The sequence below is a fragment of the Acinetobacter towneri genome (genome assembly GCF_017498585.1).
Taxonomy (GTDB): Bacteria; Pseudomonadota; Gammaproteobacteria; order Pseudomonadales; family Moraxellaceae; genus Acinetobacter; species Acinetobacter towneri.
The window spans coordinates 1959762-2017432 of sequence record NZ_CP071766.1 but is presented as its reverse complement, the minus strand read 5'-3'; the positions used below and the strand labels follow the sequence as shown (position 1 = coordinate 2017432).

48 protein-coding genes are annotated in these 57671 nt (G+C 40.7%); 22 read left to right on the top strand and 26 right to left on the bottom strand.

What is annotated here, in order from left to right; translation table 11 throughout:
* Positions 1 to 2: 2 nt before the first annotated feature.
* The 9 genes from rpsR to ppsA all read right to left on the bottom strand — a co-directional run bounded on the left by rpsR (position 3) and on the right by ppsA (position 9441).
* Positions 3 to 230, bottom strand: a complete 228-nt coding sequence (gene rpsR, locus J4G44_RS09780) for a 30S ribosomal protein S18 (RefSeq protein ID WP_004719336.1) — start codon at positions 228 to 230, stop codon at positions 3 to 5.
* Between the two features lie 11 nt (positions 231 to 241).
* A complete protein-coding gene (gene rpsF, locus J4G44_RS09775) occupies positions 242 to 631 on the bottom strand; it encodes a 30S ribosomal protein S6 (RefSeq protein ID WP_004973153.1) in 390 nt (129 codons plus the stop codon).
* Between the two features lie 354 nt (positions 632 to 985).
* Positions 986 to 1864: a heme o synthase gene (gene cyoE, locus J4G44_RS09770; RefSeq protein WP_004973155.1), complete on the bottom strand. Its 879-nt coding sequence runs from the start codon at positions 1862 to 1864 to the stop codon at positions 986 to 988.
* A gap of 10 nt (positions 1865 to 1874) precedes the next feature.
* Entirely contained in the window at positions 1875 to 2201 is a 327-nt protein-coding gene (locus J4G44_RS09765) for a cytochrome o ubiquinol oxidase subunit IV (protein ID WP_004973158.1), read from the bottom strand.
* Entirely contained in the window at positions 2201 to 2818 is a 618-nt protein-coding gene (cyoC, locus tag J4G44_RS09760; protein ID WP_004973159.1) for a cytochrome o ubiquinol oxidase subunit III, read from the bottom strand. The genes J4G44_RS09765 and cyoC overlap by 1 nt, the downstream gene beginning before the upstream one ends.
* A gap of 3 nt (positions 2819 to 2821) precedes the next feature.
* Positions 2822 to 4810, bottom strand: a complete 1989-nt coding sequence (gene cyoB / locus J4G44_RS09755; RefSeq protein ID WP_096900904.1) for a cytochrome o ubiquinol oxidase subunit I — start codon at positions 4808 to 4810, stop codon at positions 2822 to 2824.
* Between the two features lie 3 nt (positions 4811 to 4813).
* On the bottom strand, positions 4814 to 5887 hold the full coding sequence (cyoA, locus tag J4G44_RS09750) for a ubiquinol oxidase subunit II (protein ID WP_004973169.1): 1074 nt from the start codon (positions 5885 to 5887) through the stop codon (positions 4814 to 4816).
* A 303-nt stretch (positions 5888 to 6190) separates the two neighbouring features.
* Positions 6191 to 6988 (bottom strand): RDD family protein, encoded by a 798-nt coding sequence (locus J4G44_RS09745; RefSeq protein ID WP_180158714.1) that lies wholly within the window; start codon positions 6986 to 6988, stop codon positions 6191 to 6193.
* Positions 6989 to 7062: 74 nt separating this feature from the next.
* Entirely contained in the window at positions 7063 to 9441 is a 2379-nt protein-coding gene (gene ppsA / locus J4G44_RS09740; RefSeq protein ID WP_004973175.1) for a phosphoenolpyruvate synthase, read from the bottom strand.
* Positions 9442 to 9596: 155 nt separating this feature from the next.
* Between ppsA and ppsR the strand changes: the two genes are divergently transcribed.
* Positions 9597 to 10433, top strand: a complete 837-nt coding sequence (gene ppsR / locus J4G44_RS09735; RefSeq protein WP_004973178.1) for a posphoenolpyruvate synthetase regulatory kinase/phosphorylase PpsR — start codon at positions 9597 to 9599, stop codon at positions 10431 to 10433.
* Between the two features lie 114 nt (positions 10434 to 10547).
* Here the strand turns inward: ppsR and J4G44_RS09730 are convergent, their stop codons facing one another.
* The 4 genes from J4G44_RS09730 to J4G44_RS09715 all read right to left on the bottom strand — a co-directional run bounded on the left by J4G44_RS09730 (position 10548) and on the right by J4G44_RS09715 (position 13741).
* Positions 10548 to 11102 (bottom strand): NAD(P)/FAD-dependent oxidoreductase, encoded by a 555-nt coding sequence (locus J4G44_RS09730; protein ID WP_004973179.1) that lies wholly within the window; start codon positions 11100 to 11102, stop codon positions 10548 to 10550.
* A gap of 244 nt (positions 11103 to 11346) precedes the next feature.
* The gene (locus tag J4G44_RS09725) at positions 11347 to 12351 is read right to left on the bottom strand and encodes an LLM class flavin-dependent oxidoreductase (RefSeq protein WP_179991102.1); all 1005 of its coding nucleotides are present in this window, start codon (positions 12349 to 12351) and stop codon (positions 11347 to 11349) included.
* 221 nt (positions 12352 to 12572) lie between these two features.
* On the bottom strand, positions 12573 to 13070 hold the full coding sequence (locus tag J4G44_RS09720) for a hypothetical protein (RefSeq protein ID WP_004973185.1): 498 nt from the start codon (positions 13068 to 13070) through the stop codon (positions 12573 to 12575).
* A 245-nt stretch (positions 13071 to 13315) separates the two neighbouring features.
* On the bottom strand, positions 13316 to 13741 hold the full coding sequence (locus J4G44_RS09715; protein ID WP_004973189.1) for a glycine zipper domain-containing protein: 426 nt from the start codon (positions 13739 to 13741) through the stop codon (positions 13316 to 13318).
* A 386-nt stretch (positions 13742 to 14127) separates the two neighbouring features.
* Between J4G44_RS09715 and prfA the strand changes: the two genes are divergently transcribed.
* Both prfA and prmC read left to right on the top strand, forming a co-directional pair.
* Positions 14128 to 15216: a peptide chain release factor 1 gene (prfA, locus tag J4G44_RS09710; RefSeq protein WP_004973192.1), complete on the top strand. Its 1089-nt coding sequence runs from the start codon at positions 14128 to 14130 to the stop codon at positions 15214 to 15216.
* Positions 15216 to 16046: a peptide chain release factor N(5)-glutamine methyltransferase gene (prmC, locus tag J4G44_RS09705; protein WP_167846066.1), complete on the top strand. Its 831-nt coding sequence runs from the start codon at positions 15216 to 15218 to the stop codon at positions 16044 to 16046. Before prfA ends, prmC begins: the two co-directional genes overlap by 1 nt.
* Before the next feature lie 114 nt (positions 16047 to 16160).
* Here the strand turns inward: prmC and J4G44_RS09700 are convergent, their stop codons facing one another.
* The 3 genes from J4G44_RS09700 to J4G44_RS09690 all read right to left on the bottom strand — a co-directional run bounded on the left by J4G44_RS09700 (position 16161) and on the right by J4G44_RS09690 (position 18912).
* Entirely contained in the window at positions 16161 to 17072 is a 912-nt protein-coding gene (locus J4G44_RS09700) for a bestrophin family protein (RefSeq protein WP_004973196.1), read from the bottom strand.
* A gap of 203 nt (positions 17073 to 17275) precedes the next feature.
* Positions 17276 to 17626: a hypothetical protein gene (locus J4G44_RS09695; protein ID WP_180158712.1), complete on the bottom strand. Its 351-nt coding sequence runs from the start codon at positions 17624 to 17626 to the stop codon at positions 17276 to 17278.
* Between the two features lie 260 nt (positions 17627 to 17886).
* Positions 17887 to 18912, bottom strand: coding sequence for an AraC family transcriptional regulator (locus J4G44_RS09690; protein ID WP_178865887.1), 1026 nt, complete (start codon positions 18910 to 18912; stop codon positions 17887 to 17889).
* A 142-nt stretch (positions 18913 to 19054) separates the two neighbouring features.
* Between J4G44_RS09690 and J4G44_RS09685 the strand changes: the two genes are divergently transcribed.
* The 8 genes from J4G44_RS09685 (at position 19055) to J4G44_RS09650 (ending at position 27176) form a co-directional block, all read left to right on the top strand.
* Positions 19055 to 19825, top strand: a complete 771-nt coding sequence (locus tag J4G44_RS09685; protein WP_004973201.1) for a 3-hydroxyacyl-CoA dehydrogenase — start codon at positions 19055 to 19057, stop codon at positions 19823 to 19825.
* Between the two features lie 148 nt (positions 19826 to 19973).
* Positions 19974 to 21110 (top strand): acyl-CoA dehydrogenase family protein, encoded by a 1137-nt coding sequence (locus J4G44_RS09680; RefSeq protein WP_004973203.1) that lies wholly within the window; start codon positions 19974 to 19976, stop codon positions 21108 to 21110.
* A 276-nt stretch (positions 21111 to 21386) separates the two neighbouring features.
* Positions 21387 to 23033 carry an AMP-binding protein gene (locus tag J4G44_RS09675; RefSeq protein ID WP_004973204.1) on the top strand — a complete coding sequence of 549 codons (1647 nt, stop codon included), beginning with the start codon at positions 21387 to 21389 and terminating at the stop codon, positions 23031 to 23033.
* Positions 23034 to 23288: 255 nt separating this feature from the next.
* Entirely contained in the window at positions 23289 to 23999 is a 711-nt protein-coding gene (locus J4G44_RS09670) for a hypothetical protein (protein ID WP_180158711.1), read from the top strand.
* 164 nt (positions 24000 to 24163) lie between these two features.
* Entirely contained in the window at positions 24164 to 24892 is a 729-nt protein-coding gene (locus tag J4G44_RS09665; protein ID WP_180158740.1) for a HesA/MoeB/ThiF family protein, read from the top strand.
* A gap of 58 nt (positions 24893 to 24950) precedes the next feature.
* Positions 24951 to 26249, top strand: a complete 1299-nt coding sequence (locus J4G44_RS09660; RefSeq protein ID WP_178865885.1) for an ABC1 kinase family protein — start codon at positions 24951 to 24953, stop codon at positions 26247 to 26249.
* A gap of 152 nt (positions 26250 to 26401) precedes the next feature.
* Entirely contained in the window at positions 26402 to 26782 is a 381-nt protein-coding gene (folB, locus tag J4G44_RS09655) for a dihydroneopterin aldolase (RefSeq protein WP_004973210.1), read from the top strand.
* Positions 26739 to 27176 carry a 2-amino-4-hydroxy-6-hydroxymethyldihydropteridine diphosphokinase gene (locus tag J4G44_RS09650; protein WP_178318661.1) on the top strand — a complete coding sequence of 146 codons (438 nt, stop codon included), beginning with the start codon at positions 26739 to 26741 and terminating at the stop codon, positions 27174 to 27176. Before folB ends, J4G44_RS09650 begins: the two co-directional genes overlap by 44 nt.
* Positions 27177 to 27491: 315 nt before the next feature.
* Here the strand turns inward: J4G44_RS09650 and coq7 are convergent, their stop codons facing one another.
* Both coq7 and J4G44_RS09640 read right to left on the bottom strand, forming a co-directional pair.
* Positions 27492 to 28127 carry a 2-polyprenyl-3-methyl-6-methoxy-1,4-benzoquinone monooxygenase gene (gene coq7, locus J4G44_RS09645; protein ID WP_004973212.1) on the bottom strand — a complete coding sequence of 212 codons (636 nt, stop codon included), beginning with the start codon at positions 28125 to 28127 and terminating at the stop codon, positions 27492 to 27494.
* A gap of 4 nt (positions 28128 to 28131) precedes the next feature.
* Positions 28132 to 29451: an MFS transporter gene (locus J4G44_RS09640; protein ID WP_207973592.1), complete on the bottom strand. Its 1320-nt coding sequence runs from the start codon at positions 29449 to 29451 to the stop codon at positions 28132 to 28134.
* Between the two features lie 172 nt (positions 29452 to 29623).
* On the opposite strand from J4G44_RS09640, the gene J4G44_RS09635 reads away from it, so the two are divergent.
* From J4G44_RS09635 to J4G44_RS09610, 6 genes are all read left to right on the top strand, one after another.
* A complete protein-coding gene (locus J4G44_RS09635) occupies positions 29624 to 32425 on the top strand; it encodes an autotransporter assembly complex protein TamA (RefSeq protein WP_207973591.1) in 2802 nt (933 codons plus the stop codon).
* A gap of 21 nt (positions 32426 to 32446) precedes the next feature.
* Complete coding sequence (locus tag J4G44_RS09630; RefSeq protein ID WP_207973590.1) at positions 32447 to 36958, top strand: translocation/assembly module TamB domain-containing protein; 4512 nt, start codon at positions 32447 to 32449, stop codon at positions 36956 to 36958.
* 114 nt (positions 36959 to 37072) lie between these two features.
* Positions 37073 to 37432: a hypothetical protein gene (locus J4G44_RS09625; protein WP_104852111.1), complete on the top strand. Its 360-nt coding sequence runs from the start codon at positions 37073 to 37075 to the stop codon at positions 37430 to 37432.
* 200 nt (positions 37433 to 37632) lie between these two features.
* The gene (locus J4G44_RS09620; RefSeq protein ID WP_004973220.1) at positions 37633 to 37902 is read left to right on the top strand and encodes a hypothetical protein; all 270 of its coding nucleotides are present in this window, start codon (positions 37633 to 37635) and stop codon (positions 37900 to 37902) included.
* Positions 37903 to 38198: 296 nt separating this feature from the next.
* Complete coding sequence (locus tag J4G44_RS09615) at positions 38199 to 40838, top strand: bifunctional aconitate hydratase 2/2-methylisocitrate dehydratase (RefSeq protein WP_096900892.1); 2640 nt, start codon at positions 38199 to 38201, stop codon at positions 40836 to 40838.
* A gap of 507 nt (positions 40839 to 41345) precedes the next feature.
* Positions 41346 to 42077, top strand: a complete 732-nt coding sequence (locus J4G44_RS09610) for a hypothetical protein (protein ID WP_179988640.1) — start codon at positions 41346 to 41348, stop codon at positions 42075 to 42077.
* A gap of 114 nt (positions 42078 to 42191) precedes the next feature.
* Here J4G44_RS09610 and J4G44_RS09605 read toward each other — a convergent pair whose 3' ends face one another.
* The gene (locus J4G44_RS09605; protein ID WP_004973232.1) at positions 42192 to 43349 is read right to left on the bottom strand and encodes a hypothetical protein; all 1158 of its coding nucleotides are present in this window, start codon (positions 43347 to 43349) and stop codon (positions 42192 to 42194) included.
* A gap of 371 nt (positions 43350 to 43720) precedes the next feature.
* On the opposite strand from J4G44_RS09605, the gene pepN reads away from it, so the two are divergent.
* The 3 genes from pepN (at position 43721) to J4G44_RS09590 (ending at position 49052) form a co-directional block, all read left to right on the top strand.
* Positions 43721 to 46330 carry an aminopeptidase N gene (pepN, locus tag J4G44_RS09600; protein ID WP_180158707.1) on the top strand — a complete coding sequence of 870 codons (2610 nt, stop codon included), beginning with the start codon at positions 43721 to 43723 and terminating at the stop codon, positions 46328 to 46330.
* 661 nt (positions 46331 to 46991) lie between these two features.
* Positions 46992 to 48344, top strand: a complete 1353-nt coding sequence (gene gorA, locus J4G44_RS09595; RefSeq protein WP_004973241.1) for a glutathione-disulfide reductase — start codon at positions 46992 to 46994, stop codon at positions 48342 to 48344.
* A gap of 489 nt (positions 48345 to 48833) precedes the next feature.
* Positions 48834 to 49052 carry a hypothetical protein gene (locus J4G44_RS09590; protein WP_004973244.1) on the top strand — a complete coding sequence of 73 codons (219 nt, stop codon included), beginning with the start codon at positions 48834 to 48836 and terminating at the stop codon, positions 49050 to 49052.
* 159 nt (positions 49053 to 49211) lie between these two features.
* On the opposite strand, the gene J4G44_RS09585 is transcribed toward J4G44_RS09590, so the two are convergent.
* Both J4G44_RS09585 and J4G44_RS09580 read right to left on the bottom strand, forming a co-directional pair.
* A complete protein-coding gene (locus J4G44_RS09585; protein WP_004973247.1) occupies positions 49212 to 49658 on the bottom strand; it encodes a universal stress protein in 447 nt (148 codons plus the stop codon).
* Between the two features lie 50 nt (positions 49659 to 49708).
* Positions 49709 to 50158: a universal stress protein gene (locus tag J4G44_RS09580; protein WP_004973248.1), complete on the bottom strand. Its 450-nt coding sequence runs from the start codon at positions 50156 to 50158 to the stop codon at positions 49709 to 49711.
* Positions 50159 to 50451: 293 nt separating this feature from the next.
* Between J4G44_RS09580 and J4G44_RS09575 the strand changes: the two genes are divergently transcribed.
* Entirely contained in the window at positions 50452 to 51438 is a 987-nt protein-coding gene (locus J4G44_RS09575; protein WP_207973957.1) for an alpha/beta hydrolase, read from the top strand.
* A gap of 30 nt (positions 51439 to 51468) precedes the next feature.
* Here the strand turns inward: J4G44_RS09575 and J4G44_RS09570 are convergent, their stop codons facing one another.
* From J4G44_RS09570 to aceR, 4 genes are all read right to left on the bottom strand, one after another.
* Positions 51469 to 52659 carry a benzoate/H(+) symporter BenE family transporter gene (locus tag J4G44_RS09570; RefSeq protein ID WP_178865750.1) on the bottom strand — a complete coding sequence of 397 codons (1191 nt, stop codon included), beginning with the start codon at positions 52657 to 52659 and terminating at the stop codon, positions 51469 to 51471.
* A gap of 83 nt (positions 52660 to 52742) precedes the next feature.
* Complete coding sequence (leuE, locus tag J4G44_RS09565) at positions 52743 to 53405, bottom strand: leucine efflux protein LeuE (protein WP_004973255.1); 663 nt, start codon at positions 53403 to 53405, stop codon at positions 52743 to 52745.
* Positions 53406 to 53501: 96 nt separating this feature from the next.
* Positions 53502 to 54488, bottom strand: a complete 987-nt coding sequence (gene tal, locus J4G44_RS09560) for a transaldolase (protein ID WP_136144603.1) — start codon at positions 54486 to 54488, stop codon at positions 53502 to 53504.
* A gap of 89 nt (positions 54489 to 54577) precedes the next feature.
* A complete protein-coding gene (gene aceR / locus J4G44_RS09555) occupies positions 54578 to 55468 on the bottom strand; it encodes an HTH-type transcriptional regulator AceR (protein WP_004973259.1) in 891 nt (296 codons plus the stop codon).
* A gap of 107 nt (positions 55469 to 55575) precedes the next feature.
* Between aceR and aceI the strand changes: the two genes are divergently transcribed.
* Positions 55576 to 56004, top strand: a complete 429-nt coding sequence (aceI, locus tag J4G44_RS09550; protein WP_180158706.1) for a chlorhexidine efflux PACE transporter AceI — start codon at positions 55576 to 55578, stop codon at positions 56002 to 56004.
* 101 nt (positions 56005 to 56105) lie between these two features.
* Here the strand turns inward: aceI and J4G44_RS09545 are convergent, their stop codons facing one another.
* Entirely contained in the window at positions 56106 to 57617 is a 1512-nt protein-coding gene (locus tag J4G44_RS09545) for an acetyl-CoA C-acetyltransferase (protein ID WP_180158705.1), read from the bottom strand.
* Between the last annotated feature and the right edge of the window lie 54 nt (positions 57618 to 57671).

The following is a 57671-nucleotide window of genomic DNA, read 5'->3' as shown; positions in this document are numbered from 1 at the left end:
CCTCACTTATGATTGTCAGTGTAAGGGATCAACGCTAAGTAGCGAGCTTGTTTAATAGCAAGCGCTAATTGACGTTGGTAACGAGCTTTAGTACCTGTAATACGGCTAGGAACAATCTTGCCATTTTCAGTGATGTACTGTTTTAGTGTATCGATATCTTTGTAGTCGATGTACGTAACGTTCTCAGCTGTAAAGCGGCAGAACTTGCGACGACGGTAAAAACGTGCCATTGATGTTCTCCTTAAGCTTCAGCAGAGTCTTGGTTAGCGTGTTGTGCTTCTTCACGTTGAGCTTTACGCGCACGTTTTTCTTCAGCACTCTTAGCCAATAATGACTCTTCAGTGATAGCGTTTTCACGACGGATGATCAAGCTACGAAGGATCGCGTCGTTATAACGGAACAATTCTTCTAACTCGTCAAGCGTAGTTTGACCACATTCAACGTTCATAAGAATGTAGTGCGCTTTGTGAATTTTGTTAATTGGGTAAGCCAATTGACGACGGCCCCAATCTTCTAAACGGTGAATTTGACCTTCAGCTTCTTTGATGTGAGTTAGGTAACGTTCTACCATACCCACAACTTGATCGCTTTGGTCTGGGTGTACCAAAAGTACGATTTCGTAGTGACGCATTGTCAGCTCCTTACGGTTTATGCAGCCCCTGACTAAATTGAGCCAGAAGCAAGGAGTCACAACCGAAGTTGTGTCGCAAAATTGCGAAGCGTGAATTTTAGAGCTTTTACCAAGTAAATACAAGGCTTGGTCTAAGAAAAGATCGGCTTGGGTAAAAAGGGAATCTAATATTTTGCATCTATGATTGGAATTTAAATTTTATACTTTGTAGTTGTATGTCACTAACTTTTAGAGTGTTTAATTCGAAAATTATTAAGGACGAATAAATCAAAGACAGATAAATTGTTATTATTTAAATATTGAAGTGTGGAGAGGGTAGGCACTCCATTAAAAGATAGAGCTAAACTCTATCTTTTAAAAAAGTATGATTTGCGTGCTTGGTGCGGTTGCTGTAAAGCTAAAACATAAACTCACAACAGTAATTAAAATAACCGAAAATAGGAAAAAGCGTTTTGCCCATAATTGATCATTTTCTGCTTTGAAGCCAATGACGCCAATATAGAACCAATAAATACAAAGTGCATTCAAAATAACCAGATATAGCCAGTTTGCATAACCAAATACAAACAGTCCATTCATGGCAACGGTAAATAACACCACATAAATTAGTGATTCAATTTTCGTTCGTAAAATTGAACGAGCAACTGGCAAAATTGGAATCCCCGCATTTTTGTAATCATCAAAACGGTAAATTGCAATCGCCCAAGAGTGGGGCATTTGCCAAAGTGCATAACCTAAAAAGATAAGTAGTGCAGCTAAGTCAAATTGATTTGCAACAGCGGTATAACCAATGACAGGTGGGCTTGCGCCTGAAATACTGCCAATAATGGTTTGATGAATTGTTGTGCGTTTGGTCCATAGACTGTAAAAGCCGACATAAACCACGAAACCAATCAGTGCAAAAAGAAAAGCGTATGCGTTAACTCCAAACCATAAAATGCTAAAACCAATTATGCCCAATACCACTGAATAAATCAGCGCAATAGGAACAGAAACAGTTTTTTTCACTAAAGCACGGTTTTGTGTGCGTTGCATTTTTTGGTCGATGTCTTGGTCAATAATATTGTTGACCACACATCCTGAGGCGACAACAAGCGTTGTACCAAGCAGAGTAAGCAGTAGGAGAAGGAAATCTACAGAACCTTGGGCAGCTACAAAGTAGCCACCCAAAGTGGTAATAAAATTACCAAAGAGAATTCCTGGCTTTGTCAGGAATAAATACTTTTTCAGCATGACAACCAGTTTAGATCATCATGTTGTAGTGTAGGTAGTTCATGATCCATACAGAACCAACCAAAAGGATGGCAATGGTCAGAATGGTATACACGAATGCAATCACGTTCCAACGTTGCTCTGAAGAAGAATTCATATGCAAGAAATAAATTAATTGAATAAGAATCTGAGCAACTGCTGTAATCGAAATAACAGTAATCAAAATACCACGGCCAAAACCACCTGCCATAACCATACCAAAAGGAATAATGGTAAGGATAACAGAAAGGATAAAGCCAATCGTATATTGCTTAGTGTTACCGTGTGATGCACCAGCAGAGTTGTGATCGTGACTCATTAGAGAACTCCCATCAAGTAAACTACGCTGAATACACAGATCCAAACGATGTCAAGGAAGTGCCAGAACAAGCTTAGGCAAGCTAAACGACGCATGTTCGGAATAGTCAAACCATATTTCTTGATTTGAACCATTAACACGATCATCCAAACTAAACCTGAAGTTACGTGAATACCGTGCGTACCAACCAAAGTAAAGAACGCAGATAAGAACGCACTCGCACTTGGACCATGTCCAGCGTGAACTAAATGGTTGAACTCATAAAGTTCCATACCAATAAAGATCGCACCGAAAACCCAAGTCACGCCTAACCAAGTTAGAACTTTAGCAACATCTTTCTTGTAAGCAGCTAAAACGGCAAAACCGAAAGTTACAGAAGAAATCAACAGGGCAAAAGTTTCTGTTAAAACGAAGCCTAATGACTCGCCAAACAAATCTTTAGCTGTTGGAGTGCCTACTGGAACGTGGCTACTTAATACAGCGAACGCGATGAAAAGTGTACCAAAAATTACAAGGTCACTCATCAAGTAGGTCCAGAAACCAAAGACGGTGATGTCTGTATCATCGTGGTGATGATCATCATGTCCGTGGTTGTCGTGATGAAGTACTTCAGCCATGTCTTAGTCCTTCTTCAAGTGTTTTTCAAGGATCGCATAGCGTTCGTTTTCAATACGCTCAACTTCAGCAGCAGGAACATAGTAGTCCACTTTCTTCGTGAAAGAACTCACGATGAAGCTGATGATTGCCGCAATGAACGTAACGATTGCTAGCCACCAAATATGCCAGATTAATGCGAAGCCCATAGTTGTAATAAACATTGCAATTATGAAGCCAGCTGCACGGTTAGTTGGCATATGGACATCTTCATACTTAGTTGGACGAGCGTATGCAACACCATTTTCTTTGTCAGTCCAGAAAGTATCAATACCATTGATCTTTGGAAGGTGAGCAAAGTTATAGAACGGTGCTGGAGAAGAAGTAGCCCACTCAAGCGTACGGCCATCCCATGGATCTCCAGTAAGGTCTAAGCGTTGGTTGCGTTGTAGGAAGCCAACCACAATCTGCATAACGAAGCAGAATAGACCAATAGCAATTAACACAGAACCGAAGAACGCAATTGCCAAGTATGGATCCCATTCTGGGTTGTCATATGTATTCAAACGACGAGTCATACCCATGAAACCAAGGATATAAAGTGGCATGAATGCAAAGTAGAAACCGAAGAACCAGAACCAGAATGCTGCTTTACCCCAAGTTTCATTGAGTCTCCAACCAAACATTTTTGGCCAGTAGTAAATGATACCTGCGAACATCGCGAATACTACACCACCAATAATTACGTTATGGAAGTGAGCAATTAGGAATAAAGAGTTGTGTACAAGGAAGTCCGCTGGTGGAACTGCCATTAATACACCTGTTAAACCACCGATACCAAAAGTCACAAGGAAGCCAAGTGTCCAAAGCATTGGGGTAGTGTAGGTAATACGACCCTTGTACATGGTGAATAACCAAGAGAAGATTTTCACACCAGTAGGAATCGCAATAATCATGGTCATGATACCGAAGAACGCGTTAACGTTGGCACCTGCACCCATGGTAAAGAAGTGGTGAACCCATACAACAAGTGATAACACACCAATTGCAACAGTTGCGTACACCATTGATTTGTAACCGAACAATGTTTTGCGAGCAAAAGTCGCAGTTACTTCTGAGTAAATACCAAATGCTGGTAATACTAAGATATAAACTTCTGGGTGACCCCATGTCCAAATCAAGTTTACATACAACATTGGGCTACCACCCATGTCGTTCGTAAAGAAGTGGAAACCGAAGTAACGGTCAAGCGTTAACATTGCAATTGTCGCAGTTAAAACTGGGAATGTTGCAATGATAAGTACCGCAGTAACTAATGTTGTCCAAGTGAAAACAGGCATGTCCATAAGTTTCATGCCAGGCGCACGCATTTTGATGATGGTAACGAAGAAGTTAACACCAGTAAGAAGCGTACCTAGACCAGAAACCTGAAGTGCCCAAATATAGTAGTCAACACCAACACCTGGAGAGTATTCGATACCAGATAGAGGAGGATAAGCCATCCAACCTGTAGCAGCGAATTCACCTAATGCAAGTGAAACCATCATTAAACCTGCAGCACCAGCGAATAACCAGAAGCTTAAAGAGTTTAATAACGGGAAGGCTACGTCACGAGCACCAATCTGTAATGGTACAGAGATGTTCATTAAGCCAACAACAAGACCCATTGCCACGAAGAAGATCATGATCACACCGTGTGCGGTGAAAATCTGGTCATAGTGTTCTGGGTGTAAATAGCCTTCACCACCACCTTTCGCAAGGAACTGTTGAAGACGCATCATGATCGCATCTGCGAAGCCACGAAGTAACATGACTACAGATACAAAGATATACATGATACCAATTTTTTTATGGTCTACAGATGTGAACCATTCGTTCCACAAGTAGCCCCATTTTTTGAAGTAGGTAATACCAGCAATCGCTGCAAGACCACCTAAGATCATCGCTGCAACAGTTACCAATACGATTGGATCGTAAGGAATTGCATCTGGACCTAACTTACCTAATAAGCTCATGTCTTATTCCCCTTGAGAAGCAGTCGCATGTTCAACTGCTACATGAGTTTCAGAAGCAGGCGCTTCACCAGCCACTACAGGAGCTGAATGGTCAGCACCATGGTAGTTACTCATATAGTTATTGATCACTGATTCAAACAAGCCTTGCTCAACAGAAGAGTAATAAGTCACAGGATGTGGCTGAGTCTTATATGGACCTTCTTTTAAAGCCGTTGCAGCAAGTTTTTTCTCTAATTCAGTTTTGGCGTTACGAACCATTGCATCAATTTGTTTCTGTGAACGGTTACCGTCACGTAAAGAAGCAAATTCAGCTTGATCTAAAACTGTTTTTTGAACAGCTTGAGGATTGATAGTCGTACCTTGACCTGCTTTAACAGCTGTTACCCATTGCTCAAAATCAGCTTGAGTTACAGAGTGAGCTTTAAAGCGCATTTGCGAGAAACCATAACCTGAGTAGTTAGATGAGAAACCACGGAATTCGCCCGTGTTGTCTGCTAAAACGTTCAAGTGAGTTTGCATACCCGCCATTGCATAAATCTGACCAGATAATGCAGGGATAAAGAACGAGTTCATTGTGAAGTTAGATGTTAAACGTAAGCTTACAGGCGTTTGCTCTGGGAAGCGTAATTCGTTAACAGTAGCAATGTTCTGTTCTGGGTAGATGAAGATCCATTTAAATTGTTCAGCAATAACTTGAACAGTTAAAGGAGCTTTTTCGGATTCTAGCGGACGGTAAGGGTCGTACTTGTGGGAACCCCACCAAGTTAACCAAGCTAAAATACAAATAATAATAACAGGTATACCCCATACTACAATTTCAATTGCAGTAGAGTGTGACCATGTTGGTTGATAGTCTGCGTCTTTATTCGATGCGCGATATTTCCAACCGAACCACAATGCCATAATTGCAGATGGAATAACCACCAATAGCATTAGGTAAATCGCAGTCATCATCAGGTTACTTTGACCTGCTGCAACTGGACCTTTTGAGTTCAGAAGTACTAAATCACCGCCACACCCAGTTAAGAGTGCAGCCATCGTAGATAAAGACAATACAGCTAAAATCGTTTGTCTCATTTTACAACCTCGGTGAAGAGTCCCATTCCCTAATTTAATATGGGATAGCGATTAAAGTGTCGCATGATTAAAAAGACATCAAAAAAGATGAAAAAGTCTTCTTAATCATCGGACACCGCTACGTTGTAGGGCATTATGCCTGATATCGACAAACTAAGCTACACATAAAGCGGCTTTAAGTGGAGGGAATAAAAACCAATTTTTATACTCGGAATTATTTTTGTTAATTTTAATTTATTTATATTTATCAATATTATAAGAAAAAAGGGATGATCAATCATCCCTGAATAAATAAAAATCAAATTATTGCTTTACGACTTTGGTTTTGGCGAGTTTATCGTGCAAAGCCTGTCGTTTTGCACCAAATGCAAAGCCATAATCTAAAATTGTGATGAAGGGCATAAACATCATATTCAAAATAATGAAAATGATAGAGCGAATAGTAAACACACGCATTAGGCTGACTTTTTCATCGGTTTCAGCATCGACAATCTTAATTTTAGTCAGACGTTTGCCAATACTTTGTCCAGTTTTAGCCAGCAGGAAGGCTTGTATGCCCAGCATAATCAATAAATAAATTGCCACCGCTTGCCAAGCTTGCATTGGAATGAGCTGAAAGAGTTCAGTTTGCAATTGCATGGCTTGATCAGACGTTGTCGCTGCCTGCATTTTTTGTTGTAAACCAGACAATTGTTCAAACTGGTCCGCATTTAAGAAAAAAGAGGGAAGTGCTGCTGCAGGCAACCATAACAACATGTCTATAATTTTGGCTAAAGCACGTTGGTTAATGCTCGCCAATTCATTTTTTGTTGCCTGTGTTCTTGAATTTGATGATGCTGAGCTTGGTCGTGATGTGTTTGTAGCCGTGTAATCTGTATTTTGAAAAGGTGAATGTTCAGGGGTAGGTGGTGTGCTGACGTAGCCTTGTGGTTCATATACAAGTTTACCTTGGGTGAGTTCACCTAAAGCTTTCCATTCGCTCATGCCTTGGTGCCAAGCCAAATCTGTCAGCAACACTTGTTGGCTGGCGAGCATTTGGTTGAGCTGCTCTAAGGTGTATGGCCCAGCTTGTTGATTATTTCGTGCCAAGTAAATTTGCATAAATATAAAATCTCAAAAAATGAATTTGAAAAAAAACCCACGCAGGTGCATGGGTTTTCTTTTAACACGTTTTACTACGCTTGTTGAGCTTTTTCTTCAGAAAGGAAGAACCAAGTGTCTAAAACTGAGTCTGGGTTTAAAGATACAGATTCAATACCTTGTTCCATTAACCAACGTGCAAGGTCAGGGTGATCTGAAGGGCCTTGACCACAGATACCGACATATTTACCTGCTTTACGGCATGCGTGAATTGCCATAGAAAGTAATGCTTTCACTGCAGGGTCACGTTCATCGAACAGGTGAGAAACAATGCCTGAGTCACGGTCTAAACCAAGTGTTAACTGAGTTAAGTCATTTGAGCCGATAGAGAAACCATCGAAGTGCTCAAGGAATTGTTCAGCCAACAATGCGTTGGTTGGTAATTCACACATCATGATCACTTTCAGACCATTTTCACCACGTTTTAAACCATTCAGCGCAAGCAATTCGATCACACGTTTTGCTTCAGCAACGGTACGTACAAATGGAATCATAATTTGTACGTTGGTTAAGCCCATTTCGTCACGTACTTTTTTCAAGGCACGACATTCAAGCTCGAAGCAGTCACGGAAATTGTCAGACACATAACGACTTGCACCACGGAAGCCCAACATTGGGTTTTCTTCTTCTGGCTCATATAACTTACCACCAATTAAGTTTGCGTATTCGTTTGATTTGAAGTCAGACATACGCACAATCACTGGTTTGTCAGCGAATGCAGCAGCAAGGGTAGAAATACCTTCAACCAATTTTTCTACATAGAATTCGATTGGCGATGAATAGCCCGCAGTACGCGCCATAACTGCTGCACGTGTTTCACGTGGTAAGCTGTCAATATTAAGCAATGCTTTAGGATGCACACCAATCATACGGTTGATGATGAATTCTAAACGTGCAAGACCAATCCCTTCGTTTGGAATTTGAGCAAAGTCAAATGCGCGGTCTGGGTTACCAACGTTCATCATGATTTTGAACGGAAGTTTAGGCATAGATTCGATTGAGTTCTTTTGAACTTCAAAATCTAAAGCACCTTCATAAATGAAACCTGTGTCGCCTTCGGCGCAAGAAACTGTAACTTCCTGACCATCAGTCAAAACTTCAGTTGCATTACCACAACCTACAATTGCAGGTACGCCTAATTCACGGGCAATAATTGCAGCGTGACAAGTACGACCACCGCGGTTAGTGACAATTGCAGCAGCACGTTTCATCACTGGTTCCCAGTCTGGATCAGTCATGTCTGAAACAAGAACGTCACCTTCCTGAACTTTGTCCATTTCTTTAATAGACGTTACAACGCGGACTCTACCAGAACCGATACGCTGACCAATTGAACGACCTTCACAAATGACCGTACCTTTTTGTTTCAATAGGTAGCGTTCCATAGTACCGACGTTTTCACGGCTTTTTACAGTTTCAGGACGTGCTTGAACGATGTAGATTTGACCGTCATCACCATCTTTTGCCCATTCAATATCCATAGGCGCTTGATAATGTTCTTCAATAATTAACGCTTGTTTCGCTAATTCTTGTAGTTCGTGATCATTTAAAGAGAACTGTTGGCGATCTTGTTTTTCAACATCGACCACAACTACAGATTTACCAGCCGCGCCTTCTTCACCATAAATCATTTTTTGGTGTTTAGAGCCAAGGTTACGACGTAAAACTGAGTGTTTGCCTGCTTTTAATAAAGGCTTAGAAATATAGAATTCATCTGGGTTAACTGCACCCTGAACCACCATTTCACCCAAACCATAAGAAGCAGTAATGAATACAGCATCACGGAAACCAGATTCTGTATCTAGGGTAAACATTACACCAGCAGCGCCAGTTTCTGAACGTACCATACGTTGTACGCCTGCAGACAAAGCAACGACATCGTGGTCAAAGTTTTGGTGTACACGGTAAGAAATCGCGCGGTCGTTGTACAAAGATGCAAAAACTTCTTTAATGGCAATTAATACGTTGTCAATGCCACGGATGTTTAGGAATGTTTCTTGCTGACCTGCGAAAGATGCGTCTGGTAGATCTTCTGCAGTTGCAGATGAACGAACGGCAACCGCGATGTTTGGGTTGCCGTTAGAGAGTGCTTCAAAAGCAACTCGGATTTCTTGTTCTAGTGATGCAGTAAGCGGAGTGTCGACAATCCATTGACGAATTTTTGCACCAGTTTCAGCAAGCGCATTCACGTCATCTACATTGAGTGTTTTTAGCTCTGCTTGAATTTTAGCGTTTAGGCCACTTTGCTCGAGAAATTCACGATAAGCAGCAGCTGTTGTTGCAAAGCCACCTGGTACCGATACACCAGCATTAGATAAGTGGCTGATCATTTCGCCCAAAGATGAGTTTTTCCCACCCACGAGCTCAACATCGTGTTTCCCTAATTTTTCCAGACCAATTACGCGCGCTTCCAAAGTTGTTACTCCACTTTTGCAGTATTAATCACTATCTTGTCATGAAATTATAATAAATCTACTTAGCAATTTGGTTTTACTAAGCGACAGTCATGTAAGATCGGTTTACTATAAAGATTATATAGCACTAAGACAAATGTTTAAGGAGAATTTTAATGTCAGATGGTAAACAAATTAAGCGGAGTGTTTTTTTTATTTCCGATGGAACTGCAATTACGGCTGAAACCCTTGGACATTCACTCTTAGCGCAATTTCCAAATGTGGACTTTGATATTCATATTCATCCTTATATTACGTCTGAAGAAGCGGCTATGAATGTGGTGGCAGAGATTAATGCCCGAGCACAAATTGATGGTCAATTACCTTTGGTGTTTGATACCTTGGTTGACCAATATGTGCGTGACATTATCAACACTGCCAAAGCAATTAATTTAGATGTATTTGAAGGCTTAATTAGTAAGCTTTCTGAAGAGTTAGGAACACCACCAACCACTTTGGTCGGGCAGACGCATGCCGTAACAGATTCTGAATCTTACAAGGCACGTATTGATGCGGTGCATTTTGCCTTAGATAACGATGATGGCGCACGTACACGCCATTACGACAAGGCCGATCTGATTCTGATTGGGGTGTCGCGTTCGGGTAAAACGCCAACTTCCATCTACCTTTCTTTACAGTTCGGGATTCGTGTGGCGAACTATCCATTGACTGAAGAAGACCTCGATGACAACCGTTTGCCAGCCGTATTAAAGCCGCATAAACATAAGTTATTTGGCTTGATGATTGATGCTGAACGCCTTGTGGCAATTCGTACTGAACGTAAAGCCAATAGCCGTTATGCAAGTTTTAATCAATGCCAAATGGAATTGCGTGCGATTGAAGGTATTTATATTTCAGAAGGGATTAAATATTTAAATGTTTCAGAAATGTCGATTGAAGAAATTTCAACACGTGTTTTACAAATGACAGGTTTAAAACGTCGTATTGGTTAATGAAACTATATGTATTAAAAGAGCCAAAATTTTATTTTGGCTCTTTTTTATTGGATTTAAATAGAATAAAAATCAAGCTACTATTTATTTAAATGATAATGCTTTTAGTGTGACTTAAAATGTAGTGATAATGGTATCAATTGGATGTTCTTGTCCATCAATACTATGCACGCTATGTGCACAGACTTTGACAATTGGCCAAGTAATCAAATGGCAATTTTCGCGTTGTAAAGCTGAATAATAATGATCAGATTTAAAATAGCGTTGATGTGTATCTGCAATGTTTGGTGTGAGTTGACGTTTAAGCCACGTGTCTTTGACTTGAGCATCTAAAAAGCGTAAAGCCAAAATATTTTTGACGCGGTTATTAAACAAACGTCGATTTTTAAACACCAAAGGATGGCTAATTAGGCGATGGATGCCACGTTCTGTACTTGGCAGGACAAAATGCGGTGCAATTTGAAAGACTTGAACAGATGTTGCTTGCTGACAAATTCTATCGAGTTGTGCCACGCTGTCCTGATTTGCACCAATAACTGCAACGCGTAAACCTGTGAAGTCATGCTGTTTGATTTCAGTTGCAGGAATGCATTCGCCTTGGAATTCTTGAAAATCTGCCAAGCAGTTTTGAAAAGCGTGTCTATGTACGTCGTGTTTAGGACTGACCATGCTGAATCTCTTGATATATTCATTTTATAAATTAGAACATTTACTCTATTTTGTTGGGGCAGTACTGTTTGGTAAAGTCTTTTGTGCAGGCGAGCCAGTCATTCCTAAAGATTGAAAATTAATTCAACTGAGATTACTGAGATTTAAGCGAAAGAGAACAAGAAAACGGATTTAAGTTATTTATTTTAAATGTTTTTAATTGATGAAACCTTGTAGCTCAATAGAACTACAAGGTCGGAGCTAATTAAGTATCTAACTTCATTTGCATGAGCAAATCAAAGTTGTATAAGCGTTTTTCTGTGTCATAGATGTCACAGGTAAAAATAAACTCATCGACATCATACTTTGCCAATAAGTTTTCCAATCCTGCTTTGACAGTCGCCTTAGAGCCAATTTGCGCCATGGCATAAAAACTATCGACTGACATTTTTTCTGCAGGCGACCACAAGCCATCCATGCTTTTAACTGGAGCTTTGAGTTTTAGGCTTTGTCCACGCATTAAACCTAAAACACGCTGATAGGCACTAGTCGCCAAAAATTCTGCTTCTTGGTCGGTATCTGCAACCACTGTTGGCACACCCATAGACACATAAGGCCGCTCTAAATATTCTGAAGGCTCAAAATTGTCACGATATAACTGAATGGCTTGAGCAAGCATACGCGGGGCGAAGTGTGAGGCAAATGAGTAGGGTAGTCCTAATTTTGCAGCAAGTTGTGCGCTAAATAAACTTGAACCAAGCAACCATACAGGAACGTGTGTCCCTTGTCCTGGCGTAGCAACAATACGTTGTTGTGGTTCAGCATCTTTAAAGTAATGCAAAATTTCTAAAACATCTTGCGGAAATTGATCTTCAGTTTCCTGTCGCCCACGACGCAGCGCACGCATGGTCACTTGATCTGTGCCTGGTGCGCGACCTAAACCGAGTTCAATACGGTTAGGATATAAAGTCGCTAAAGTTCCAAACTGTTCAGCGACCACTAACGGTGCGTGGTTGGGGAGCATAATACCGCCAGAACCGAGTTTAATTTTTTGCGTATTTGCTAATAAATAACCCAAAAGAACTGCGGTTGCTGAGCTGGCAATGCCATCCATATTATGATGTTCCGCCAACCACAAACGGTCATAGCCGAGTTGTTCTGCGTGTCGTGCTAATTCAAGTGCATGATGCAGTGAAAACTGTACTGATTGATCATCACGTACAGGTGCGAGTTCAAGAATGGCAAATTTTGTGTCTTGCAGGGAACGCATCATTTATTCCAGCTTGATTAAAGAGAGTTTTATCATACGATGCTGCACTGATTTTGTATATCGAAAATTTTCGATATATGGGCGAGTCATGAGATATTGCCATTTAACAACGCGCGACATTCATCCAAAAAGCACGCTTTATAAAAAAACATTTATCCAAGCAAGTAGTCAGCAAACAAAAAGCACCCGAAGGTGCTGATTGTTAGAAGTATCGTGAGAAATTAACGACGTTTACCATTTTTATAGTGACCTAAATGTAAGCCATTGTCTTTGCGGTAACGGTCATTATAACGGTAGTCATTGTAGCGATAGCCACGGCTATCATAGCGGCGGTCATAACGATCATCACGACGGTCTTCACTAACTTTTTGACCTAATACTGCACCACCTGCAGAGCCGAGTCCTGCACCGACATAGCCACCATTGTTGCCTGCCATATTGCGACCAACGCTATATCCACCTGCACCGCCCAAGGCAGCACCAATCATGGCACCGTTACGGTCACGTTTATTGGCAGAAGCTGCAGCACCGCCCGCACCACCAATGGCTGAACCAATCATCGCGCCTGTTTGTCCACCCATTTGTTGACCAATTGCTGCTCCGACAGCACCACCCAAGGCAGAACTTACGGCAACACGTGTATCGTTTGCATGCGCAGTACTCATAAGCAAGGCAGAACTTGCGATAACGCTACCCAATAAAATACGATTAAGTTTCATGCGGATGCTCCAAATATTGATTAATATGTTTTGTAATGAAGATATAGAAACAGATGGCAAAGATCGTGAAGGGCAATGAGGTAAATCTGCAAAGTTTGGTAAAGACTTTGTAATTGCACTGCTAAATTTCTTCATATTGATTATGGTCGTTTTTTTGAACTGATATATGAAGAAAAATTAATCCTATAAAAAAGCATCAAACCTGTGTTGATGCTTTTTTGCTGCTCTATGCCTATCGTTCAAGATTAACGACGGTTGCGTTTTTTCTTCCATTTACGTTCTTGATAGCGGTCATATTCTTTATCTTTCGAGATTTTATTGCCGAGTGCTGCACCACCTGCTGCACCTAAAGCTGAACCAATATAACCACCATTGGTACCGCCCATATTTTTACCTACGGTATAACCCGCACCACCACCCAAAGCACCACCAATTGCAGATTCAGTACGATGACGCTTATCACTCGCCACTGCTGCACCACCAGCACCGCCTAAGGCAGCGCCTAGTGTTGCACCCGTAGTACCACCCATATTTTTACCAATAGCTGTACCTGCAACACTGCCTAAAGCACTGGCTGCGGCAACGCGCGTAGTATTGTCTGCATAAACGTTGGCACTGAGCATTGAAGCTGTGGCTAAAGCTGCTGTCATTAACATTGCATTAAGTTTCATGTTGAACTCCATGTCCATTTATAGGACTTATTTATGATCAATTTTGATGGGCTCAATTTAACAAAGCGCCGCTTTTAAAATGTGGAGAGTGCAGACGAGATTGGTGTTCTTTGGTGTGGGCTTTGTATGAGTTTGATTAAAATTGCTAAAAAAATGTCCAAATGCGGATGCTAATTGCGGTACTTGGTGAGTTGTACATTCACCGCAATGCACAGCATCATCAAGCAGAAATACTGCTAGAACATCTGCAGATAGGCATTTCAAACATCGTACAGACTTAATAATGATGTTATTTGGGTGGTAGAATCGGTAAACTATGCGCAATTTTTTATTTCGCTGTGCTGCGTGTTGCATGTAACAGCCTTTGCATTGAGATTTTTTAAACAATGAAAGAATCGTTACGTTTACGATTAGATCAGCTTTCTGACCGCCATGAAGAATTGACTGCTTTGTTGGCAGATGTTGAAGTGATTTCAGATAACAAGCGTTTTCGTCAATTATCACGTGAACACAGTGATTTAGACGAAATTACGGCAGTGTGGTCACAATACACACAAGCCGAAGCCGATATTGAAACAGCCGAAGCAATGTTGTCTGATCCTGACTTTAAGGAAATGGCGCAAGAAGAAATTAAAGACAATAAAGCGCTGATTCAGCAACTTGAAGCTGACTTAAATATTTTAATGATTCCAAAAGACCCGAATGATGCCAACTCGGCTTATTTGGAGATTCGCGCAGGGACAGGTGGCGATGAAGCCGCGATTTTCTCGGGTGACTTATTCCGCATGTATAGCAAATATGCCGAAAGTCAGGGCTGGAGAATCGAAATTTTATCTGAAAATGAAGGTGAACACGGCGGATATAAAGAAGTCATTTGCTTGGTGAATGGCGAAGGCGTGTATGGCCGTTTGAAGTTTGAAAGTGGTGCGCATCGTGTGCAACGTGTTCCTGCGACTGAATCGCAAGGTCGTGTGCATACATCAGCGTGTACTGTGGCAATTTTACCTGAAGTAGATGTAGACACCACGGTAGATATTAACCCTGCCGATTTGCGTATCGATACCTATCGTGCTTCGGGTGCGGGTGGTCAGCACGTTAACAAAACCGACTCTGCAGTGCGTATAACCCACATTCCGACGGGTACTGTGGTGGAATGTCAGGAAGAGCGTTCACAGCATAAAAACAAAGCGAAAGCGATGGCGTTGTTGGCATCACGTTTGGAAAATGCCAAACGTGCTGCAGCAGATGCAGCAACTTCAGAAATGCGTCGTGATTTGGTGGGTTCGGGTGACCGTTCTGAGCGTATTCGTACCTATAACTATCCGCAAGGACGTATGACAGATCATCGTATTAACCTGACTTTATATAAGTTGGATGCGGTGATGGAAGGTGATTTAACTGAACTACTAGATAGTCTGCATCGTGAATATCAGGCAGATCAGTTGGCGATGCTTGCTCAGCAAAACGGTGGTTAATGAATATTGCGCAAGCCTTGGCGCTACGTGGTGAAGTCGATAGCTATGAGCGTCAAGAAAATATTTGGTTGTTAGAGCATTTTTTAGGACTCAGTGCGCTTGAATTAAAATATCGTGCAGATCAGGAATTGAGTGCCGCGCAAGAGCAGATGTATGTGCAGGCTTTGGCACGTATAGCAGCAGGCGAGCCTTTGGCGTATATCACAGGTTCACAGCCATTTTGGACACTGGATTTAAAAGTCACGCACGATACTTTGGTGCCACGTCCTGATACCGAGGTTTTGGTCGAAACTGTGTTGGCTTTGTCATTACAACGTGATGCTGTAATTGTCGATTTAGGCACAGGTACAGGGGCGATTGCTTTGGCTTTAGCATCTGAACGTCCAGATTGGCAGGTAACCGCAACCGATATTTACCTGCCAACGCTTGCAGTTGCTCAAGAAAATGCAAGCAAGCATGCTTTAAATCAGGTGCAATTTGCCCGTGGTGCATGGTTTGAGGCATTGGGTTCAGCAGCCGAGCCACGTTTTGATTTAATTGTATCTAATCCGCCGTATATAGATGCTAATGATGCACACATGTCTGCTTTGGCAGCAGAGCCTGAACGTGCATTGGTGGCAGCAGATCAGGGTTTGGCAGATATTCTGCAGATTATTTCGCAGGGTAAGCACTGGCTGAAAGCAAATGGATGGATTGCACTAGAGCATGGCTATGACCAAGCTTTAGCAGTGCAAGCGATTTTTGCAGAACACGGTTTTTCTGACATTCGTACAGTCAAAGATTATGCAGGCAATGATCGGGTGACTTTAGCACAATGGCTTGCTGGCTGATGTGTTATATCAGTTAAAAATCTTGTGAGATCTATTTATCAGCTTGCAAACATAGACGAATGATTAGCAAAGTTTAAGTGCAAGACCAATTTATGAGCCTCAACTCAACTGATGTCAGCTTAGGTTGCCTTTCACTGCCAAAATTGCAGGTGGCAGTTCTTCGCCAAGTGAACTCAGCATTTCCCGTTCAATTAATCGCACCATGGAGTTGAGCGGTAAATCATTGTCTTGCAGGCCAAAAGGTTCTTCAAGTTGTTCGCTGAGAGCATCTAAACCTAAGAATAAATAGGCAATTAAACCCACCAAAATTGGTGTCCAGATTCCTAAACTTGCTTCTAAACTAAAAGGCAGAATAAAGCAGAAGCAATACACAGTGCGGTGCAACAAGACTGAATAAGAAAAAGGCAAGGGTGTGCTGAGAATTCGATCGCAACCTGCTTGCACATTACCCAATTCAACAATATGTTGATTCAAGCCTTGATAAATAATATCGGAAATTTCACCTGTTTTCAGTGCGCTGACTAACTCTTTTTGAATGCTTTCTAAAATAAACTGTGCGGCATTAATATGCGGAAATAATGCTTCATAATCTGCAGATGTGAGGTTGACTTTGTTTTGATAAAAATCGATAGGTTGGTTTTGATTGCGTAAACGGTTACGCAATAAATTACTAAACAACATGACCCGATACATCAAGACCCGACGCTGTTGATCTGGCAGTACGTATGAGTCACGTGAAATATGCCGTGATGTTGCAATTAACGTCCCCCACAATTTTCGACCTTCCCACCAACGTTCATAACTGGCGTTATTTCTAAAACTGAGGAAAATAGACAAAATAATACCGAAAATGGTAAAGCCAATGGCTGGTACGCTCGGCACTTGAAAAAAGTGGTGAGAAGACAAATACACTAAGACCGTAGAAAGGAAGACCACAATTGCAAGTGCAGGTAAGACCGTGGGTAAAATTGTCCCATACCATGCAAACAGTAGGGTAAAACTGTTGTTTTTATTGCGAATAATCATCTTGATGCATCCTTGAAGCTGTCCTTAGTGTTTCATAGACAAACAACGCTTGGCAAGATGATAGCTAGCTTTTGATTCAAAAAGCAGCAAGCGGCTTAAAGTCAATTTTTCTTATTTATTATTGCAACAGCCAATAAAAAAGTGATGCCATGAAGACATCACTTTTTAAATACTTTCAGCAACTGAATGCTCAAAGTTTTAGCTTACATCGGGTAATCTTGCAAACAGTCTGGAATTTCAACTTGTGCCAAACTGTCTGTTTCTAAAGCTAAATATAGTGCAACAATTTTAGCGGTATCGCACAGGTGTTCATCTTTGAGTGCTAAACCTGCTTGTAAAGATTGTAAATCTTCTTGGCAAATATCTAGGGCTTGCGCTGCTTCAAGTGCATCTTCACGTTTGAAAAACGCAGACATGACATTGCGTAACTGTTCTTCTGAGGTATTTAGAATACTTTGATTGAGTAATTCATCTAATTGGTCAGAAGCTTGGTTGAGGGAGTGAGAGAAATTTTGAACTAGATTGTGTTCAAGTACATCCATCATCTTAAGCATGGGGAAACCTCCAAAGATGCTCGTACATTTAATATTACAGGGGGAGTATGACAGCCGAATTGCATAAAATTTATGCTTTAAATTGATTGAAAAGTAAACTAAATTTAATACTTTGACAATGCAGTGCCGATGAACGTCCAGTTCACTGCTCAACCTTGAAATCACAGCGATGAGTTTTCTTTTATAATTAAGTTGTTTGTAAAATACACAAAATAGTGGCTGAGTAGTAGGTGATAAGTCACGCAATTATGAGCTTTCAATTATGAGCTTTCGGTATATTGTCGATATGCACCAGGATTGACCCCAGTCCATTTTTTAAAGGCACGATGAAAAGCGCTAGGATCATGGAAATTTAATTGATCGCTAATTTCCTGAAGTGATTGTTGGGTTTTGCTCAACAATTCAATTGCCGTATCTCGACGGATTTCATTTTTTAATTGCTGATAGCTGGTGCCTTCCTGCTTTAAACGCCGTTGGAACGTCGCTTCAGACATATTGAAATGTTGGGTTAATTCGTTCAGTTCTAACCACTCACTCGGCGGCAATCGCATTAATTGTTTACGGATTTTATGACTCAGCGCATGTGGGTTTTTATAACGCACCAAAAGGTTAAAAGGTGTTTGTTTTAAAAAGCGTTTCCAACTTTTTTTATCCTGCTTGATTTTTAAATCAAGATGTTTTGCCTCAAAATAAATCTTATGCGCTGTACACGCATATTCAATTTCATCACAGAAACGGACACGATAATCAGCATCATCCTGCGGGGCAGCACATTTGAGTTGCATGTTTAAAATAGCGATACGTTGTCCTGTCAGCCAGCACATCAAGCCATGAATCAGCATTAAATAAGTGGCATAACTAAACATCGGTTTCACTTGATCTTTATCGTGAATGGTTAAGATTGCATATTCACCATCTACGTTTAATTCACCTGAAAAATCATCCAGTATTAAATTAAAGAAATTTAAAATGTCCTGTAATGCGGCCTTTAAATGCTCTGCTTGGTACACCCATTTAGACAAGAGTTGATAACTGCCACGACGCATAGCATGGCTGTCCATGCCAAAAAATTCATCGTTCATGGCATCTGCCAGTGCAATCCACAATTGACCATATTGCAGAATTGACACCCTCGCTTTGTTGGAATGTAACAGCTCTGCAGGAATACCCGCCGTCTGCAAAATCGCATGCGTATCCATACCGCGTTGCTGTGCAGTATGCAAAGCTTCATGGACTAAAGCAATTGAAATTGTACCTTTGCTGTAAGTGAGCTGAGTTGCATTCATGGGATGGCGTGGTATTCCATTTACAAGTTGAGTGTTCAAATACATCATAGTCGATGCAGGGTTTGGAAATTGTACTCTAGCTTGAGTGTGATTAATCTGTTTCTTAAGTTGTATCAACCTGAAAATTTATAAGGAAAATAAAATGAAAATTCAAGGAAAAGTCTGTGTGGTCACGGGTGGTGCATCGGGTTTAGGCGCTGCGACTGCACAACATTTAGTTGCGCAAGGTGCAAAAGTTATTTTGGTTGATATGAATCAAGAACTTGGGCAGCAGCTTCAACAGCAATTGGGCGAAAATGCAGACTTCGTAGCTGTAGACGTGACCGATGAAAACCAAGTACAGCAGCTTTTTAACCATATTGAGCAAAAATACGGACAGTTAAATGGCTTGGTGAATTGTGCAGGCATTGCACCGTCTGCTAAAGTCTTGGGACGTGATGGTTTGCATGATTTGGCAATGTTCCAAAAAGTGCTGAATATTAATGTCACGGGCAGTTTTAATATGATCCGTTTTGCGGCACAACTGATGGCGAAATATGACTTAGCCGCCGATGAAGAAGAGCGTGGTGTGATTGTGAATACTGCTTCGGTTGCAGCATTTGATGGGCAGATTGGACAAAGTGCGTATTCTGCATCGAAAGGTGCAATTGTGGGGATGACGCTGCCTTTGGCACGTGAATTGGCACGTGAAGCCATTCGGGTGATGACGATTGCCCCCGGTATTATGGAAACCCCGATGCTGAAAGCATTTCCACAGCATGTGCAAGATGCTTTAGGGCAAATGGTGCCATTTCCACCACGTTTGGCAAAGCCTGAAGAATTTGCGCAATTGGTGGGTCATATTTTTGAAAATGGTTATTTAAACGGTGAAGTGATTCGTTTGGATGGCGCAATTCGTATGCAACCGAAATAAGTTATGACGATGCTATATCCATAAAATAGCCTAAGCAAAAATTCAAGTATTGAAAAACTGGATACTAAAAAACCGTTGCAATACAGCACAAGGATGTTGCGCGCATTCCTGACAAAAACAACATCTACCATATACACAGAGGGTCACCATGATTTTAAGCCATGAACAAAAAATGATTCAGGATATGCTGCGCAGTTATGCACAGGAAAAGCTTAAACCAACTGCAGCGGCACGTGATAAAACTGCTGAATTCCCTGCAAAGGAGTTAAAAGAACTGGGTGAGCTAGGTGCTTTGGGCATGACCGTTGCAGAAGAATGGGGCGGTGCAGGTTTAGATTATGTATCTCTCGTTTTAGCCTTAGAAGAAATTGCTGCGGGTGATGGTGCAATTTCAACGATTGTGAGTGTGCAAAACTCATTGCCATGCGGAATTACACAACGCTACGGCACAGAGGCGCAAAAACAAAAATATTTAACTAAACTGGCAACAGGCGAATGGTTAGGCTGCTTTTGTTTAACTGAACCACAAGTCGGCTCTGATGCCAGCGCGATTGAATGTAAAGCTGAAAAAGATGGCGAGGATTGGGTTTTAAATGGCACCAAGCAGTTTATCACCACAGGCAAATATGCAGATGTTGCTTTAGTTTTTGCTGTAACGGACAAAACTGCGGGTAAAAAAGGCATTTCCTGCTTTTTAGTCCCGACGAACACACCAGGTTATATCGTGGCACGTTTAGAAGACAAAATGGGACAGCACTGTTCCGATACCGCCACCATCGTGTTGGAAAACTGCCGTATTCCTGCAGAAAACCTATTGGGGCAAGAAGGTGAAGGCTACAAAATTGCACTCTCTAATTTAGAGTCGGGGCGTATTGGTATTGCCGCGCAATCGGTGGGTATGGCGCGAGCAGCTTTAGATGCAGCCGTGGACTATGCCAATGAGCGTAAAGCTTTTGGAGTTGAAATTGTGCAACATCAGGCAGTCGCGTTTCGCTTGGCAGATATGGCAACACAGATTGAAGCTGCACGACAGCTTATTCTACATGCCGCAAGCCTCAAAGATGCAGGCTTACCGTGTTTAAAAGAAGCATCTATGGCCAAGCTTTTTGCTTCAACCATGGCAGAGCGTGTGTGTTCAGATGCGATTCAAATACATGGGGGCTATGGCTATGTATCTGATTTCCCAGTTGAACGTATTTACCGCGATGTGCGCGTTAGCCAAATTTATGAAGGTGCATCCGATATTCAGCGTTTGGTGATTGCACGTGAAGTGACTAAGCGTTAAAGCTGAGTATCTAAAACTTTAGTCGGTGTCCAAAGCTTGCAAGGTTATTGCAGGATGTGGAAATTGAGAAAATGTTCAAATCATGTTTAGCTAACTTGATTGAAAAATACGCGAAGATCATGTCGTGATTGCGTTGCATGATCGACTTCAACACAGCAAACCTAATTTAAATTTTAAAGAGCGATTCAATCCTAACTTGTAAAAACGGTTAAAACAATAACGCATATTGCTGCAAATGAATTGCAGTGTCATCAGTTTAAGACGGAGCTTAAAAGAATGAAAACTTTGCAAGAGGCATATCAACAGTTTGATATTGAGCAACTGATTCAAACCCAATTGGCAGGAACGCCAACGGCACTTAATGCCTATGAAGAATGTTGCGGACGCTATACGGGTACTCAACAAACTGCCTTAATTTGGGAAGGCAAACACGGTCAAACTGCATCGTGGACATTTGATCAACTGGCAGAAGCATCTGGAAAATTGGCAAATTATTTTACTCAACTGGGCTTAAAAGCAGGTGATTGTATTGCAGGATTATTGCCGCGTACGCCTGAATTGTTAATTACGGTTTTTGCCACATGGCGCATTGGGGCAGTGTATCAGCCTTTATTTACAGCCTTTGAATCTAAAGCGATTGAGCACCGTATTCAAACTGCAAAGACGCAGCTCATTGTGACCAATACTGAGCAGCGTCCAAAACTAAATGCCTTGTCTAATGTGAAAATTTTAACTGTGGACGCAGCAAATCAAGCTCAAAACCATGATACAGATTTTTGGCAAGTTCTAAGCACTCAAGACACTTACTTTGAAACCGTGTATCGCAGTTTTCAAGATGATTTTCTGATGATGTTTACATCAGGCACTACGGGTTTAGCTAAATCTGTACCTGTGCCTTTAAAAGCCATTGTGGCATTTAAAGGTTATATGCAGCATGCAGTCGATTTAAGAGCAGAAGATTCATTTTGGAATTTAGCCGACCCTGGTTGGGCTTATGGCTTGTATTACGGTATTACAGGGCCACTGAGTTTGGGGCATAGCATTATTATGGATGAACGTCCATTTAGTGTTGATCATGCACTGGAAATTATCCGTAAATATCAGGTGAGTAATTTAACAGGTTCACCAACCGCATTTAGAATGTTCTTTGGTTTTAAAGAAAAGTTTGATGGTGATATTCAACGACATCTGCGTGTGGTTAGCAGTGCAGGCGAGCCGCTCACACCAGAAGTGATTCATTGGTTTAAGCATGATTTACAAGTCAATATTTATGATCAATATGGACAAACCGAATTGGGGATGGTGATTGCCAATCATCATGCACTGGAACATCAGAAAAAAGTAGGTTCTGCGGGTTATGCTATTCCCGGACATCGTTTCGCGGTTTTAAATGCACAGCATCAGGAAGTCGCTCACGGCGAAATTGGCACACTTGCACTGGATGAATCACAATCGCCTTTAATGTGGTTCAAAGGTTACGATGGGGATGACCGTAAATCATTTGTGGGACAGTATTATTTAACGGGTGATACGGTACGTTTAAATGAATTTGGTGGGATTGATTTTATTGGTCGTGCAGACGATGTCATTACAACTTCGGGTTATCGTGTCGGGCCTTTTGATGTAGAAAGTACTTTGCTTGAATGTGAGGAAGTGCTTGAATCCGCAGTAATTGGTAAGCCAGACCCAGAGCGTACAGAAGTGGTAAAAGCCTTTGTGGTGTTAAAAAATCAATATCAACCAAGCACTGCATTGCAGGAAAAGCTGCAACAGTATGTGCGTTCACGCTTATCGAAACATGCCTATCCTAAAGAAATTGAATTTGTCAGCAGTTTGCCTAAAACATCCAGTGGAAAAATTCAGCGTAATTTATTGAAGCAACAAGAAATTGCAAAACAAAATGCTTTTAAAAAAGTGAGCTAAATTCAGCCAATAGGCCCTGTTAATTATTGCGCCATAAGAAAAACGCCATTCATACAGATTGGCGTTTTTTTAAATCTGTATTCTTTATTTAAACCACCCGATTATGCAAGCACGAACTCAATCGATAGAAAATGTGTGCATCATATTGGTGATGTGATATTTTCAACTTTATGCTGACACAATGAACAAGGCTGCATGTACTTCGATTACGATAAAAGCATGTAGGCAGCGCAATACATATTGGGGGAGAACATCATGGTAACAGCTCATTTAAATTTCACGCAGCCGTCAAAGCGGATATTTACGAAGTCGATATGGATGGGCGCAGCTTTACTGTTGTGTGCCTCTGGCAGTTATGCACAAAACTGGAACCCAGCGCCAACTGCTGAAAGTACAGCCTATTCCAGCTATCCAGCAGCAAAAACGCCACAAAAAAATTATGCAGTCTTTGCCGAATACGCCAATTTTGAAGCAGATTTTGACAGTGGCGATACAGTAGAACTAGATGGTTTTGCCTTAGGTGTTTCTACCACGCCACATCGCTCAGGTTTTTATGGCAGATTGGAATTCTTAAAAAACAATGAATATGATTTGGATTATTACGAATTTAATATGGGCGGGAATTTAAACCTGATCAGCTATTATGGTTTTTATCTAAATACATACGCAGGTTTGGGTTATAGCGGCGCAAGTTCAAAGCTGCTTGCCAATGATGTCAATTTTGTCACTTTACCTGTGGGTGTAGAAGTCGGTTTGAACTTTGTTCCTGATTTCTCGATTTACGCCACTGCAGGTTATAAATGGTTATATGACAGTACCTCGAATACCACCTGTAAAGATGGGACAACCTCAGACAAAGTCGGGAATACAGCATGTTACTGGAATGGTGGAATTGCCTATTATAATGAATATATTGGCGATGCCGATGGTGTCACTTATAACGTAGGCATGCGAATGCATTTTTAAGCAAGTCGCTGCACATCTCCCATCTGTTCAAATACGCAACAATTCAACCGCCGTCATGGCGGTTTGCTTTGAATACCCGTTATACTTGGCGTTTTGGTTTTGCAGAATAGGGCATTTTCTTGGAAAGCATATTCGATACTCAGTTGGAATTGAGCGATGCAGAAATGCATCTATATAGCCGACAAATTTTATTGGATGGCTGGGATATTGAAGCACAAGAAAAATTAAAACTTGCCAATGTACTCATTGTGGGTTGTGGCGGGATTGGCTGTTTTAGCGCAGAATTACTGGCACGTGCAGGCGTAGGTAAAATCACCCTGATTGATGCCGATGTGATTGAAACCAGTAATTTGCAACGACAAATCGCCTATACCCCCACAGATTTAGGCTTTTATAAGGCCGAAATTCTCGCAAAAAGATTAATGCAAATTAATCCTTATATCGAGATTGTTTGTTTAACCACGCTGTTAGATGCGCAAAATGCAGGCACTTTAGTTGCCCAACAAGACCTAGTTTTAGATGGTTGTGATAATTTCAGTACCCGATATTTGGTCAATCAATATTGCCGACAATTGAATGTACCTTTACTCAGTGCCTCTGCCATTGGTTTTCAAGGGCAAATGTTCATGGTCGAAGGTGATTCTGCTTGCTATGAATGTCTGTTCCCGAAAGAACAACATGCCAATGAAAGTTTGCGCTGCGCTGACAGTGGCGTATTGGCAACCACTCCCAACGTCATGGCCAGTTTACAAGCGCATCATGCCTTATTGTACTTGGGTTTAGGCAACACCGCGCTGAAACAAAAGCTATTACTTTGGGATGGTTTAAGCATGAAACAACGCTTATTGTCGTTTGATCAAGACCACAACTGTCCAGTTTGTCAGGCAAGATAGCCTTTTTACTTGGCAATTTTTTGTTAAACTCTCACTACTTTAATATGACTCAGACATGATGAAAAATAATATCTGGTTAGATGGTTTACGTTCAGTTGCTCGCATGGGTGAAACTGCCGTAGTGGCAGCCAAAGCAGGCATTAAATATGCCACTGAAAAGCCAAGTAATGCCAAACTCATGCGCGAAACATTTGAATCTTTAGGTTCAACCTACATTAAACTTGGGCAGTTTATTGCCAGTACACCGTCATTGTTCCCGCGTGAATATGTCGAAGAGTTTCAAGGTTGTTTAGACCAAACTCCAACTTTACCGTTTAGCTATGTGCAGCAAGTATTGGCATCTGAATTTGCAGGGCGCAATTTAGATGAAATATTTGCCTCAATAGATGAAAAGCCTTTAGCTTCAGCATCTATCGCACAAGTGCATGCTGCAAAATTGGTAAGTGGAGAAGATGTGGTGATTAAAGTGCAAAAACCGGGGGTAGAAACTATTCTCTATACCGATTTAAACGTCTTGCACTGGGCGACTAAACTGCTCGAAAAAGCTGTGCCCAAAGTCAAATTTGCGTCATTGGCCGATATTGTCGAAGAAATCAAAACCCGTATGGTGCGTGAAGTCGACTTTATTGAAGAAGCACGTAACCTAGATGATTTTATTAATTATCTGAATTTAACCCAAAATACAAAAGCCACTGCACCTAAGGTCTATCATCAATATTCCACCCGTCGCGTATTGACCATGCAGCGTTTGTATGGCGTACCTTTGACCGATTTTGACGTGGTGAAACAAGTATCTAACGATCCATCGCAAGTGTTGATTACTGCCATGAATACATGGTTTGGTAGCTTGATGATGTGTAACAGTTTCCATGCCGATTTACACGCAGGCAACCTGATGTTGCTTGAAGATGGGCGTGTCGGCTTTATTGATTTTGGTATTGTTGGACAGCTGAATCCTGAAGTGTGGACTGCATGTATGGCTTTTATGGATGCTCTACAAAATACCAACTACACGCTTATGGCGGAAAATATGCTCAAAATGGGCATGACTGACACGCAAATTGATACTCAGGTTTTGGCAGCAGATTTAGAGCGTTTATTTAGTGGCGTATTGCTGGCTGATCCTCAAGAATTGCTGACTTCTAACCCTGCAGATTTAAATGACATCATGCTTGATATGGTTGCTGTGGGTGAGCGTCATGGGATTCGTTTCCCACGTGACTTTGCTTTACTGTTCAAGCAAATGTTGTACTTTGACCGTTTCATGCGCGTTTTAGCACCTTATACCGATATTTATGCCGATCAACGACTGCAGATGGTACAAAGTATTGATCCGAATTTGTTGTTAAAGCATTAATTATCCATATTGGGCGAATCAAGCCTTCTGGTTGCATATTTTAAAGCCACCGATCTTTTGTTTTATGAGTTCAGTGTGGCTTTAAAATACGGCAAATATCCCTTTCAATAGACAGAGATAGAAGGATTTAAAATGAAATATAGAGTGTGGTCATGGATGCAATTATCATTGAAGGCTTAAAGGTAGAAACAGTCGTCGGCTGTTTTGCATGGGAGCGTCAGATTCAACAACCGCTTATGTTGGATTTGATTATTGCCACCAATTTAAGCCAAGCTGCAGCTTCAGATGAGTTGCAAGACACGCTCAATTATGCAGAAATTTGCAGCATTTCAGCGCAAGTGATTCAGCAGGCTGCGCCCAAATTGATTGAGCATGCCGCACAATTGGTATTGGATGCACTTTTTACGACTTTTGCCGCCATTGAATCCATTACCATCACCATTCGCAAACCTGCCATTATTCCAGAAGCCAATTCTGTAGGAATTCGTCTTGAACGCCACCGAAACGATTTTTGCCCTCGCTCTGGCGAGTAACTGCGAAGCACCGCGTCAGTTTAAAAATGCCTATCAGCAAATTGCTGCATTGGGTGAAGTGCATTTTTCGCACATTTATCTGATTCCATGCCGTGATGGAATTGGTGCAGACTATTGGAATTCTGCTTGTTTGCTAAAAAGCCGTTTAAGCTTTGAGCATCTAAACGTCATCCTTAAGGAATTGGAAGTTGCAGCAGGGCGTGTGCGTCCATCGCATGATATTCCGCTGGATATTGATATTATTGCGTGGGGTGAAAATTTAGCTCAAATGCAATTCAATCCGAAAAAACTGCCACTGGCTTTAGATGTTAAAATTCCAATGTGGGATATTTGGCAAGATGAGGCTTTTGTGCATCCAGAGCATGACTACCCAATTGTGAGTTGTGAAGAATAAATCAGCCAATAAAAGGGGTAGATTCGTACTACACATCTTTAAATTTTGGCTGTGATCTGTGATCTCGTTTCGGTTAACATCACCGTGTCATATCTTTCTGATATATTTGTATGAAAAACCATCAAAAACAATATTTTTCTGTATTTATACGGCTTTGCACTTAAAAAATATCCACAAAATCTGCGGATAAATCTTGGGATAACTCAAGATCGGCTCTTTCTCTGTTATTTTTTGATCGTTTTAATCGAGATGTTTTCTATTCCAATGACATAAAAAAACGCCCACAATTGTGAGCGTTTAAGTGTTATCAATTCATTAAATATAATAACTGGTCTTGGTCATGAGCTTGGAAATCGCAGTCATGGTCAAACGTACAGGTACAGGCAAATCTACACCACCTGCTTTGAGCGCCGTATCGCGATGATGCAATTCATCTTCATTCATTTGGACTAGAATTTTACGTGAACGATCATCTTGTTCAGGCAATTGGCTAATATGATGTTCTAAATGCAAGCTGACTTGACGTTCAGTTTCTGCCACAAAACCCAAACTGTATTTATCGCCCGCAATACCTGCAATTGCACCCATCCCAAAAGACAAGCCATACCATACAGGATTAAGCAAACTGGTGTGACTGTCTAACTCTTTTAAGCGGTCTTCGCACCACGCCAAATGGTCTTGTTCTTCAATTGCAGCCTGTTCCATTTCACGACGTACATTGGGCAATTTCGCAGTTAAAGCCTGACCGTGATATAAGGCTTGTGCACAGACTTCACCACTATGGTTTACTCGCATTAAGCCTGCAACATGACGTGCTTCACTCACTGCCAATTTGGTTTCAACCGTATTGCCTGGGTTTTCACGTTGAGCCGAAGTTGTGCCAGGTACTAAACTACGCAAGGCTTGGTCAAATGAATGAATAAACTTGTCGATGCCTGTGTAATGACGCATGAAATTAATCCTCCAAAGAGTCCTGTGCAGTATCTAACATTGGCTTGAGCTTTAACAAGAGCCAAAAGGTGAAAACAGCACTTAAAACAGCCGTAATACTAAATAAAATTTTTAAATCAATTTTTAAAATGCTTAAAATTAAAATCGAAAAAATGGCAGATGACACCATAAATACCGCATTTAAAATATTGTTGGCTGCGACCACACGTGCGCGGTGCGAGCGAGGGGAATAGGCTTGCATCATGGCATATAAGGGTACAATGTAAAAACCGCCACTAATGCCGAGTAAAGTGACTGCGCACATGACATGATAATAACTCCAGTCTTGCTGAAAGACTTCGGCTAAGCCCAATAGCGCACCTGTTTTTTCTGGTACAAAAGCCAATGCGCCTGCCAAATAAAAAGCAAAGACGGTTAAACCGACTGCGCCAATAGGCACCATTTTAATATTAACGTCTGTACCGCCTATTTTACGGCAGAGCAAAGAACCTACGCCAATACCGACAGAAAAGAGTGTCAGTAATAAACTCACTACATTTTCAGAAGCATGCAAGTTTTGTTGAGTGAGCTGTGGAATTTGGGTTAAATACGTTGCCCCATAAAACCAATACCAAGAATTGCCCAATAATATTAGAAAAATCATCGGCAGGCTTTTGGCATATTTAAAAGTCTGGAAACTGGTACGGAAAAAATTCCAGTCAATTTGAATGTCGGGTGCCGTGACGCGCTGCGTCAGCACAAAACGACTTGAAGCATAACCAATTAGTGCAATAATCACCACAGTTAAGCTAATCCAGACTAAATTGCCTGCAGATACCGAAATCACTGCACCGCCTAAAATCATCCCCAATAAAATTGCAATGGATGTACCTGACTGGAAAATTGCATTGCCTGACATCAGTTCATGCGGTTTGAGTACTTCAGGCAAAATGGCATATTTGATTGGGCCAAAAAAGGTCGATTGTGCACCCATTAAAAACAAGGCCATCAGCAACAGCCACAAATTTCCTAAAATAAAACCAACGGTACCAATCAGCATGATGATAATTTCAAGCAGTTTGATGGCACGTACCAATTGAGCGCGTTCATACTTGTCTGCCAATTGTCCTGCGGTGGCAGAAAAAATGAAATAGGGCAAAATAAACAGCAGGGCTGCCAAATTGTTCAGGGTGCTGACATTTGCAGATTGTTGGCTAATCCAGCCATAGGTAAAGACCAAAAGCAGCGCTTGTTTATACACATTATCATTGAGTGCGCCAAAAAATTGAGTGAGAAACATCGGCAAAAAGCGACGACTCTTTAACAAATGTTCATTTTTTTTCATGCGTGATTAACTTCGTTTAGTTTTATTAAGAAATGTGACCACTTGATATAATTGTACAGAAAATCATGTATGATGTTTCAAGTATTTCACTAATGAAAAAATCGAACAAATAGTGTTTATACGTGGGTTGATTGGGGTTTATCCAAAAAATTAAATCAGTTTAGAGTTTTTTATGCTTGTAAATACAAACTTTAAAAAATCAGTACTGTGTTCCAGTATGCATGCAATTTTATGCTGGAATATGCCGAAAAAGCTCGGACTAAGTCTGTTTTTAGGTTTAGTTGCATCCTCAAGTTTTGCAGAAAGTCTTAAGGTATCTAACTCCAACACCCAACTCGCTGAAAATCCTACATCACTGCAGACTCCAACTACAGAAGAAGCACAAAATTTAGCTGAAGAAATTAAACAACTGGCAGCAGCACAAGGTAAAGACAGTGCCCAAGATCTACAAAAAATAGAAGAAGCTTTAGAGCAAGCGCAAACACCTGAATTTAATAGTCTAGAAATGCTGCAACAGCAACAACAGGCAGGGGCATCTTTTGCTGAATTTCAGCCTATCGAATTTGAAGACTTAGAAGATTTACCCATTGCACCTGTAGATCAGGGGCTTGCCAATGAAATTTTTCAGGTGGCAGAACAAGCCAAACAAGAAGCGATGCTAGACCGCAATGGTCAAGTGCCAGAAACGTTGGTTCAAGACGCAACACAGCAGGAGCTACTGCAAATTGATCAAGCGCCTGTAAATGTCGATCAGCTCATAACCAATATTCAGGCAGACAGTAATTTTGTAGTGGAAGCCAATCCTAACGATACCTTAATGACTGAATTGGGCTGGATGACGCAGGTCGAAAATGCCGATAAACCCGGTTTTTTCAGACGTTTACTGTATAAAGTCCGTCCACCGCGTGAGCTAAACACAGCCAAAGTGCCGCGTATTAGTGCAGATGTAGTCATTACCGCAAATGGCGCCAATGGTACACAAAACTCAATTGGAGAAGTGTCGCCCGATGCTTATCGTACAGCGGTGGATCATTTAAGTGCCAATATTAAGGCCAAACTTTCCAGTTTTACCCAGGAATCTTTTGCAGATTTTCCATCGGCATTGCCGCAACTGCGTACGTTGTCAAATCAGGCTGCGCAGGCGGTGGGTTTTTATAATGCCGAGTTTAAGTTTGAAAAACTCAGTGATAGCCGCGTGCGTGTGCAGGTTGTGCCAAATCCACCTGTGGCGATTAAACAGCAAAATATTGAATTTACAGGTGAAGGACAATACGAGGCACAATTTCAGGTTATTGGTGTCTTGCCTGATCAAGAAGTAGATGATGTGTTTAATCATGGTTTGTATGAGCAAACCAAAAAACGAATTACCGATGCCGCTTCAGATAACGGTTATTTTGACAGTTACTGGCGTTTGCATGACGTTAAAGTCGCTCAACCTCAAAATACAGCCGATATCAATTTACGTTATGAAACAGGCGAGCGTTATAAACTCGGAAATGTTGAATTTCGTATGAGCGATCCAAATCAAGAATTCCCTTTGGATATGGATATTCTGCAAAGTATGGTCACTTGGCAGGACAATGCTGACTATACTTTTTGGCGTGTGAATGGTTTGGCCAACAACCTCACCAACTCGCGTTATTTTAACTACACCTTGGTTGATACAATTCGCCCTGATCCTGTCGAGTATCCTTTGGAATTACCGCCTGATATTCAGGCTTTGGTCGATCAACAAAAACTCTCTGTTTACGATGCCACAGTCGTCGATCAAAAACGGGTGGTGTCATCTCAGGAAGTGACGCAATCTGTGGTGAATGAAGCTGAGTTTGCAGGCACAGAAGAAGGTGCGAGCAACGATAAGCTGCACATGCTACAAGCACAGCAAGAAGACAAACAATCAGAAGAAGAACGCTTAAAACAACAGGCACGTATCGACAAAAAAATTCCTGTGATTGTGACTTTAAATGCAGACCGCTTAAATAGTGCCGAAGTCGGTGCAGGTTTTGGAACTGACACAGGCGTGCGTTTGCGTGGGCAATATCGCCGTGCCATTGTCAATAAACGTGGTCACTCTTTCGATGCTAACTTGGAGCTTTCGCAAATTCGTCAAGCTATTGATGGACGCTATAACATTCCTTATAACCATCCACTGAATGATTATGTTGCGTTGGTTGGCGGTTATGAGCGTGAAGAACGTGACGATGTTGCACAAGGTGGCGGCTTGATGATTGAATCTGCGGTTGCAGGTGTTGACCGTGTGATTAAAAAACCAATGGGCAGTTGGCAACATACTTTTGGTTTACGTTATCGACTAGATCGCTTGACCGAAGATGGCACTGTGTTTTTAACTAAACCTGATGCGTTTATTGCCAATGGTGACGTCGAGCAACAATCGTTATTGCTTGGCTATGAAGTTTCACGTACTGACAGCAACCGTCGTGTTAATCCAAGCAAGGGTTTCCGTCAAATTTATAAAGTAGAACTAGGAAGTGAATCACTGCTCAGTGATGCAGATTTAGCCATTCTGAATGCAGGTTGGCGTTTTATATATTCATTGGGTGAAAATGACGACCATCAGTTTGTCGGGCGTAGTGACTTAGGTTATATCTTCACCGAAGATTTTAATAAAGTGCCGTATAACTTGCGTTATTTTACCGGTGGCGACCAGTCTTTACGTGGCTTTGACTACAAGTCTTTATCACCACAAATCGAAGGCTTTAAAATTGGTGGTCAGGCTTTGGCAGTGGGTTCATTAGAATATAATTATCAATTTAAAGAGGGTTGGCGCGCAGCTGTATTTAGTGATTTTGGTAATGCTTACGATAAAGACTTTAGCAACGACACCGAATATAGCGTAGGTTTAGGGGTACGTTGGGCATCACCGATTGGTCCAATTCGGATAGATGTAGCTTCTGGCATTTCAGATGACAATCATCCAATCCGTTTACATTTCTTTATTGGCTCTCAACTATAAATTTAAGACTTAGAGAACATTATGGCTGAAGTTGAACAGCAACCAGAAACTCCAGTAACGCCACCAAAAAAGCGTCGAATACTCAGGAGCGTTTTATTGTCACTGCTGTTGATGCTGGTGTTATTGGTGTCCGCTTTGGTGTTGATGTTCTCAACAGACCGTGGCTCAAAGTTCTTATTAGATAGTGTATTGCAGCGCCAAGAAATTATTCAATATGAATATGAAGGCGGTAATTTATGGCGCGGGATTATTTTGCGCAATATCATCGTCAGCTTAAAACCTGTTGATGTCAAAATTGACCGTGCCGATGTCATTCTTGGTTGGCGTGCCATACTAGATAAAGAAATCCATCTTAACCGTGCCGATGTGCGTAATCTGCGGATTTATCCAAAAGGCCCACCGAGTGATGATCCATTCAAATTCAATGAAATCCGTTTACCCTTTGTTTTGCGTTTAGACACTGCCGATGTCGATCATTTATTGATTCAAACCGCTTCTGGAACTCAGATCGATTTTTACGATATTCATTTAAACAATGCCTTATGGTCGGGTACAGAGCTTAAATTTGAAGACTCCAAGATGGATATGGAGTATTTGAATGTACGTAATGCCACAGGCAATATGAAGTTTGAGGGTAAATATCCGCTTAATGTGGTGGGGGTTTTAAATATTCCATCTTTACATAACAGCTTAAATATTCACGATATTAAGGTGGTTGGCAAAGGCACGCTCGATACAGTTCAGGCAGGTATTGCAACAAATACGCCTGACTTGCTGACAGGATGGGTAGTGTTGCACCCTATGCGCAAACAAGTGCCCATGTTTGGTGAGTTACAATTTAAAGACTACCGTTGGCCGATTTTGACCGAGCAGGAACTTTTTACTCAAGCGGGCGCAGCCAAATTTAAAGGCGACATTAACCGTTTAGATATTGATGTCAATACGGATTTGAGTGGTAAAAACATTCCTAAAGGTCAATATACAGGTTTGATGTATACCGATTTAGTTCATCAACTGAATATCAGTAATTTAAATGCACAACTCATGCAAGGTGCAGCTAATGTGGCAGGTGTCGTTAGTTGGGATCAAAAAGTGAGTTGGGATTTAACAGGGCGTTTGGATAAAATTAATCCTAAAGATCCAATAATTCCTCAAGTGGTCAAAGACTTTTTACCGCCAAGTTTAGATGCCAATTTGACTTCTAAAGGTCATTTGGAAAAAGGTACGCATTTAACTGCACAAGTTGATTTTGACAGATTTGAAACATGGAACTTAAAACTAGACCAAAATCCTATACAAGGTAAAACGGCGAGTCCAATGGTATTGGATGTGCGCTGGAATAATATTGACCGTGCAGTACCTTATGTAGGTTGGTTAAAAAGTGAATCGGGTGATGTGCAAATGGCCTTAGTAGAAGGTCAGCAAGATATTTTTGTGGCGACTAAAGTCAGCACACATGAAAAAACCATGTTACCTGCGGGCATGTACCAAGCCAAATTGAATTTAAAGAATAATCGTTTAAATATTCCTAATTTTAAATTTGATACTGCAGATAGTCATTTGGCAGGCAGCGCCGTCATTGATTTACCAACTGATAAACGTCAGTTGAAATGGAATGCGGTATTGGCTGCGAAAAACTTTAATCCGCAAAGTATCAGCACCGCAGCACCTGTTAATGTGTTAAATGGGCAGTTTAAAGCCAATGGTTTTGCATTGCCGAATCAGCAAATTATTCATTTGAAAGATATTAATTTGACAGGGCGTTTGGTCAATCAAAATGAAAACGTACATTTAACTGGGCAAAGCACCATCGCTTTATTGTTCCATGATGTGAAAGCTGGTGGTGGCTTTAAAAGTTTTGCCGTGAATTATGATGGTGGGTTAAATGCCAGTGCCATTCAAGGCAGTGAAGGACATTTAAAACTAAAATTATCGGGTACGCCGGAACTAATTAAAATTAGCGACTTACGCCATAATGGTGTTGCAGGGCAAATTGTGGCGGATGGTTTGCTGCATTTGAATCAGGGGGTGAGCTGGAATTTAAACGCTTCTTTAATTCGCTTTAAGCCGCACTATTTTGTGTCCAGTGTACGTGGTGAATTATCGGGCAATATTCGCACTCAAGGTATTTGGTCAGACACTCAAAAACGGATCAACATTGAACGTCTGAATTTGGCAGGCATGCTCAATAATAAACCTGTACGTGGTACGGGGAATTTAGCCATGTTGATTGATGCTAATCAAAAAGGCTTTTTACCACAACAGTTTGAAGCCAATAATCTATTTTTGTCTTATGCCAAAAATCAGTTACAAGCAACGGGGAATGCACAAAATCTGCGTATTAAAGTCAATGCGCCTGCTTTATACGAAATCTATTCAGGTTTACGTGGACGTGCGTATGGCTATATCAATGTGCAGTCGCAGCCACGCTTACAAGCCACTGCCAATTTCGCTGTTGATCAGTTCAGTGTAAATAATATTTTCAGCGTGCGTAAATTGCGCCTACAAGGTGAATTGCCAACCTCTGAAAATACGCCAACGCTGATGACGGCATCCATGGAAAATTTACGCAGTGGCAACCGTGGCATCGAGCAAGGGCAGATTTCTTTAGCAGGTACACGTCAGGCACATATTTTAAAACTAGAAGCCGAAAATAAGCTGAGTAAGTTTTATATACAATTGGCGGGTGGTTTAAATGCACAAAATGATTGGATGGGACAAATTCAGAAAGGAGATTTTGACTCCTTAAGAACCCACTTGGCACAGCGCCAAAACGCGGCCGTGATATATCAACATAGAACCAGTGAGTTGTATGTTGGTGCGCATTGTTGGATGAGTCAGCAAAGCCAATTGTGTTTTGATCAACCTATTCGTGTGAGTAAAACCAAAGCCAATGCATCATTTGTGACTCAAAACTTAGACTTAAATGACTTTTCTGCATTTATGCCTGAAGGTTTGGCGATTACAGGCAAGGTTAATGGGTATGCCAAAGCGGCGTGGGCAAAAGGACAGAAGCCAAAAATTGATGCACATTTGGTCACGCGTGATGGCGTCATTGGACTTGCTGCGGACGATCCACAAGATATCGGCTCTACCTTGCGTTATGAACAAGTGGCAGTGGTCGCAAAAAGTATTGCCGAAGGCTTGAAATTACGTATAGATGTGAAAACGCCTGAAATTGGTACGGGTTATGCCAATGTGCTGATTGATCCTTACACCAAAAATATGCCAATGCGCGGCGAAATTGCCTTTGATCAGGTACAACTCAAAGTCTTTAAACCGTTTATTGCCGATGTGCGCTCAATGGCAGGCATTTTGTCCTTTGCTGGCAAGATCAATGGGACTTTAACTTCACCATTGCTCACAGGTGAAATGCGCCTGAAAGATGGTGCGATCAGCATGATTTCGTTACCTGTAAATCTGACCAATGTGCAGGTCTATTCCTCTATCCGCCAAGATCAAGCCAGCATTAATGGCGCATTTAACAGCGGTGGTGGTGTAGGGCGTTTAACGGGCAGTGTGGATTGGAAAAATGATCCGCGTATTCAGTTAAATTTAAACGGTAAAGACTTATTAATTCGTCAAGCACCGCTAATTACTGCAATGATTACGCCAGATGTATCCTTAGATGTTTTACCTTTCCAGAAAAAACTGAGTTTAAAAGGACGTGTAGATGTACCTCGGGCTTTAATTTCTATGCCTGAAGTGTCTGCACCTGTGGTTAACGTGTCTTCGGATGTGCGTGTGGTACATGAAGGACAAGATCAACTGGCATTATTACGTTCAGCTCGTCCATGGGATATTCGTGCCGATCTTGAATTGAATTTGGGTGATCTGGTCATTTTCCAAGGTTTTAATAGCCGTATTCCACTGATTGGACGTTTGTATTTATCTCAACGTGGTTTAGAAACTGCGATGCGTGCCAATGGTGCGATTGGGGTCAGCCAGCGTGTGAAAATTGAAGCCTATGGACAAAGTCTGGATTTGAACCGTGCCATTGCGCGTTTTAATGGCCCAATTTCTAACCCAACTTTAGATATGGATGCCAATAAAAATGTACAGGGCAGCATGGTCGGCTTTAGAGTTACAGGCACAGCCAGCAGTCCGAACATTCAGGTCTATAACGATGCAGGCTTATCTGAACAAGAAGCATTAAATGCTTTGATCACAGGTCGTATCAATGAAGGTACCAGTGGTTTAAGTCAGACCGAAAGCTTTAAGTCAGACGTCAACAATACTATTGCAGCGGCAGGTATTAGTATGGGATTGGGTGGTACACGTGCCTTGACCAATCAAATTGGACGTACCTTCGGTTTAAGTGGTTTGGCACTTGATGCCCAAGGTACAGGCGATGATACCCAAGTCAGTTTGACGGGTTATATCACCCCAGACTTGTTTATTCGTTATGGTGTGGGGGTTTTCACACCTGTCAATAAATTGACTTTGCGTTATCAAATGAATAAGCGACTGTACTTAGAAGCCAGCCAAGCTTTAGAACGCGCAGTGGATATTTTCTATAACTGGCGCTTCTAACGGCAACCTCACTTAAAAATGCGTTCTATCAGAGCGCATTTTTTAAGCTTGTGCATGGATAGTTTCGTATTTATGTCAACTTTTGATTATCATAAGCACAACAGGAGAGCTTCAATGAAAAAGATTTTGGTGGTGACTGCAGTGCTTGCATTAATGGGTTGTGCAGAAAAGAAACCCTTAACCCCTGAAGAACAATGGCAAGGCTATTGCCGAAGTGTTGGCAATGCTGCGCGTACCATCATGCTAGATCGTCAAAATGCGATTGAAAAAGAACGTGCGATTGAGCATGCCAATAAAATTGAAGATGACATTACCCGTAATTTTATCTCAGAGATTATTGAGCAAGTATATGCATTGCCACTTGAAGAAATTAATGGTGATGTTGATGCGGCACGTGAAAAAGTCCGTACGCAATTTACTGAAAAATGTATCGCGACACCGCATGATAAAATGCCTGATTACAAGCCGTTCTAAAAGAACGGTTTTTTTATGAATTAAAATTGAAATATGTTTTGTACCTCTATATCTTTTATCAAAAATAGCCTAAGTAAATAAAACGTCTAAAACTAAAATAAATAACAAATAAATTGTGACAAGTTCTAAATCTTAAAACTGGCAAAGCTTATCTTTTTCATGAATAATTAAAAACATAACAAAAACAGTAGGAGCGCATAATGGAAGTGGTTGCTTACCTGCATAATGCAGATTTGCTCTTAGAAGATGAACAAGGTGTCGCGGTAATTGGCGGTAGTCATTATGTTTTAAGTTTAGGTGATAGGGTGTATTTACGTCAGCAAATTGATGCACCTGCAAAGATATATCAAGTTCAAATTTCATTTACCAGTGCAGAACACTGTATGCTGCATGAAGATGAAATTCAACTCAAGTTTGAAGGTAGTCGCGAACAATTACAGCACTATCTTCAAGCCACAACAGTACACTAAGGTGGAATATCATTCATTCATTAGAACAGGCAACATGAGTGTTGCCTTTTTTACGAGTTAAACTTTAGGCGAAAAGTTAGTGTACATACAGACAAAGTTAAAATTAAGTCGTGTTTTGTCTGTAAATTGAACAATATGCGCATCATTTAGTTATAAAATAATGGGCATCACAAAGAAACACTCTAGTTGCATTAACTTTTAACCGGAAGTTTAGTAAAATTTTGCAGTCCATATTGTTTGTGATGCTTTAAAAGCAGGAATTCACAAATAATTTTTTAAAAAAGAGGAATAACACCGTGCTAGAAGCTTACCGCCAACACGTTGAAGAACGTGCCGCACTCGGAGTCCCACCGAAGCCACTTGATGATGTGCAAACAGCTGCATTAGTTGAATTATTAAAAAATCCACCAGCAGGCGAAGAAGCTTATTTGGTTGATTTGATTGAAAACCGTGTACCTGCAGGTGTTGACCAAGCGGCATACGTTAAAGCTGCTTTCTTAGCTGCTGTAGCAAAAGGTGAAGCAACCTCTCCACTCGTTTCTAAAGAGCGCGCAGTTTACTTACTAGGTACAATGCTTGGTGGTTATAACGTAGCACCTTTAGTAGAGCTTTTAGACAATGCTGAATTGGCTGGCTTAGCAGCTGAAGCATTGAAAAACACTTTGCTTGTATTTGATGCGTTCCATGACGTAGCAGACAAAGCAAAAGCAGGTAACGAAAACGCGAAAGCAGTTTTACAATCTTGGGCTGATGCTGAATGGTTCACTAGCCGTAAAGATGTACCTGAAGAAATCAAACTTACAGTGTTTAAAGTTACTGGCGAAACCAACACTGACGACTTGTCACCTGCACAAGACGCATGGAGTCGTCCAGACATTCCATTGCACGCAAATGCAATGTTGAAAAACGTACGTGATGGCATCAACCCAGAAGTTCCTGGTGAAGTTGGTCCATTAAACCAAATCAAAGACCTTATCGCGAAAGGCAACCAAGTTGCTTACGTGGGTGACGTTGTTGGTACAGGTTCTTCTCGTAAGTCTGCAACTAACTCTGTACTTTGGTTCTTCGGTGATGAAATCGCGCACATTCCAAACAAAAAAGATGGCGGCTACTGCTTAGGTGGTAAAATTGCGCCAATCTTCTTTAACACAATGGAAGATGCGGGTGCTTTACCAGTAGAAATCGACGTTTCTAATATGAACATGGGTGATGAAATCACTCTTAAAATCGACCATGCTGCTGCTAAAGTAACAGCGTTCAAAGACGGCGCACAAATCGCTGAATCTGAACTTAAAACTCCAGTGCTTCTAGACGAAGTACGTGCAGGCGGTCGTATTAACTTGATCGTTGGTCGTGGTTTGACAGCTAAAGCGCGTGAAGCTTTAGGTCTTGCACCATCTACTTTGTTCCGTACTCCAGTACAACCTGAAAACACAGGCAAAGGCTTCACTCAAGCTCAAAAAATGGTAGGTCGCGCTTGTGGTCTTCCAGAAGGTCAAGGTGTTCGTCCAGGTACTTACTGCGAACCTAAGATGACTACTGTTGGTTCTCAAGATACAACAGGTCCAATGACACGTGACGAATTAAAAGATTTAGCTTGTTTAGGTTTCTCTGCAGACTTAGTAATGCAATCTTTCTGTCACACAGCTGCGTATCCAAAACCAGTTGACGTTCAAATGCAACACACGCTTCCTGACTTCATCATGAACCGTGGTGGTGTTTCTTTACGTCCAGGTGATGGTATTATCCACTCTTGGTTAAACCGTATGCTTCTTCCAGATACAGTAGGTACTGGTGGTGACTCGCATACTCGTTTCCCAATTGGTATTTCTTTCCCAGCGGGTTCTGGTCTTGTAGCGTTCGCTGCAGCAACTGGTGTTATGCCACTTGACATGCCTGAGTCTGTACTTGTGAAGTTCAAAGGTAAAATGCAGCCTGGTATCACTTTACGTGACCTTGTACATGCGATTCCTTACTACGCAATTAAAGAAGGTGACTTAACTGTAGAGAAGAAAGGTAAGAAAAACATCTTCTCTGGTCGTATCTTAGAAATCGACTTAACAGAAATGGAAACTGACTTAACAGTTGAACAAGCATTTGAATTGTCTGATGCTTCTGCTGAGCGTTCAGCTGCAGGTTGTTCTATCACACTTTCTGAAGAGAAAGTTGCTGAATACCTTCGTTCAAACATCACCATGCTTAAGTGGATGATTTCTGAAGGTTATGGCGATGCGCGTACTATGGCTCGTCGTGTTGAGAACATGGAAAAATGGTTAGCGAACCCATCACTTCTTAAAGCTGATGCTGACGCTGAATACACTAAAGTGTATGAAATTGACCTTGCAGACATCAAAGAACCAATCCTTTGCTGCCCGAACGATCCAGATGATGCAAAACTTCTTTCTGACGTTCAAGGTGACAAAATTGATGAAGTGTTCATCGGTTCTTGTATGACAAACATCGGCCACTTCCGTGCTGCTGGTAAGTTATTAGACAAAGTTCCTGGTGGTTCTTTATCTACTCGTCTATGGTTAGCGCCTCCAACTCGTATGGACGAGCGTCAACTTATGGAAGAAGGCTTCTACAACACTTATGGTAAAGCGGGTGCGCGTACAGAAATGCCAGGTTGTTCATTATGTATGGGTAACCAAGCACGTGTAGCACCGAACACAACTGTAGTATCTACTTCTACACGTAACTTCCCGAACCGTTTAGGTCAAGGTGCAAACGTTTACTTAGCTTCTGCTGAGCTTGCATCTGTTGCAGCGGTACTTGGTAAGTTACCAACACCAGAAGAATACCAACAGTACGCTTCTCAAATCGACAGCATGTCTGCTGACATCTACAAGTACTTGAACTTTGACCAGATGGAAAGCTACACAGACGCTGCTGCGAATGTAGACACCAAGAAAATTGCTGCTGCTCAGTTGACCTAAGTTAGGAAAAGCAAACGCAAGAGCAAATCTATGATTTGTTCGAGTGTTGAGCGATAAGCAAGATCAAATAAGGGCTGATTATTCAGCCCTTATTTTTATGTGTAAAATTTCAATCTAATAATGAATGACATTTAAAACAGCATAGATTGTGATATTTCAGCTTGCCTAGCTGATTTTAAAAATAGGGGCGTAAGCTATGAAATAAATTAGGATTTAACTTATTAAAACAATATAAATTTGCCTATCAATACCGTTCGTCATAAAATAATGTAAACTGCGTCACAAAATATAATGGATTAATGCTGGTATTCAATTTTAATTATAATTTTTGGTAAAAACTTTATTGAAATGAACTACTTAGTTTTAATTTTAATGAAATTGGATATTTTTTAATAACTTACTATAATGATTGTAAAATTATGTAATTAAAATGTGTCATATTATTAATGCATTGACCAATTAAAAAAATTTTGCGTCTCTCTTTAAATATGAAACTGGGTTGTTTTTATGAATTTAATAGAAACAGTTTTTGACTTTAAAGCGCTTTCAATGCAGCAGCAATCGTATTTTTTTGAAAAAATTTATCAATTCGATCAAAAAATCTTTCCAAATTCGAGTTTAGAAGAATTTAAAGCCTTTGTTTATGACCCCGATGCAATCGCAGTCACGGTTATTCAATATCATGATCGAGATCAAGTGGTTGGGCAAAATGTTATTCCTTTTATTTTGATTCATTATAATGAACAGCCTATGCATGTGGTCAATTCACGAGCGGGTTTTTTGTCTGAATATCAAAAACAAAATTTGACGATTCCAAGTGCAGTCAAAGCCATGTTGAATCGACGCTTAAAAAATCCATTTATTCCATTGTGGTTTGTGATTAGCATTAATCAACCGAAGATTTATTCTTTGTTTGCTTCGTGTTCTAAAAGTTTTTTCCCAAGAGTCGGGAAAACTATGCCTAAGGAATATCATGAAGTTTTGCAGCTTATGGCGGCACGGTATCCTGAAATTCAAAAGCGCGGTGAAGGCGTATATGTGCATGAAACTCATTCTCCAGCACGAAGTTTTGAGCAACTGATGCATTTGAGAATTCCGCAAGATGTACATTCCAATTTCTTTTTGCAGCACGCGCCTGATTATTTTGATGGTTGGGGCATTATGTGTATTTGTAAATTAGACGGTAAAACTTTATCTGAAACGGCACTCAATTTAGCACTAAACAGAAAAGTGGATTAGGTGCTTATCACATCGAAAAACTGTAATCCTCTGTACGTATCCTGTTGACTCTATACTGCAGTAGATGATGAATTTGGGCAGTGATGGGGTGTAACCATCATCTTCACCAAAGTTTTATTGAGTGAAATAATGATCTTGATGTTTGCAGTTGCGACAAAATAAGGACACATAATTTTCTGCGTCATAATCGACAGTCAGTTCATCCGATCCGCAGTGCATACAGCGTTTAAGTGAATAAAATTTAAGTCGTGCTTCAATTTTTCGCCAAGAACGCCACACAGGTTGAAAGAAAATCCTTTCGTCATAACCCAAAAAGCGGAAGAATAAAATTTCGCTCATATAGCTGAAAGGCAAATTAGGCGGGCGTGGCAGGGTAGAGGTCTCCCATTTTTCAGCCACTGACCGTTCTCGGTATTGCTGCACAGTCTTTTTCAGTAAATTGGTATTAATAAAGTTTTCATTACGCGGTTTGAGTGCTTTTTGTTGGTATAAAAATTCCAAAGCAGTTTGCACCAAGTAATAAATTTGCCCAACCGCCAAGACATCTAAAAGTCGGTAGCAAAAGCTCTGAAAACTATGGTTGCCCGCAATTTGTATTCCCCAAGTCCGACAATAAAATTGCATAAACTGCACAATCTCTTGATACAGCAATAAATACAGCGCATCTTTGACTTCATCTGCTGTTTTGAACGGTGTGCCCATACTCAGATTTTCATAAAACCAATAACGTAATTGTTGTGCAATGCTGAATAAGCTTGGTTCAGAATAACCATCTAAACGGACATTGATATAATATTGCTGCGCATTTTCCGCAAAATCTTTGGCAATTAATATTTGCTCTTTTAGCAAATGTTTGATCATGCCGTGCTGGAAAAAATAGTTGGGGGTAATATTTAAATACTTGATTTTTTCCCAATCTATAAATTCTTCATGTGGAATATGTTCCTGTGCATGCTGATCTAAAATACTCAATAAAAATAATTTATCTATAAAACGCAGCTGATTTAATTCGCGTTCAGGTGCATCCTGTTTTTTGAATTTTTGTTGTTCTTGCAAGCGGGTTTCCGCCATGATTTTTTTGCGTTGTTGGGTACAGCTTGCGCAATGACAGTTTTGTTGTTGGCTATTTTGAAAGATGCGATGTTCACAATGACTACATTGGTGAAAATTTAATTCCTGCTCATATTGTTCTGCTTCTACCCAATACATAGATGCCTGACACAAAGGGCATAATGTGCTTTCATCTAATTGTTTTTGCAGAATTTGTAGCATTGTGAAATAGAAGCTCAAGTAAATCGTGATATGTCATTATACATGGCTTGTGTACTGAAAAGTGGAAGCTTCTGTGCTTTTGATCATCATCAAAATTAGCCTGTGTTGGTCGTATTTGAAGTGAAGTTGCATATCAAAATATTAAATTTACGCGTAATAGCAATACAGGTATTGATTTAAACAGTCTGCTTTTATGTTACTTGTACAGGATTAATCCAGATAGGATTGAAAAGCTTGGGTTGAGCGCCCATATAAATCAGCATTGTTGAATAAGACTGAAATAGATTGTGCGCAGACAGATGTTGAAAGTTGTCGTATGATCATTGCAACTTTACAAAAACAAGCGCATCGCCACAAAGAATGAGGACAAGATGAATATTGCAGCAAATCCTATGGTTGAAGCCAGCCAAACTATCTATTTAAAAGACTATCAAAAACCTTCATTCTTGGTAGATGCTGTAGAGCTAGATATTCAAGTCTATGCAGATTACACCCAAGTGGGTGCAACATTGAAAATGCAGCGTCAGACTGCAGGCGATTTGGTGTTATTGGGCCGTGATTTAGAATTGAAATCTATTATTTTGAATGGCACGGAATTATCGGAAAGTGACTATCAATTAGATAGTGAGCAGCTTCGCATTGCAAATGCACCTGATCAAGTCACGTTAGAAACCATCGTGATCATTCATCCTGAAAGCAATACGCAACTTGAAGGCTTATATCAGGCAAGTTCTGATTTATTTGTTACCCAAAACGAGCCTGAAGGTTTCCGTAAAATTACCTTCTATCCTGACCGCCCAGACGTATTGTCGGTATTTACCACACGTGTTGAAGCCGATAAAAAATATCCTGTGTTATTGGCAAACGGCAACTTGTTAGAAACAGGTGAAGCAGGCGAAGGTCGTCATTATGCGATTTGGCAAGACCCGACCAAAAAGCCAAGCTATTTATTTGCTTGTGTGATTGGCGATTTGGCAGTCATGAAAGACCATTATGTGACATCTGAAGGGCGTAATGTTGCACTGGAAATTTATGCAGAAGAAAAAGACATTCCAAAATGCAAAATTGCTATGCAAGCGTTAAAACATTCGATGCGTTGGGATGAAGAACACTATGGTCTGCCGTATGATTTAGATAATTATATGATTGTGGCGACCAGTGCCTTCAATATGGGCGCAATGGAAAATAAAGGTCTGAATATTTTCAATACGTCATGTGTATTAGCCGATGAAGAATACACCACCGATGCTGCGATTATGCGTGTGCAGTCCGTGATTGCGCATGAATATTTTCATAACTGGACAGGTAACCGTATTACTTGCCGCGATTGGTTCCAGTTGTGTTTAAAAGAAGGTTTAACGGTATTCCGTGACCAGTCTTTCTCTGAAGATTTACAGTCTGCCGCAGTACAGCGTATTGATGATGTAGCGGTACTCAAAGCACATCAATTCCCTGAAGATTCTGGCCCGTTATCGCACCCGCCACGTCCAGATCATTTTGTAGAAATTAATAACTTCTATACCGCAACAGTCTATGAAAAAGGTGCGGAAATTAACCGCATGATGTCGACTTTACTCGGTAAAGAAAAATTCCGTAAAGGTAGTGATGAATATTTCCGTCGTCATGATGGACAAGCAGTCACGGTTGAAGATTGGGTCAATGCTTTAAGCGCAGGTTCAGGTGTTGATTTATCTAATTTCCTGACTTGGTACAATCAACCAGGCACACCAAAGCTTGAAGTGCAGGGCGAATACGATGCGGCTGCGCAGGTTTATCGTTTAAATTTAAAACAAAGTCTGAAAAGCAATGCCAAATATCCAAACTTAAAAGCATTGCCTATTCCTGTTGCATTGGCATTGTTCAATGCAGAAACAGGCGAGCAATATATTTTGCAGTCTGAAGCTTTGGTTGAAAACTCAGTAAAAGATGGTGTGTATTTGTTTGATCAGGCACAAGCAAGTATTGAATTTAGCGGTATAACTGCGCATCCCGTTGTTTCTTTATTGCGTAATTTTTCTGCACCTGTGAATTTAGAATTTAACTATTCTAATGATGAATTGGCATTTTTAATGCAGCACGAAACCAATGGCTTTAACCAGTGGCAGGCGACTCAGACTCTATTGGAACGTATTTTATTGGAAGAACATGCAGCAGATACTTATTTGCAAGCCATGAAAAATACAGTACCTGCTTTAATTGAAAAAGATCCTTTGTTGGCATCACGTATTTTTGATGTACCTTCTGAAGGCTATTTGGGCAGCCGTATTGATCAAAATTATCAACCTGAAAAAATTCAGCAACAACGCAATGCGCTGTTAGATACATTGGCGCGCGAACTTGGTGCATTCTGCAAAGAAACCTATTTAAGCCTTGATCCAGACATGCAGCAAGATTTCTCTCAGGCAATGGGTGTACGTGCTTTAAAGAATATCATGTTGGCGTTAATGGCACGTCAGGGCGATGCCAAAGCGTTTGAGCTGGCACAGCAGCAATACCATACCACTCGAAATATGTCTGAGCGTTTAGGGGTATTGCGTGTCTTGGTGTGGAATGATGCACCGCAAGCCAAAGCTGCTTTGGAAGATTTTTATACACGTTTTAAAGATGAAGCTTTAGCACTTGATCAATGGTTTATGGTTCAAGCTTCACATCCAAAAGCGACAGCTGAAACCATTCAGGCTTTAACTGCACATCCTGATTATGATTTGGGTACACCTAACCGTATTCGTTCAGTCAGTGGTGGTTTAAATAGCAACCCTGTGAATACATGGAGTTTTGGTGTTCAGCATTTTATTGACTTAGCCAAGTATTTAGATGAGAAAAACCCAATTGTAGGTTCGCGTTTATTGCAGGTGTTGTCGCGTTGGTACACTTTGGCAGAGCCACAACGTAACCAAGTGCAAGCAGCGTTGCTAAATTTGCAGTCTGTGGTGAAATCTAAAAACGTGGTTGAAACCCTAAATAGTATGTTAGAGGTTTAAGTTAAAAAACTAAAAGCCATTTCATCAATTCGTTGAAATGGCTTTTTTGTGGCTGGAATACATTAAAAATAATCTAGCTTAGTCACAGCGAATTTGATATTCATTTTTATAGTTGGTGTAAGTTTCATTTAATTCAGCAAGTAATTTTTTCTCGTTATATTGCCGATCTTCAGGTTTAGAATTTTAAGTACAATTGGCATATATTCATGTTTGTAAATCTGCGTATATTCTTCACAAATAATATGTTTGCGCTCATCTGCAGAATAGTTATCTAAATCGCGAAGCAAGATTTCATTCATTTTGGTATTGATGAGATCGAGTTCATCAAACATGCTTGGGGCTTGATCTGACGGTTGGGATGGGGAACAGCCGAAAGTGATAAAGCTACATATCAGAACGTAAACCCACTGCTTCACATTGACCCCAATGATAAAAAATCAAATTTATATTATAGCCTTAAAAGCGTAAAATTTAAGTGAATAGTCAGTTTTATTGGCAGTGAAATCAATTGAATGACAGTGTGTCGATTTTGTGTATTTAGACAATATGGCTGACTTGGGAAATGCAGTTTTATGTGTTAGTTTTGATGAAAATGAATGTTTTTCTGCGCTGAATTTCTGCAGATGAGTATCTAAAAAATCACGAAAAATTGAGGCATGAAATGGCTAAACATTATGACTATTTGGTAATTGGGGCAGGAAGTGGTGGTATTGCTTCGGCCAATCGCGCGGCGCAATATGGTAAAAAATGTGCATTAATTGAAGTTGCAGATTTGGGCGGGACTTGTGTCAATGTGGGGTGTGTGCCTAAAAAAGTGATGTGGTATTCTGCGCAAATCGCCGATGCTATTCAAAAATACGGCCCAGATTATGGTTTTAATACTGAATTAAAATCGCATGATTGGAATACGTTAATTCAAAATCGTCAAGCTTATATTCAGCGTATCCATGCATCGTATCAATCAGGTTTAGCTAAAAACAATGTTGATGTGATTCAGGGCTTTGCTCGTTTTGTAAATGAAAAAACAGTTGAAGTAAATCAGCAGCAATACACTGCAGATCACATTTTAATAGCCACAGGAACTGAGCCAACACGTCCAGATATTGAAGGGGCAGAGCTAGGAATTGATTCAAACGGTTTCTTTGAATTGCAACAATTACCAAAACGCACGGCAATTGTCGGTTCGGGTTATATTGCCGTAGAGTTAGCAGGTGTTTTAAATGGGTTGGGTTCAGAAGTTGGATTGTTTATTCGTAAACAATTGCCGCTGCGTAGTTTAGATCAATTTTTAGGTGAAACATTACTTGAATGTATGCGTGATGAACATATCCAAGTGCATACGCAAGCCATTCCAAAGAAAGTTACTCGCCAAGCGGATCAGTCTTTGTTATTACACCTTGAAGATGGTTCACAGCATGAGGTCGATTGTCTGATTTGGGCAGTTGGACGTAAACCAAATACACAAGCATTGAACTTGGCTGCTGCAAATGTGCAGATTGATGAAAAAGGATATATCAGTGTAGATCAATTCCAAAATACTAGCCAAGCGGGTATTTATGCGGTGGGCGATATTATTGGAAAAATTGAGCTGACACCCGTTGCTGTTGCCGCAGGACGTAAATTGTCTGAGCGCTTATTCAACAATAAACCAAATGAATATTTAGATTATCAAAATGTTGCCACAGTGGTCTTTAGTCATCCGCCTATTGGTACGGTGGGATTAAGCGAAGCACAAGCCATTGAACAGTTTGGGCAAGATCAGGTTAAAGTTTACCAATCTTCTTTTACCTCAATGTACACAGCTGTAACTCAGCATCGTCAAGCGTCTAAAATGAAATTGGTCTGCGTTGGTGATGAACAGAAAGTCGTGGGCGTGCATGGTATTGGTTATGGCATGGATGAAATTTTGCAAGGTTTTGCAGTCGCGGTCAAAATGGGTGCGACCAAGCAGGATTTTGACAATACTGTTGCAATTCATCCAACTGCTGCAGAAGAATTTGTGACCATGCGTTAATAGAATAGCGTGGTCGCTCACAAAGAGTATGGGTTAAAAAATCCATACTCGTTTTTATTTTTGAAATTTGTAGATAAAGATCAGAAGATAAACGTCAGAAAGATAAAGTTTGTTATCGTTATTTAGTTAGCCTAATAAGAAAACCCACCGAAGTGGGCTTGTGCGATCAAACACCATCCATTGTGTTTGGGGTAGATTATCTCACGAAAATGATTAAGGTTTGATTAAGAAATTTTTGTTTTATTAAGTTTATCTTTACAACTTTGTAGTCCATGCTGCAAAGACTTTAAATCTATGTTATAATATAACTTGTACAATAAAAATATCTCTATTCTCTCGTAGTTATTCATCATCATGCTGTGCTGCATTTATTTTCTATGCACTGCAAATTAAGTGTGATGAATGTTGTTGTATTAAAAACTATGCTCAAAATTTTAATTTGAGCTTGATTTGTAAGTTATAAATGAATTGGTGTAAATATTGAAAAAAATGCAAACAATGCTTGCGAAAGCAGTGAATGGTCGCGAAATTATGGTGTCTTTGGTGGCATCAAAGAAAAAGCAAAATACCCGTGATGGTTTTAAATGGGTCGAAGTCGGAAAACATGTGTTGTTGGAATGTGGTCAGGAAATTGAACTGAATTTAGATGGTCGCAGTTTTTATACCGATACGCATGAAATGTTCCGTTTACCGCATCGGGTTAATTAAGTTTTGGTCTGAAATGAATATTCAACCTAGCTAAACTGGATTGCATAATATGTAATTTAGAAAAGCTTTTAAAAGTTTTATCCAGAAAAATCCCGTTCATTGGCGAACGGGATTTTTTTATTTTATCTTTTACTGTGGCAGAGCACAGTTGGTAATGAATTAAACCTTAACAATCAAAACAGGAACAGGAGACTGAGTCAGTACGTTTTGGGCAACGCTACCGAGCATCATCTTTTTCACTCCAGTACGGCCATGCGAACCCATAATAATCAGGTCAGCACCAATTTCATTGGCAATTTGTACAATCCCTTCAGAGGCTGCAACACCGCGGATAATTTTGGTATCTACCGAAATACCTTCACGGCTAAAGGATTGCTGAATTTCAGCCAAACGATTTTGTGCATTTTGTTCAGCCTGCATGAAATAATCGGTAATTGCTGGTGCAACTTTGTAGAAGTCCACGCCTACAAAAGGATCAACTGCAATTACACTCATAATAGTAACAGGGCAATTTAGATCTTTTGCCAATGAAAGTGCTTGTTCGGCTGCAGCATAAGACATAGGTGACTCATCTACTGGAACAAGTAAGTGTTTATAAGTTGTCATGGCAAATCCTTATTAAAAATTTATGATGAAAATATGGCTTAAAATAGTGATTAAGCTTTAACTACAAGCACAGGTAATTCTGTATGACGTAATACGTCTGTGGCAAAGCTACCCAATAATAATTTTTGGAAACCTTTACGACCATGTGAACCCATCACAATCACATCGGCATTTAAGTCTTTCGCAGTTTTGATTACACCTTCAGCAGATACCAAACCCTCAACCACGCGAGTTTCTGCATTTACACCCACTGCTTTCGCAATTTCATCTGCTTCTTTTAATGCCTTTTGTGCATTGGCTGTCGCTTGCACAAAGTATTCTTTCATAATGGCAGATGAATAATTATAGTAAAAGTCAGAATCAGTAAATGGGTCTTCCGCAACAAGGCTAATTAAGGTGAGTTTACTGTTAAATACTTTGGCAATTTCAGCTGCATGTTTGACCGCTGAAAAAGAAATTTGTGAACCATCTACAGGGACTAAAATATTTTGGTACGACATGCGGGTAACTCCAGAAATTATGATTATTCGCCTTACACTTTATTGATAGCATATAGTCTATATAGGTTCAATTTAAAATCTGAAAAAAGATTGATAATTCATTTAATTACCCGCCAAATTTGCTGAAATAAAAGATAAGCTGAAGATGATGAAATTGCTCAACTCAACGGCAAGGCTATACGATAAAATAAGCTGCTAAATTTTCAAAATAAACAGCCCCAAATGTTTTGAATAACTTGGGTTTGAATTGTGCCTATGAATCTTGAGGGAATTGTGGTTTGAAATTATTTTGGATGTTGCTGTGTTTTATATTGTTAAGTGCTTGTCAAACCACGCAGCAGAACAGTCGAATCATTGCTGGTGCATTTAATCTCACCACAGGCTTGCAGCAAAAAATCATGGATCGCTATGCACCCAAAAACATACAAGTGCAACATGATATTGTGTATGCCACGCAGCCCAATTTGAGTTTTGACTTGTATCAAGACAGTCAATTGCAAGATTTAGCTGCACGCCCGACAATTGTCTGGATTCATGGTGGTGGCTGGATTGCAGGTTCAAAAGCCCACGCACGTGGCTATTTTAAATTATTAGCCGCGCAGGGCTTTAATGTAATTGCCGTACAATATCAATTTGCCCCGCATGCAACTTATCCTACTCAGTTGCAACAAATTGATCAGGCTTTAAATTACATCACGCAACATGCAGAAAAATATCAGCTTAATCCACAACAATTATATTTAGCAGGCGATTCTGCAGGGGCGAATTTAGCGAGCCATTATGCCGCATTATTGAGTAATCCTGTATTTGCACAGCAGTCTAATTTACAGCCGACTATTCAGCACAAACAACTTAAAGGGCTGATTTTGCACTGCGGGATTTATGATCTAAAAGCGTTTGTTGAAACTGCGCCAGATGAAATGAATATCGTAGAGTGGGGTGTTTATAATTTGGTGCAGGCTTACACGGGAGATCGGAAACAGGACAGTGAATTTCTGAAGAATATTTCGCCTATTCAACATTTAACGGCAAACTATCCTGCGGTATTTATCAGTGGTGGTAACAAAGACTTTTTAACAGAAACTCAATCTATGCCGATGCTGCATGCTTTACAGCAACAGCAGATTCCTGTGACGACAGCATTTTATCCAGATACAAAAGCATGGTTAATTCACGAATATCAATTTTTTATGCACCAAAAAGAAAGCCAGCAAACTTTTGCTAAAACAGTAGAATTTATCCGAAGCACAGCAGACCCTAATGTATCGCGCATACAATAAATCAATACGATGCTTCAGAAAAAGTGTTTTTTAACTGCTTAAGTTATTTAGCTTTTGCTGTTTAAACTTTAAAACTGCCAAAACCACACAACCAAAAATCAGTCCCCAAAATGCAGAACCAATACCAAAAAACTGCACCCCAGAAGCACTAAATAAAAAAGTCAATAAAGCAGCTTCACGTTCTGCAACCTGCTGAAAAGCGAGGGCGATGTTGTGTCCAATGGTGCCAAGCAGTGCAATTCCTGCCAAAGCTGTAATAAAAACAGCAGGGAATGCCATCAGCAAACTGGTAAGCGTTGCCGCAAATATCCCCATCAAGATATAAAACAAACCGCAGCTAATTCCCGCAATATAGCGCTTACTGGCATCGGGATGCGATTGATCATCTAAGCTAATCGCAGCACTGATGGATGCGATATTGACACTAAAACATCCAAATGGCGCGAAAATCGCTTGTGCTGTGCCTGTCCAACCAATTAAGTGACGTACATTTGGGTTAAAACCATAGCTTTTGATCATGGCAAGACCGGGTAAATATTGCGATGCCATATTAATGACAAACAAAGGCAGGGCTAAACCTAAAATAGCAGACCAACTTAATTCAGGTTGCATCCAAACTGGTTGTGCAATACTCCATTGCACACTCGGCATTTGAAATTGCAAGAAGATTGGGCATAGTGCGACCCCAATCAATACAGTTAAAACAATGCTATAACGCGGGCTAAATCGTTTTGCCAATACATAGGCTGCCAATAAAGACAAAATAAATGCCCATGCTTCTTGCAGACTGGTAAATAGGGCAATCCCAAATTTAAGCAGCACACCTGCCAACATGGCGCTGGTTAAGCTTTGTGGAATATAAGTCAGTACCTTTTCAAAAATACCCAAAAAGCCAAGCACTGCTGTGAGTACGCCACAAAACAAAAATGCGCCAATTGCTTCGTGTAAGCTATAACCGCTGCCCGTGGCGATAATCAGTGCCAAGCCTGCGGTAGACCATGAGGTCGCCACAGGATATTTAAATTTCCAAGATAAAATCAGCCCGCTTAGACCAATACCTAAACCCAACGCGCAAAACCAAGAGCTGATTTGCTCAGCACTTGCGCCTAAAATTTGAGCTGCCTGAATGACTAAAACCGCGGAAACACTAATACCGACCAAGAAGGTAATAAAACCTGCAAATACTGCAGGCACAGAGAAGTCATTTAAAAGTTTTTGCATGCTTTCTTAGACATATTTTCTATAATTTATGAACAGATCATACACATTTGAACAAATAGTCAAAAGTGTTTTTTATACTTTTTTTATAGCGTTGAGCTTGCCAGTCTAAAGCCAAAACCGCAGAACAAAATACCAATGCTTGCAACGCAAATGGCTGCAATTTTATAGCGTTGATTGAAATAACTGGCTAATTTGACTCCTGAAAAAATCAAGATAGATAAATAACCCATGCTAATGATTTGTAGGACGATGGCTAAAACAGCAAAGCTCAGCATCGGGTAGGTGTAATCAGGATTGACGAATTGCACAAAAAAAGACAAATAAAACAAAATTGCTTTTGGGTTAATAACGCTAATCATTAAAGCAGTTCGGTAGGGATGAACCCGTTCAGTTGTATTGCTCGTTGCTGTTGTAGAAAGATTGGCGTGCGAAGTTCTGGTTTGTGGAAACCATGTTTTATAGGCTGCAATCAGTAGTTTAATACCTAAATAGCCTAAGTAGAGCGCACCAACTACTTTTAATAAGGTGAATAGCCATGGAAAAGCATGCAATAATGAGGCTGCCCCTAAAATGGTGCACACAATTAAAATCAGATCACCCGTAAATACACCGAAAGCAGCTGCATAGCCTGTGCGTATCCCAAAGCGTGAAGCCACTGACATGACATAGAGTGAGTTTGGGCCAGGCAAGAGCACAATTAAGGTTGTGCCAATTATAAAAGTGCTGAGGTCACTAATACCAAACACGCAAACTCACCTAAATAAAAACCGATGTTGCAGTATAACAACATCGGTTTTGTGGCTTAGTAAAAATTTTGGAATTTTACTGGGATAGGTTAAAGCTTAAGCTTTAATCTCTGCATCTAAGCCGAAAGACTGGCGTAATAGGGTGGCAAGTTGCTCACGCGCTTTAATAAAGCCATCAATGCCGCCTTGTAACAATTGGAACGCCATCAAATCTGCCTCAAGTTGCGCTTTGAATTGTTCCTTTTCAATTGCTGCCAGTGGTTCAGCTTGAACTTGAATGCCATTGGTCGATAACGCTGCAGCGACTTCTCGTTCATCAGCTTCAAGTTCTGCCAATAAATTTGGTGCAACGGTCAATAAATCACAACCAGCTAAAGCCAAAACCTGATCAATACTACGGAAACTCGCGCCCATAATTTCAGTTTGTACTTGATGCTGTTTATAGAATTGATAAATTTTCTTCACCGAAAGTACACCCGGATCTTTTTCAATAGGGTAGTACATGACATTTTCAGCTTTTTTATACCAATCTAAAATACGACCCACAAATGGTGAAATCAACGTCACTTTGGCATCTGCACAAGCATGTGCCTGATGTAAACCAAACAATAAGGTTAAATTGGTGTGAATGCCTTCGGCTTCCAACACTTTCGCCGCTTGAATGCCTTCCCATGTCGATGCAATCTTAATCAAAATGCGGTCTGAATGAACACCATAAGCTTGGTACAGTGCTAAAAGTTCTTTGGCTTTGGCAATGGTCGCATCAGTGTCATAAGACAAAGAAGCATCCACCTCAGTCGAAACACGACCTTCAATCAGCTTTAAAATTTCTACACCAAATTTGACCGTTAAAATATCAATGCTGCGCTCAACCAATAGATCATTTGTATAACCTTCAGCTTTGGCTTGCTCAAATGCAGCTTCAATCAACGCTTTATTCTCAGGTTGATTTGCAGCCGCCGTAATGAGTGATGGGTTGGTGGTCGCATCCAAAGGACGAAACTTTTCAATCGCAGCCAAGTCACTACTATCTGCAACAATGGTGGTTAAGTTTTTTAGTTGATTTAAGGCTGTCTGTGTCATTCGAGATCTAGTTCTTAGGTTATTGCTTATACATTCAGTTATATCACAAACAGCTTTTAACCCAAGTACCAAGTAAGAGGGTTTGTGGATTATTTACCAGTTTTTCTCAGATTTCGGACGTGATTAATCAAAAAATGAGCAGCAGCGCCCAATTGATGTTCTCGGCTCCAGACCAAATCGACAAAATATTCAAATTTTGGGGTGAAATCTAGCAGCTGTAAAATTTTTAATTCGTGTTGTAGTTCAGGATGTTCATTCAGCATTTCCAAGGGCAAGACACCCCAGCCTAAACCCTGCTTAATCATACTGCAGGCAGAATGATGATTATCGGTACGCCAATAGTGCTTAGAAAATAACAACTCGGGTTTAATCTGCCGATCACGGCTCGCCACTACAATTTGCCGATTTTGTAAAATCTGTTCAAAACTGACTTGATCAGATTCAGCCAGCGGTGAATGTCGGGCAGCGACAGGCACTAAAATTTCACGTTTTAATTCCACAAATTGTTCACTGCTTTGTAATTGTTCGCGTTCAAACATAAAGGCCAAGTCCGCTGCTTGAGTCATGAGTAAATGCAGTGCATCTTCTTGTGGCGCAGAGAAAATATTGATCTGCAATTCAGGAAATTGCTGTTCTAGTAACACAATATAATCTGTCCAGCGAGTGTGTAGTAATTCAGACACCACCACAATATTTAAGTGTGCTTCCAGCCCAGAACTGAGCGCAAAAGCATGTTGTTTCCACTGCTTCATTTCTATGAGCAGTTGTTTGCTTTTTTCGTAAAGACTCTGCGCTTGTGGGGTAGGCAAAGGTTCACGCCCAATCCGTTCAAACAGTTTTAGGTCTAAATCAATTTCTAAATTAGCAATGGACATACTAATTGCCGAAGGCACCTTGCCCAATTGGCGTGCAGCTGCAGAAAAAGAACCCGTTTCCATGACGGTGATAAAAATAATCAGCTGATCTTGATTGATATTCATGGCTGAGCATTCGTTTTACTTTTCAATATTATTGATGGATTCTAACTCGATTGGTCAATTAAATGAAAATAAAATAAGCGGGGAAGGATAAGTATTTGAGTAAGCAGATGTTGATTTCCAAAAGAAGATGGGTACATGCCCTGAGTTATGAAGTGATTTTATTGGTCATCATTGCTTTGGCATTAAGTTATGTGTTTGAAATGCCAATGCAAGTGACAGGTGGTCTAGGCATTGCGATGGCGGTGACATCGGTGCTGTGGAATATGTTTTTCAATCACTATTTTGAAAAGTTTGAAGCCAAACACAAACTCAATAGAACCTTGAAAATACGGGTATTACATGCCGTAGGTTTTGAAGGTGGACTGATGCTCGCGACCATTCCAATGGTGGCCTATGCCTTACAAATGTCGATCGGGCTGGCGATTTTAGTTGATTTGGTGATGACGCTCAGCATTTTGGTCTATACCTTTATTTTCCAATATTGCTATGACCATATTGAGGCTAAATTAGGTTATGCGCCTCAATACCGCACATAAACTAGAAGCGACTACTTGTGTCGTTGCCGTAGGTGCCACACAATAGAAAAAGCCACTTACAAAGTGGCTTTTATTTGAATCTAATTCAGGTTAAGACAGAATTATTTTTCAATAATTGCTGTTACACCTTGACCGCCTGCAGCACAAATTGACACCAATACACGACCAGAACCTTTTTGATTCAGAAGTTTGGCTGCAGTTGCAATAATACGACCACCTGTTGCTGCAAATGGGTGACCTGCCGCTAAAGATGAACCTTTAACGTTCAGTTTGCTGCGATCAATTGAACCTAGAGGTGCTTCTAAACCTAAACGTTCTTTACAGAAGTTTGGATCTTCCCATGCTTTTAAGGTAGACAATACTTGAGATGCAAACGCTTCGTGAATTTCGTAATAATCGAAGTCTTGTAAAGTTAAGCCCGCACGCTCAAGCATACGTGGTACTGCATAAGCAGGCGCCATCAATAAGCCTTCTTTTTTACCTACAAAATCAACTGCTGCAGTTTCTTGGAAAGTCAAATAAGCTAAGACTTCATGACCGTTGGCTTTTGCCCATTCTTCAGATGCAAGCAATACACATGATGCACCATCGGTAAGTGGGGTAGAGTTACCCGCAGTCATGGTACGCGCATCACCTTTACCAAAAGCAGGTTTTAACTTCGCTAGTTTTTCTACAGTTGAATCTGCACGTAAGTTATTGTCACGCTCTAAACCTAAGAATGGTGTGATGAGATCGTCAAAGAAACCTTCATCATAAGCAGCAGCCATTTTTTGATGTGAAGATGCTGCGAGTTCATCTTGCGCTTCACGAGAAATGCCCCATTCAAGCGCTGTAATTGCTTGGTGGTCGCCCATAGATAAACCAGTACGTGGTTCGCCATTACGTGGCGCATCCATCAGGTCTTTAACGTTGATTTTAGTTAATGCTTTTAAGCGGTCTTTACCTGTTTTTGCAATGTTGAGTTCAAGCAAAGCTTTACGTAAACCATCACCAAAGGCAATTGGTGCGTCAGAAGTCGTATCTACACCGCCTGCAACACCAACCTCGATTTGACCCAGTGCAATTTTATTCGCAACTAAAAAAGCAGCCTGCAAGCCAGTACCACATGCTTGTTGTATATCGTAAGCAGGTGTTTCAGGAGCAAGGGCAGTATTGAGTACGCACTCACGAGTCATGTTAAAGTCACGGCTGTGTTTGAGCACTGCACCTGCAACAACTTCACCCAAACGCTGACCTTGTAAATTGAAGCGTTCAACCAAGCCATTTAATGCTGCTGTAAACATATCTGTATTAGATGCAGTAAAGTAAGCGCCATTAGAACGTGCGAATGGAATACGGTTACCACCGATAATAGCAACGCGGCGAACAGTGTTTTGGCTCATAATTTTATCCTGTTGAACAGAGGTATTGGTATTAGATGGTGCTTTTGTTTGCGTTGAAGCAGTTGTTTTAGCACGGCTAGTCGTGCGGGTACGTGTAGTTTTTGTCGTACTCGTGTTGGAACGGGTTGCAGTGTTGCTACTTTTGCTTGTACGTTTAGCAGTTGATGTATTTGACACAGAATCCGTTGCAGAATTTTCCACTGCTGGATTTTCTTGAGTTGTTTTGCTCATAAGGCTTTTCCAAGCATGTTAAGGGTCTACTTGATGCGTACATTAGCACAATAG

Coding starts and splice junctions, on each gene's coding strand:
- J4G44_RS09690 (WP_178865887.1), bottom strand. CDS start 18,912: ATGAATGCAACTCAGCTCACTTACAGCAAAGGTACAATTTCAATTGCT.
- J4G44_RS09570 (WP_178865750.1), bottom strand. CDS start 52,659: ATGCAAAAACTTTTAAATGACTTCTCTGTGCCTGCAGTATTTGCAGGT.
- J4G44_RS09575 (WP_207973957.1), top strand. CDS start 50,452: ATGTTGCTGTGTTTTATATTGTTAAGTGCTTGTCAAACCACGCAGCAG.
- gorA (WP_004973241.1), top strand. CDS start 46,992: ATGGCTAAACATTATGACTATTTGGTAATTGGGGCAGGAAGTGGTGGT.
- J4G44_RS09640 (WP_207973592.1), bottom strand. CDS start 29,451: ATGAAAAAAAATGAACATTTGTTAAAGAGTCGTCGCTTTTTGCCGATG.
- J4G44_RS09680 (WP_004973203.1), top strand. CDS start 19,974: ATGATTTTAAGCCATGAACAAAAAATGATTCAGGATATGCTGCGCAGT.
- cyoE (WP_004973155.1), bottom strand. CDS start 1,864: ATGCTGAAAAAGTATTTATTCCTGACAAAGCCAGGAATTCTCTTTGGT.
- J4G44_RS09720 (WP_004973185.1), bottom strand. CDS start 13,070: ATGAAACTTAATCGTATTTTATTGGGTAGCGTTATCGCAAGTTCTGCC.
- J4G44_RS09610 (WP_179988640.1), top strand. CDS start 41,346: ATGAATTTAATAGAAACAGTTTTTGACTTTAAAGCGCTTTCAATGCAG.
- J4G44_RS09730 (WP_004973179.1), bottom strand. CDS start 11,102: ATGGTCAGTCCTAAACACGACGTACATAGACACGCTTTTCAAAACTGC.
- rpsF (WP_004973153.1), bottom strand. CDS start 631: ATGCGTCACTACGAAATCGTACTTTTGGTACACCCAGACCAAAGCGAT.
- J4G44_RS09580 (WP_004973248.1), bottom strand. CDS start 50,158: ATGTCGTACCAAAATATTTTAGTCCCTGTAGATGGTTCACAAATTTCT.
- cyoC (WP_004973159.1), bottom strand. CDS start 2,818: ATGGCTGAAGTACTTCATCACGACAACCACGGACATGATGATCATCAC.
- J4G44_RS09765 (WP_004973158.1), bottom strand. CDS start 2,201: ATGAGTCACGATCACAACTCTGCTGGTGCATCACACGGTAACACTAAG.
- J4G44_RS09605 (WP_004973232.1), bottom strand. CDS start 43,349: ATGCTACAAATTCTGCAAAAACAATTAGATGAAAGCACATTATGCCCT.
- J4G44_RS09670 (WP_180158711.1), top strand. CDS start 23,289: ATGGTAACAGCTCATTTAAATTTCACGCAGCCGTCAAAGCGGATATTT.
- coq7 (WP_004973212.1), bottom strand. CDS start 28,127: ATGCGTCATTACACAGGCATCGACAAGTTTATTCATTCATTTGACCAA.
- folB (WP_004973210.1), top strand. CDS start 26,402: ATGGATGCAATTATCATTGAAGGCTTAAAGGTAGAAACAGTCGTCGGC.
- J4G44_RS09585 (WP_004973247.1), bottom strand. CDS start 49,658: ATGACAACTTATAAACACTTACTTGTTCCAGTAGATGAGTCACCTATG.
- prmC (WP_167846066.1), top strand. CDS start 15,216: ATGAATATTGCGCAAGCCTTGGCGCTACGTGGTGAAGTCGATAGCTAT.
- aceI (WP_180158706.1), top strand. CDS start 55,576: ATGTTGATTTCCAAAAGAAGATGGGTACATGCCCTGAGTTATGAAGTG.
- rpsR (WP_004719336.1), bottom strand. CDS start 230: ATGGCACGTTTTTACCGTCGTCGCAAGTTCTGCCGCTTTACAGCTGAG.
- cyoA (WP_004973169.1), bottom strand. CDS start 5,887: ATGAGACAAACGATTTTAGCTGTATTGTCTTTATCTACGATGGCTGCA.
- cyoB (WP_096900904.1), bottom strand. CDS start 4,810: ATGAGCTTATTAGGTAAGTTAGGTCCAGATGCAATTCCTTACGATCCA.
- J4G44_RS09675 (WP_004973204.1), top strand. CDS start 21,387: ATGAAAACTTTGCAAGAGGCATATCAACAGTTTGATATTGAGCAACTG.
- J4G44_RS09630 (WP_207973590.1), top strand. CDS start 32,447: ATGGCTGAAGTTGAACAGCAACCAGAAACTCCAGTAACGCCACCAAAA.
- J4G44_RS09745 (WP_180158714.1), bottom strand. CDS start 6,988: ATGCAAATTTACTTGGCACGAAATAATCAACAAGCTGGGCCATACACC.
- tal (WP_136144603.1), bottom strand. CDS start 54,488: ATGACACAGACAGCCTTAAATCAACTAAAAAACTTAACCACCATTGTT.
- J4G44_RS09660 (WP_178865885.1), top strand. CDS start 24,951: ATGAAAAATAATATCTGGTTAGATGGTTTACGTTCAGTTGCTCGCATG.
- J4G44_RS09685 (WP_004973201.1), top strand. CDS start 19,055: ATGAAAATTCAAGGAAAAGTCTGTGTGGTCACGGGTGGTGCATCGGGT.
- ppsR (WP_004973178.1), top strand. CDS start 9,597: ATGTCAGATGGTAAACAAATTAAGCGGAGTGTTTTTTTTATTTCCGAT.
- prfA (WP_004973192.1), top strand. CDS start 14,128: ATGAAAGAATCGTTACGTTTACGATTAGATCAGCTTTCTGACCGCCAT.
- J4G44_RS09665 (WP_180158740.1), top strand. CDS start 24,164: ATGCATCTATATAGCCGACAAATTTTATTGGATGGCTGGGATATTGAA.
- J4G44_RS09715 (WP_004973189.1), bottom strand. CDS start 13,741: ATGAAACTTAATGCAATGTTAATGACAGCAGCTTTAGCCACAGCTTCA.
- aceR (WP_004973259.1), bottom strand. CDS start 55,468: ATGAATATCAATCAAGATCAGCTGATTATTTTTATCACCGTCATGGAA.
- J4G44_RS09725 (WP_179991102.1), bottom strand. CDS start 12,351: ATGCGTTCCCTGCAAGACACAAAATTTGCCATTCTTGAACTCGCACCT.
- J4G44_RS09545 (WP_180158705.1), bottom strand. CDS start 57,617: ATGAGCAAAACAACTCAAGAAAATCCAGCAGTGGAAAATTCTGCAACG.
- J4G44_RS09590 (WP_004973244.1), top strand. CDS start 48,834: ATGCAAACAATGCTTGCGAAAGCAGTGAATGGTCGCGAAATTATGGTG.
- J4G44_RS09695 (WP_180158712.1), bottom strand. CDS start 17,626: ATGCTTAAGATGATGGATGTACTTGAACACAATCTAGTTCAAAATTTC.
- J4G44_RS09700 (WP_004973196.1), bottom strand. CDS start 17,072: ATGATTATTCGCAATAAAAACAACAGTTTTACCCTACTGTTTGCATGG.
- J4G44_RS09635 (WP_207973591.1), top strand. CDS start 29,624: ATGCTTGTAAATACAAACTTTAAAAAATCAGTACTGTGTTCCAGTATG.
- pepN (WP_180158707.1), top strand. CDS start 43,721: ATGAATATTGCAGCAAATCCTATGGTTGAAGCCAGCCAAACTATCTAT.
- J4G44_RS09625 (WP_104852111.1), top strand. CDS start 37,073: ATGAAAAAGATTTTGGTGGTGACTGCAGTGCTTGCATTAATGGGTTGT.
- J4G44_RS09620 (WP_004973220.1), top strand. CDS start 37,633: ATGGAAGTGGTTGCTTACCTGCATAATGCAGATTTGCTCTTAGAAGAT.